The following is a 57671-nucleotide window of genomic DNA, read 5'->3' as shown; positions in this document are numbered from 1 at the left end:
TCTGTCAAAGCTTATCAAATCCCCGTCTGTTCGCGGACTGCTCGCGGCACTCCCGTGGTGCAACTGCTGCCGATTCCTATAGAAGAAAAAATCACTTCTATGGTGTCAGTGACAGAATTTACCAGCGAAGAATATTTGGTGATGCTAACTCGCGGCGGCTATATCAAGAAAACCGCACTTTCTGCTTTTGGCAACATCCGCACTAACGGTTTGATCGCGATTTCTCTGGAAGAAGGCGACCAACTGCGCTGGGTACGGAGAGCAAAAGTTGGTGACAGCATTATCATCGGCACGCGCCAAGGTATGGCGATTCATTTCCGCACCAATCACGAGCAGTTGCGCCCGGTAGGCCGCGCGACGCGGGGTGTAAAATCAATGAAATTGCGATCGGGCGACGAGCTGATCAGCATGGACATTTTACCAAGTTCAATTATTGCCGAAATTGCTGAATTGGTAACGGGAGAATCGGAATTTGAAGGAGCAGAAGTTGCTCTGTTAGAATCGGGAGAATTGGAATTTGAAGGAGCAGAAATTGCTGAATTAGAAGCTGAAGATGTGGAATTTGAAGAGGAAGAATTAGAACTGCAAGCCGAGGAAACTGAAGGCGAAGATGCCGAAGAAATTCCCGCAGTTAGCAGCGAAGTTCCCTCGGTGTTGGTAATCACTAGCAACGGCTACGGCAAGCGGGTTCCAGTTTCTCAATTCCGCCTGCAAAGACGCGCTGGCAAGGGATTGACTGCTACTAAATTCAAGTCGAAAAAGGCTAAGGATTACGTGGCTGCGCTGCGAATTGTCAACGACAATGATGAGTTGATGATTATTACCAACCGAGGTATTATTATCCGTCAGGCTGTGAGTGCAATTTCCACGCAATCGCGCACTGCAACAGGCGTGCGGGTGCAGCGGTTGGATGAGGATGATTCAATTGTAGCTGTGGCTTTGGTGCCGGCTTCGGGTGAAGAGTCGATCGAAGAATCGGCATCTGAGGAAGCGACAGAGGAGTCATAGGTTAATAGTTTGTAGGGTGCGCTGCGGTGCACCTTACTGCTGTTGAATGCTAAAAGTGCGATCGCCCCTACTCAGAAGTTTTCCCTCAAAAGTCAAATATTTTTTCCGGTGAGGTAATGATGAGTCAACTCCAAACCAAACTACTAACTGATACCTGGGTTACAGCGACTTGGGATGAATATATAGAAATTATTAAACAGCCGGAGTACGATCGAGCAAAATGCTACTATTACAACGGACAGTTGAGGATTGAAATGGCAGCAGTCGGGCCAGATCATGCTGATGACAACGGAATTATCGTCATCTTAATCAATTTATTTGGCATTGCTAAAGGTATAAAAATGAGACTGCTGGTCAACTGTAGCTACGCCAAAACAGGTGTCAGAGGCGCTCAACCTGATGCTTCTTACTACATCGGAGACCGGGTGCAAACGGCACCTCGCGGCAGTTCTGTAGTGAATTTGGATAGCGCAGTTTCCCCAGATTTAGCAATTGAAATTGCCGACAGTTCTCTTGTTGACGATTTGGGAACAAAAAGAATGATTTATGAAGAATTAGGAGTGTCTGAGTATTGGGTAGTAGACGTACAAAAAGCGCAAGTTATTGCTTTCAAAATAATTGCTAACCGTGGAAGCGAACGTCTGACGGAATCTCAAGTTTTGCCGGGGCTAAAAGTTGCTTTATTAGAGGAAGGTTTGCGCCGCAGTCGCCAGACGGACAATACAGAAGTAGGTAACTGGTTCTTAGAGGAAGTTCGCGGGAATCCTCAATAGTGCGATCGACTGCATTCTTTTTTTAACGGGAGGCTAGAAACCCGGTTTATTCGTATATTTGTCATAGTAAACACAAAACTCGTAGAAACCGGGCTTCTGAGGTATACCTGTGTCCGGCACTTCAATCATTGACAATTGCTCCGATAATTGCTATAGCATAATATAAGTCTAAATTTAATAGCAAAAGTCTGTAAAAATGCCTTATTTAACAGCAGCAAACGACATCAAAGCAGTCATTTCTCAATTTTCCCAAGCTAAAATTCTGTGGGTTGACACAGAAATAGCAGACTATAAATCCAACCCCAGATTATCTCTGATTCAAGTGTTAGCAGACTCCACCGATGCGACAGGAGATGCCACGTTTTTACTAGATGTATTAGATAAACCTGAATTGGCGAAAAATTTCATCAGCCAAATCATGGTAAATCCAAATATTGAAAAAGTCTTCCACAACGCCAGCTATGACATCAGATTTCTGGGCAATGACGACGCTCAAAATGTCACTTGCACATTAAAAATGGCGAGAAAGATTCCAGCTTACATTCTGCCCTTACCTAATCGACAACTCAAAACTTTAATAGAAACACTTTGCGGCATTACTTATGTAGATAAAACCGAACAAAGCGGCGATTGGGCAAAGCGTCCCCTGACCCAGAAGCAGCTAGAATATGCCAAGATGGATGCGGTTTATTTAGCTGGAGTGCATCGCCGCCTGCTAGAAATTCTTGCCCAATGTTACCCCGAACCCGCAGCGGAAAACTTGACCGCCTTGGGTGAAAAATATCAGGAAATAGAATCTCATTGGAAGCCCCTAGATGCAGAAATTGCTGAAGTTAAGGAACGATTTAAAGCGGGGATGCTGGCGCAAAATCTCAAAGATAGTTCTTATTTTCAGCTTTCCAGTTCGATAGCGATGAAAGTTGATTTTATGACGCTGGCGAAACTAACGCAAGCTGAGGGAATTGAGTTGAATTTTCCGGTGACGCTGACAAAAGAAATTCAAAAACAGTTAGGGGAAGTCATCGCCGATCCATCTTTGGAAGTTGAGGAGATTGCTAGTTGGCGCTTGAATTCCAACCTACAGCAGCGGCGAAAATCTACTAAGAAAATTGCGCCGGAACCGGAGAGTGAGGATTTAACAGCATTGGGGGAAAGGTACAAAGAAATTTTGCCTGAATGGAAGTTGCTGGATTCTGAAGTTGAGCATTTGAAAGAGCGCATTAAAAAAGCAATGTTGGTGCAAAATCAGGAAAATACTCCCCATTTTAAGTTATCCAGTTCCTCAATTTTGAAGGTAGATTTTGCTAGCTTGGCAAAACTTGCGCTATCTGTGGGAGTTGAGTTAGATTTTATGGTGACGCTGACTCAATACATTCAAAGGCAGTTAGGGGATGCGATTAACAAAATTGATGTGCAAATTGAGTATATTACCAGTTGGCGGATGACGGCGAAGACTGTGGAAGATGAAGATGAGGAAATCCCGTTTTAAGTCCTAGGGTGCGTCGCCATGAAAAATATCCAAAGAAATATCGATAATATTACAGCGACGCACCTGATACAATAAACGAATAGCGTTTCGTTTTTGCTGTTTGTACCGATCGCAATTAACCTTGTTCTTCCAAATACTCTGCAACTGCTTGCAAATCTTCCAATCCTCGATTCAAGCTGTTAAGCATAGCTTCCCCAGTTTCAGTATCAAAGTTGAGTTTAGGATTTTGGAAAGCTAACTCTTGAATTGCTTCTAGCCATAGTGAAAGCGGTACCTGGCGAACCGCTTCCCGTAACCCCATATTTGCCAATACTGCAAGATAAAAACCTGTCAAGTCTTGCTCTCCATAGCCATAGAAACCATGCCGCAGTTCTAGCTTTTGGGGGGTGTAGGCTGCATATTGATCGAAAGTGATCGGTGTGCGATCGAGTTTTGGTTGTGGGAGTGGTGGTGTATCCATATTTTTTGACCTGATTTGTTACTAGGGGCTGCGCCTTTGCGGTTAATTTCAATCACCCATATTTAACCAAGGTGGGCAAAAGCCCACCCTAATTTCTACTTTCCTACCGTGAAATACTCATTCTTAGCATACACGCTAATAATGCAGTCGCCCACTTCAAAAAACATCCCCTCTTGCTCATCTTTAGAAAATTGCAAGTTGCCGTATTTAGAATTAATTTCCTCAGCAGTCGCCGCTTTTGCCTCCATTTCATCCGGGATCAGTCCGGTAGAACCGATATAGAAAACCAGCGGTGATACTTTTTCCCTGTACACTTTTTCAGCATAAGCTTCCAGTCGCTCATTCGCATTAGCTAAAGCAGCGACAAACTCCTCTCGCTTGACATCTTCTCCCAGCCATTTCGCTTGCAAAAGGCGCAGCAAACTATCTGCACCCACTTTGGCTAAAGTAGCGCTAACAATTCCGTTATCCTCCAACCCCAAAAACTCATCGAAAATCAGTTTCATCAAGTCGTCAACTTTGGTAATTTTTGTTCGGGATGACAGCGTTTTGTGGGCGAAGACAACAGGCTCATCTAACGTGATGTCAAATGTCGGTTTTGCTAGCTTTTCGCCCGTGTTTTTGTGGTAAACTTCATAAAGGCGATCGAGAAATTTGTTGGCAGAGTGCAATTTGCCGAAGTTCAGGATGTTTTTGCTGCCGATGTCGATTTTGTAGCTGACTCGCGAATCTACTGAACCGTTGGCGATCGCACTTTTTAAATCTGTGTATTCCGTTGTCGTCGGAAAATTGATGTAAAGGCTTTTTGACAGATAATGCTGTTTCAATTCTTCCAATTGTTCCGCAGTGTAAGCCTCGGATTCCTCCTTCAAATGAGCCGAGAGAATGCTAGAGAGAATTTTGATTTCTGCGAGTTCCTCAAACACTCCGTCAAGGCTGCCGTAACGCCCGTCAAAAGGCACGAGAGGCAAAGTCTCTAACTTAATATCGTACTCGCAACGGAAGTCAAATTCTTGCACGGGCGAACCGTCTTTTTCAAGGACACCGCATTTTTTGAGCAAATCAAACACTGGTTTGCTGCTGATTTTGGTTCGCAGCGACTTGATATTAACTTCGCCGTCGCTGACAATGGTATAATTGTTGAAAGTATTGAGATCGGTAACTAGAATTCCCGCCACTTCTGCGATTAAAGTTTCATCCTCAACTTTTACCAGCTTAGCTTTTCTGGTAATCAGCATATTGATGGTAGCGGTATTTTGATTGATGGCAAAGGAACCCATTTGCACGTATTCGCCACCATCTAAGAATTCAGTTTTCAGCCAAGGCTTGATAAGGTTGCCGTTTTCGTCTCGCTTTCCTTCAATTCGCTTCAAACCTTTTCGCTGATAATTTTCTTGCAAGTGTTTCAAGTTAATGATGATGCTGTTGCTGTTTTCCTCCAATATCTTGATTAACTCCAGCAGGGTAATTTTCTCGCTGACTTTTACCCGATCGCCAATTTGATGATTTTTCAACACATCAGGCGCAAAAACAGCCTGTTCCAAATCTTCCGTAAAGTCCGCTATTTGGGCATTTGTCAAAGCTTTCGCGTGTTTTTGGGTCAAAGTAGCGTCGAAGGTACTCGCCAGCGCATACTTAGCCGTATTTAAATTGCCGTCAGCGAGGTTAGCTTTCGCAAAAGCAAACACCGAATCATCAGTTTGAGCAACGGGAACATCTACTTTGTCATACTCTTCTTTGGCGACTTTTTGATATTTGTAAAACAGTCCCGGATCGTCTGCTTTCAGCCCGCAGATTTTCAGCGTGCTCGATGAACCGTTGATTTTCTTGCCACTTTTGGAAACAAAAACTTGATAATCGTATTCCTTAATTAACGGTTCTTCCAGCGCAGGTGCAACCGAACTGCCTAACAGCTTTGTGCTGTCGTAAAGAGCATCATAAACCATTTTGACTTCGCCAGCCCGGATGCAATTTCCCGATAATGTGTTGGCGATTTTGGAGAGAAGTTTGAAGTCAGCACAGGCATAGGAGATAGTGTTGGCAAACACATCCATGTCTTTGAGCTCTTCGCAAATTTCCCCTAGTTTTGCAGATTCCGAATTGGCACTGGGGTCATTTGCATAGCCGTCTGTGTGCAAATTGATCGCTGTCATTTCTCCCGCTTTAACCAGAGATTTAGCGAGTTGCATCGACTGCGATATGCAGGTACTGCCAGCCGTGTGGATTTTTTGAATTTCTTTGATGTATTGAGAGTCAAACTTCAGCACTTCTTGAATGGGAATTCGCTGGAAATGACAAATTACGTTCCCCTTGTCAGCATAGGAAATCAGGCTGACAATTAGCTGGTAATTGTTGTATTCGTCTAAGGTCAAAAGCTTGATTAGGGTTTCTTTCAGCGGTTCTAAGTCATAGTACATTGAGCCGGAACGGTCGATAATGATGATGCTGTGAGCGACGGATTTTTCTGGGATATCGCCGGGCTTTCTTTCTAAATTAATGCGATCGACTAGATAGAATGCCTTTGCGTTTCCGGCAAAATTGTAGAGGGTAAATTTGGTGCGAGTATTGGAGGCTGCTTGGCTGCTGGAACTTTTGACTTGAGATGATTGTTTCGCTTGCCGTGCCATAGTTTTCACCTATGTTGATTTTTTCCTCAACTTAATCATGACACGCGCTTATGTGGATGTCAAGGCCTGTGTGGAAAATTATTTGCGAAACTGAATAAGCATTAATATTGAGCGCTGCGGTGCAAGGGAAAATTGCGGCGCTAGGCTAAAGGTGGGCTGTTTTGACAAAAGTAGTGGATCTGCGTAAGTCGTTTAGTAAATATTTAGTCAATCATGCTTTATTTAGAAAATCCGCTGCTCAAACTTTATCTAAATCTGATCGGATGGGTGACGTTGGGATTTTTTCTCGGCCGCCAGCTACCGAGAAGCTATTCTACATATTTAGCCAAGTTTCTTTTCTTCTTTGGCACGCCCTTGAGCATTGTTGCTTTTATCCGCAGCGCCAATTTGTCTGGCGCTATTTGGATGGCGCCGCTGATAGCTTGGGCGGCAATTTTAGCAGGTGGAGGACTCGCTGGGATTTTGATAAATTTCGGTGTTGGCGAGGAACGTTTCAAGACTCTTAATCCGATCGCCCAAAATAGCCCGGAACACACCAGCGCTTGGAGTTTGCCCACTCAAGGCAGCTTCTTATTGGCAACGATGGTGGGTAATACGGGTTTTTTAGGCATTCCCGTCACCTTGTCCTTATTAGGCTCGGAACACTTTGCCTGGGCGTTGTTTTACGACTTGCTAGGCACTACCATGGGAATCAATATACTGGGAGTTGCTATTGCTTCTCACTGCGGTAAAAGCGATCGCCCTCAGAGTTGGTTAAATCCGGTGCGCGCAATTGTTCTGAATCCGGCACTGTGGGCTTTTGGTCTAGGGTTTGTCTCGCGCAGCTTGCCGTTGTCGGCACAAATCGCAGAATTGTTAACAACAAGTGCTTGGAGTGTAATTACTTTAGCTTTAATTACGATCGGGATGCAGTTGAGCAAGTTGAATTCCTTGCACAACCTCCAACAAGTTGTGGCTTGTCTCGTGATTAAAATGTTGTTAATTCCCTTGGTAATTGGCACGGGATTAACATTTTTGGGGATCGCGGGCGCGCCGCGACTTGTGCTAGTCCTGCAAATGGCGATGCCTCCGGCTTTTGGTACTACATTGCTGGCAGAAGCTTTCAATCTCGATCGCGAATTAGCCGTAACTGCGATCGGCATCGGCTGCGTTAGTTTATTATTCACTATTCCCCTATGGATGAGAATATTTAATTTTTAATAAAAATAATAATTGCTCAGTTTTTAAACTGCCTTACTTCAGTGATCCCTATCACAAATATGGAGCCATATATGTCATCTTGATTTAAAATAATAATCACGGGACTGGGAAACTGTATTGGCTTCTGCTAATGTGGAAATAGCTCGCTGAGGACGGGAACAATAAAAGTATGGCAAGTATAAATTTTACATTGAAAGGTTATCAACTTCTCGATCGCATTTACTCAGGAACTCGCACCCTAGTTTATCGAGCTTTCCGCACGGGCGACACACAGCCAGTAGCCATCAAAGTCCTGCGGAGTCAGTATCCCAGCTTCAGCGAACTGGTGCAATTTCGCAATCAGTACACGATCGCCAAAAATCTCAACTTGCCCGGAATCATCGAAACCTACAGTTTAGAACCCTACCAAAACAGCTATGCGCTGGTAATGGAAGACTTTGGGGGAATTTCTCTGAACGAATGGATGGAAAAAGGGGAAACTGGGCCGTCTCTGAGCGAGTTTTTGCCAGTGGCGATCGACCTGTGCAATACCTTAGATATACTCTATTGCGAGCGAATAATTCACAAAGATATTAAACCTGCGAATATCTTAATTAATCCTGAAACTAAGCAAGTAAAATTAATCGATTTTAGTATTGCCTCTTTATTGCCACGAGAAACGCAAACCCTGCTCAATCCCAATGTGTTAGAAGGGACACTTGCATATATTTCTCCCGAACAAACCGGCAGAATGAACCGAGGAATTGACTATCGTACAGACTTCTATTCTTTAGGTGTCACCTTCTACGAATTACTGACAGGAGAGTTACCCTTTCAATCCAATGACCCGATGGAGTTGGTGCATTGTCATATTGCTAAACCAGCACCTTTAGTCCATGAAATCAACCCCAAAATCCCCTCTTTACTCTCAAAGCTGGTCAGCAAATTGATGGCAAAAAATGCGGAAGACCGCTATCAGAGTGCATCTGGATTGAAAGATGATTTACAAAATTGTTTAACTCAACTCCAAAAAAATGGGAAAATTGAAAGCTTTAAAATAGCTCAAAAGGATCTGTGCGATCGCTTCCTGATCCCAGACCAACTCTATGGACGAGAAGCCGAAGTATCAACTCTATTGCAAGCATTTGAGCGAGTCAGTACCGGAACAACAGAAATGATGCTAGTAGCTGGTTTTTCTGGGATTGGGAAAACTGTGGTAGTTAATGAAGTTCATAAACCCATTGTGCGGCAACGCGGTTATTTTATCAAAGGAAAATTCGACCAGTTTCAACGGAATATTCCCTTCTCTGCTTTCGTCCAAGCATTTCGAGATTTAATGGAGCAATTATTAACAGAAAGTGATGTCCAGCTAGAGCGATGGAGAAACCAAATATTAGAAGCAGTTGGAGAAAATGGACAAGTAATTATTGAGGTGATTCCCGAACTAGAACACATTATTGGCAAACAGCCTTCTGTACTCGACCTTTCTGGCAGTGCTGCCCAGAACCGCTTCAACTTACTGTTTGAGAAATTTATCCAGGTGTTTACCACCAAAGAACATCCTCTAGTCATCTTCATTGATGACTTGCAGTGGGCAGATTCAGCATCACTGAAGTTGATGCACCTGCTGATGAGTAAAACTGATAGTCAGTATCTCTTGCTGATTGGCGCATACCGGGATAACGAAGTTTCGGAAGCTCATCCATTAATGTTGATGCTGCAAGAGCTGGAAAAAGCAAAGGCAACCATCAATACCATTACGCTAGCTCCCCTGAATCGGGCATCAATAAACGAATTAGTTGCAGATACGCTTAGTTGTTCTCTGAACTTGGCATTGCCGTTGACAGATCTGGCAATTGGCAAGACAAAAGGTAATCCCTTTTTCACCACACAATTTCTCAAAGCATTGCATGAAGATGGATTAATTACCTTTAACTTTGAGGGTAACTATTGGCAGTGCGACATTGCCCAGGTGCGATCGCTCTCGCTCACCAATGATGTCGTAGAGTTCGTAGCTGTGCAACTTTTGAAATTGCCACTAGAAACCCAAACGGTTCTCAAACTGGCAGCTTGCATCGGGGCGCAGTTTGATTTGAATACCCTGGCAATTGTTTCAGAACAATCCCAGATAGACGTAGCGACGGCGTTATGGAAAGCCTTACAGGAAGGTTTGATTTTACCAATTACCGAAACCTACAAGTTCTTCCAAGCTGCTGATATAGAAACATCAGCACAAGAGATTGCCGTACCCTACAAATTTTTACACGATCGAGTACAACAAGCCGCCTATTCCCTGATTCCCGATGACCAGAAAGCCTCGATCCATCTGCAAATAGGTCAACTGCTGCTCGATCGTACATCGGACATAGAACAGAACAACAAACTATTTGATATAGTCAATCACCTGAACAGGGGATTGAAATTGGTCGCCCGACCCGCAGAACGAGAGAAAATTGCCCACTTAAACGGACTCGCTGCCAAAAGAGCCAGGTCTGCAACCGCATATCAGTCTGCTATGACCTACGCAACTACGGGAATCACGCTGCTAAAGCCCGATTGCTGGCAAAGTCAATATGAATTGGCTCTAATGTTGCATGAATTGGCGGCTGAAAATGCCTTTCTGGCTGGAGAACGTGAGCAAATGGAACATTGGGTTCAGATAGTATTACAGCAAGCCAAAACACTACTCGATCGGGTGAAAATCTACGAGATAAAGATTCAAAACCATATATTCCAGCATCAATTCTTGGATGCGCTCGCCTTGGCGAAACAAGTGCTAAGTCAATTGGGTATTCAATTACCCGATTGTCCTACTCAGGAAGATATTCAGAGGGGATTTGAGCATACGGTGAACCTGTTGGCAGGTAGACCGATCGAGGAGTTATTAAACCTGCCCCCCATGACGGCATCTGAACCCCTGGCAGCGATGAGAATTGCCGCCAGCGCTGCACCAGGCATTTATAATACAAATCCTTTGTTATATCCATTACTGATTTTTTCGCAGGTAAATGCCTCGATTCAACATGGCAACGCACCGTTCTCTGCCTTCTTTTATGTCAGCTATGGCCTGCTCTTGAATGGCATTTTAGAAGACATGGAAGCGGCAGAGCGGGCTGGCAAGCTAGCGTTAGCGGTAATCGAAAAACTCAATGCCAAGGAGGTTGAATGTAGAATCCGCGTCATATTGGGGGCATTTGTTCTGCATGGAACTACTCATTTGCAAATGTCAGTGCCAGTTCTACGGGAAAGCTACCAAATTGGATTAGATACCGGAGATTTGGAATTTGCGGGTTATGGCGCATTTCATAGCTGCAAAGATGCCTACTTCAGCGGTCAGGAACTCTTAACGCTGGAGCGAGATATCCACGTCTACAGTCAGATGCCGAAGAATCTCAAGCAGGTTCAGACGTTTAACTGCTTTCAAATACTCAGACAGGCGGTTTTAAAACTGTTGGGCAATGCTCACAATTCCCAGCTTTTGGTGGGCGATATGTGCGACGAGGCGCAGTTCCTACCCCAGTTGTTGGCAGCGAACGATCTGCAGGGGCTTCATTTCTTCTATCTGCATAAACTGATTCTTGGCTACCTGTTTGGTGAAACGGCGCAATCCCTGTCAGAGATTGCGACTGAGGGCAGACAGTATTTAGCAGCAGGGGCAGGTATTGTTACGGTGCCAATCTTTTACTTCTATGATTCTCTTGCTGCTTTAACTGGAGATTGTAGTGGGGATTCTGATTTGACCGATCGCTTGCAACGGGTAGCAGAGAATCAGACTTCGTTGCAGAAGCGAGCGCACCATGCACCGATGAACTTCTTGCACAAGTGGCATTTAGTGGAGGCAGAAAAATGTCGAGTGTTAGGTGAAAAAGCCTCAGCGATGGACTTGTACGATCGTGCCATTTCAGGAGCCAAAGAAAACGGTTATATCCAAGAAGAAGCACCTGCTAACGAACTGGCGGCAAAGTTCTACCTCGACTGGGGCAAAGAGCGCATTGCCCAAGAATACATCACCCAAGCCTACTACGGCTATGCTCGCTGGGGTGCTAAAGCTAAAGTTGCCGACTTGGAAAGGCGCTATCGGCAACTGCTGGCTCCCATATTACAGCAAACCCGTTCTCCCCTCTCCACTAATGAAACCATCTTCGCCTTGGGAAGTCTCACTTCCACAATTGGAGCAACTTCTAGCAGTAGCAGTGTCTCTGTCGCTTTAGATTTAGCTGCAATTCTCAAAGCTTATCAAACTATTTCAGGTGAAATCGAATTTGAAAAACTGCTTTCATCGTTGCTTTCGATCCTCATCGAAAATGCGGGAGCCAATAAATGCGTGTTAATGCTCTTGCGAGACTCGCGCCTACTGATTAAAGGGTCAATTACTGTGGGAACGGAACCAGTCGTATTGCAACGCCTTCCCATTGAAGAGTGCCAAGACATTCCCCACAAACTAATTTACAAAGTCAAGCACGAGCGGCGAACTGCTGTGCTGATTGATGCTAGTGCCGATCCGACTTTAGCTAATGACCCGTATATTATTCGTCAGCAGCCTTCTAGTATCTTGTGCAGCCCGATTTTGCATCAGGGCAAGTTGTTGGGCATTTTATATCTAGAAAATACTTTAGTAACGGGGGCGTTTACGAGCGATCGCGTGGAACTGCTAAATTTGCTATGCGCTCAAGCTGCCATTTCCCTAGAAAATGCCCAACTTTATGAGCAGTCACAAACCAATGCTCAGCAGCTAGAGCAAGCCTTATATGACTTGCAGCAAACCCAATTGCAAATGATTCAAAGCGAAAAGATGTCGGCTTTGGGTAATTTAGTTGCTGGCGTTGCTCATGAAATTAATAACCCGGTTGGCTTTATTGCTGGCAATTTGAATGAAGCTAAATCCACCGTTCAAGACTTAACCGAACATCTCAATCTCTATCGATCTCGCGCCCCGGAAATAGAGATTGCCGACCATGCCGAAGATATCGATTTAGACTATATCATAGAAGACCTGCCCAAAATCATCGACTCGATGCAACTGGGATGCGATCGCATCAAAGATATCAGCACTTCACTCCGCACCTTTTCTCGGGCTGACAAAGACTACAAAGTGCCCTTCAATATCCACGAGGGTATCGACAGCACGCTCTTAATTCTCAAATATCGATTGAAAGCCAACGATCAGCGACCCGCTATTGAAGTCGTCAAAGACTACGGCAATATTCCGGCGCTCGAATGCTTCCCTGGGCAATTAAATCAGGTATTTATGAATATTCTGGCCAATGCCATTGATGCCTTAGAAGAAGCCAATATCGGTCGGGTTTTTGCCGAAATCAAAGCCAATCCTAACTGCATTACCATTACAACTGTCCGGGAAAATCAAGGGGTAAAAATTGCCATTGTTGATAATGGAAAGGGCATGAGGGAGGAAGTTAAAGGCAAAATATTTGACCATTTATTTACGACCAAAGCTGTGGGAAAAGGCACGGGATTGGGATTAGCGATCGCCCGTCAAATTGTGGTAGAAAAACACGGCGGTTCAATTCATGTCAATTCTCGACTAGGAGCGGGAACAGAATTTATCATCACCTTACCAACTTAAGTAGAGCAAAAAAATAATTTTCCCCCTGTATCTCAGACTCATTTTACCAACAAAACACGAACTTTACGTCAACAATAGCAATGAATAACTCCCCTAAAAAACCTAACATAAACACAAATTGTCAAATTCCCAACTATCAAATTATCGAAACCCTTTATTCAGGCAGTCGGACTTTAGTTTATCGAGCTATCCGTAGCGATGACCGATTACCTGTTGTTATCAAACTACTGAAAAATCCCTATCCCAGTTTCAGCGAACTGGTGTCATTTCGCAATCAATACACTATTGCGAAAAATCTCAACTCAAGATTAATCGTCCAAACGTACAGCCTAGAACCGTACCAAAATGGCTATGCCTTAGTCATGGAAGACTTTGGCGGGATTTCTCTCAAGGAATGGAGAGCCCTAGGATACATACAATCTCTAGAAGATTTTTTAGTTATAGCCAGAACCCTGTGCGATACCTTAGATGTACTCTACCAAGAGCGGATTATTCATAAAGATATTAAACCCGCCAATATCTTAATTAATCCCGAAACCAAAGAAGTCAAATTAATCGACTTTAGTATCGCCTCTTTACTCCCAAGAGAAACGCAAACACTGATGAATCCCAATGTCTTAGAAGGAACACTGGCTTATATTTCTCCAGAACAAACAGGCCGAATGAATCGGGGAATTGACTACCGCACAGACTTCTATTCCTTGGGCGTGACTTTATATGAATTACTGACGGGAGAGTTACCGTTTCAATCAAACGAGCCGATGGAATTAGTGCATTGCCATATTGCTAAAGAAACCCCTTGTGTCTGTGATTTAAATCCACAGATTCCCTTAATGCTCGGAGAAATTATTCGCAAGCTGATGGCGAAAAATGCCGAAGACCGCTATCAGAGTGCATTGGGACTAAAACATGACCTTGTTACCTGCTTAGAACAGTGGCAAGAAACAGGCAAGCACACCTGGTTTGATTTGGGACAGCGCGATATTAGCGATCGCTTCATCATCCCCGACAAACTCTACGGACGAGAAAAGGAAGTGCAGACATTACTGGAAGCCTTTGGTTATGTGGCCAATGGTGGGTCTCAACTGATGCTGGTGGCCGGTTTCTCCGGCATTGGCAAAACTGCCGTTATCAATGAAGTGCATAAGCCGATCGTTCAGTGGAGCGGCTACTTCGTCAAAGGGAAATATGACCAATTTCAACGGAATATTCCTTTCAGTGCTTTTGTCCAAGCCTTTCGGGATTTAATGGGACAGTTGTTAACCGAAAGCGATGCACAAATTCAACAATGGAAAACCCAAATATTATCAGCACTGGGAGAAAATGGACAAGTAATTATTGAAGTCATTCCCGAACTAGAGATAATTATCGGTCAACAACCACCCCCACCAGAATTATCAGGAACGGCGGCACAAAATCGATTTAATTTATTGTTTCAAAAATTTACCCAAGTTTTTACCAGCGCCGAACATCCCTTAGTGATGTTTTTAGACGATTTGCAATGGGCAGATTTGGCATCGCTGAACTTAATGCAGCTTTTAATGGCTGATACGGGTTATCTTTTATTAATTGGTGCATACCGCGATAACGAAGTCAACCCAGGACATCCATTGATGCTGACTTTGGGCGAGATGCAAAAAAAACAAGCAACGATTCATACAATTACTTTAGCGCCCCTGAGCCAAGTAACCGTAAATCAATTCGTTGCAGACACGCTGAAATGTCCGGGAAATTTAGCAGTAAATCTTTCTCAATTGATCTATCAAAAAACTCAAGGAAATCCGTTTTTTACCACCCAGTTTCTCAAAGCATTACATCAAGAAAATCTCATTCAATTTAATTTTGATTTAGGCTGTTGGCAATGCGATATTGCCCAAGTGAATCAGCAGGCACTTACAGATGATGTAGTGACCTTTATGGCATTGCAATTACAAAAATTGCCGCGATCGACTCAAAATGTATTAAAATTAGCAGCTTGTATTGGCAATCAATTTGATTTAGCTATTTTGGCAATTGTTTCGGAACATTCAGAAATAGAAACTGCTACTGAGTTGTGGAAAGCATTAGAAGAAGGATTGATTTTACCGAGTAGTGATGTTTATAAATTTTATCAACAAGAGTCATTAGTAAATAGTCATTGGTCATTTGTCAACGAAGAACAACAAATGACCAATGACCGAGTACAAATGACAGCTACCTACAAATTTTTACATGACCAAGTACAACAAGCGGCTTATTCTTTGATTCCAGACTATCAAAAACAAGCAACTCATCTCAAAATTGGACAGTTACTTCGAGAAAATTTATCAGAAATAGAACAAGATGAAAAACTGTTTGATATTGTGGAGCATTGTAACAAAGGAATTAAGTTAATTACTGAACCGAAAGAACAAGAAAGATTAGCTGAATTAAATTTAAAAGCTGGAGGTAAGGCGATACATTCTACAGCATACGCGGCAGCAAGGACATATTTCCAAATAGGAATCGAGCTACTACAAACAAACTGTTGGCACAGCCAGTATGAATTAGCTTTAAACCTCCATATTGCGGCGGCTGAAGCTAGTTATTTGAATAGTGACTTTGAGGGCATGGAACAGATAGCAACAATCGTGTTGCGATCGGCTAAAACGATTTTAGATAAAATAAAAATTTATCAAATTCAAATTGCAGCGCAAGTTTTGCAAAGTAATGTGCTGGAGGCGATCGCTATTGGCAGACAAGCATTGGAGCAATTGGGGGTTGAACTGCCTGCAGAACCCGATCCATCCCAGACTAGCAGAATGCTACAAAGCCTTGCCACCCAACTCGAAGGTAGACAAATTGAAGACTTGAGCGATCTGCCATTAATGACAGATCCTAACGCTCAGGCTGCAATGGAATTGATGGCAATGTTGTTTTCACCAATTATTCAAGGAATGCCCGGTCTATTGCCCTTGCTGAGTTCGATGATGGTGAATTTATCCCTTCGATCGGGCAATACCCTGGCATCAACAACTGGGTATGGTATTCATGGCATGGTATTGTGTGCTTTCTTGGAAGATCCTTCCGCAGGCTATGCTTTTGGTAAATTAGCTCTAAGTTTACTGGAAAAATTTAATATACAAAAGATTAAATCCAGCGTGATGTCTCTATTTGGTTGCTTTATTCAACATTACCAAGAGCGGTTGGATGCTACGATCCCGACTCTAAAAACAGCTTACCAGGCTGGCATAGAAACTGGAGATTTTTTACACGCTGGTTTTGCTCTCGGTGGTCACAGTAATGGCAGATTTTTTAGCGGTGAAGAACTGAATAGTTTTATTGAAGACATGGCTGATTATAGTGTGGCATTGGCTCAGGTGAAACAAGAATCGGCTCGAGTATATGTAAATTTAGGAAAACAAACAGCAGAAAACTTGATTGAATTAGTCAGTCAACCATATTGCTTGATCGGCAATGCCTATAATGAAACGTTGATGCTAACTAAGCACCAGCAAGATAACGATTTAACAGCGATGGCGCAAGCCTATATCTACAAACTGCTGCTTGCTTACTATTTTGGTAATTATACAGATGCACGCAACTATATTGCCCAAGCCAAGCTGTGTTTAATGGCAGTATCGGGATCGATTTTTGTTCCTATTTTCCATTTTTATGCCGCGCTAACTCATCTAGCACTCTTCCCTACCCAACCAGAACCGGAGCAAGCCGAACTGCTTGCTGTTGCTGCCACCCATCAAACGATTCTGCACCAGTGGGCGCACCATGCCCCGATGAACCACTTGCATAAATGGTATCTAGTGGAGGCTGAACGTTATCGAGTTTTGGGTGAAAAAATCGCAGCCAGCGAGTGTTATGACCGAGCCATAAATCTTGCTCAAGAACATCAATTTATCAACGAAGAAGCTCTCGCCAATGAATTGGCAGCCAAGTTTTACTTGCAATGGAATAAACAGCGCATCGCGCAAGAATACGCGATTGAAGCTTACTATGCTTATGCTCGTTGGGGTGCAAAAGCCAAAGTCGCTGATTTAGAAAAACGCTATCCGCAATTACTTGCTCCCGTATTACAGCCAACTCGTTCTGCTCTTTGCACTAACGAAACTATCTTCGCCTTGGGGACTGTGACATCCACCAGTTCCGCTATTTCTAGTAGCAGTGCTTATGTGGCTTTAGATTTAGCTGCGGTTCTCAAAGCTTCCCAAGCTATCTCAGGCGAAATCGAACTCGAAAAACTCCTTTCATCGTTGCTTTCCATTATCATCGAAAATGCGGGAGCCGATAAATGCGTGTTAATGCTGTTGCTAGACGATCGCCTGTTGATTAAAGGCTCGATTACCCTGGGGACAGAGCCAGTCGTGTTGCAGCGCCTTCCCATTGAAGAGAGTGAGGGAATTCCTCTGAAGCTGATTTACAAAGTCAAGCACAACAGGCAGACTACCGTAATAGTTGATGCGAGTACCGATCTGACTTTAGCCAATGACCCTTATATCATGCGCCAGCAGCCGAAGAGTATTTTGTGCAGCCCGATTTTGTATCAAGGGAAGTTGATGGGCATTTTATATCTAGAAAATAATTTAGCAAAGGGTGCTTTCACGAGCGATCGCGTCGAACTGCTGAATTTACTTTGCGCTCAAGCTGCAATTTCTCTAGAAAATGCGCGACTCTATCAAAATTCTCAAAAATATGCACAACAGTTAACACAATCTCTAACAAAATTGCAGGCTAGTGAAATCCGTTTTCAAAATTTAGCAAATAATATTCCTGGTACGGTGTACCAATTACGTCTGGGGGCTGACGGTTCAATTTCAACACCTTATGTCAGCTCTGGCTGTTTCGACTTATATGAGTTAGCACCAGAGTTAGTGATGGCAGGTGTACATAGCCTTAACGCTATGCATCATCCTGATGATGACCTAACTATTACACAAGCAATGATCTACTCTGCCCAAAATCTAACACCATTTGAGCAACAATGGCGTATTATTGTGCCTTCAGGAATCGTAAAATGGGTTTTCTCTGCTGCTAGGCCAGCGCGCCAAGCAGATGGTGCAATCTTATGGGATGGAGTGGTAATTGATATTAGCGATCGCAAGCGAGCAGAACTTGCTGTGCAGCAAAAAACGCAAGATTTAGAACAAGCGCTAACCGAGTTACAAAACGCTCAATTACAAATAGTTCAAAGTGAAAAAATGTCTGCATTGGGTAATCTTATGGCTGGGGTGGCTCACGAAATGAATAATCCTTTGGGTTTTATTTCTGCTAGTCTCCACCAAGCAAAACCAACATTTAATGACATTGTTGAACACTTAAAACTCTATCAAGAAACGCTAACAGATCCACCTGAAAAAATTATCGTTCATGCCGAAGAAATTGACTTGAATTATAGCTTGGAAGATTTGCCAAAAGTCATTGATGCCATGTCTGTCGCGTGCGAAAGGTTAAGTAAGATTAGCACTTCACTACGAACATTTTCCCGTGCGGATCGCGATTATAAAGTTATTTTTAATATTCACGAAGGCATTGACAGCACGATTTTGATTCTCAAACATCGTCTGAAAGCTAATGACCAACGTCCCGCCATTGAAGTGATTACCAACTATGGCGATTTACCTCAAGTCGAGTGTTTTCCCGGACAAGTAAACCAGGTATTTATGAATATTTTAGCTAATGCTATTGACGCATTAGATGAGTCAAATATTGGACAAGGCTTTCATTCAATCAAAGCAAATAAAAATCGAATTAATGTCACTACTTCAACTGTCGATAATTTTGTAAAAATTACCATTGCTGATAATGGCAAGGGAATGAATGAAGAGTTAAAACAAAAGATATTTGACCATTTATTTACTACAAAAGCTGTGGGCAAGGGGACGGGATTGGGATTGGCGATCGCCCGCCAGATTGTAGTCGAAACCCACGGCGGTACAATTGAGGTGAATTCCCATCAGGGAGAGGGAACTGAATTTGTGATAGTTTTACCTATTAGCGAACAAAAATTGCAGCCCTTCGTCATTTAATAAAATTAGGTTCGTAGCGCGGACTTTAGTCCGCGCTACGAACCTATTTGTCGATCGCCCATCAAGACACTCGCAGCCATCTCCCCCACTCCTAGGCAAGATGGCCCAAATCTCAACTATGCTAACGTAGGCAAGCAGCAATGCCTTGTCATGAAGGCGATTGACATACTTTAAAACAATTGATTTGATTAAGGAGCGGTGTATCCCCTATGGCAAACCTGATCGGCACAGACAGCAACGACTTTATTTTAGGAACTCCGCAGGGCGATCGAATTCGTGCTTTAGATGGCGATGACACGCTCCTGGGTGCGGGAGGAGATGACACCCTAGAGGGGGACGCCGGCAACGACCAACTGCTCGGAGGCGACGGAGGAGATTCGCTGTTTGGGGGCGAAGGAAATGACGAACTCATTGGCAACCAAGGCCGCGATTTTGCTTTAGGCGGAAACGGCGACGACTCAATTCTCGGCGGTTTGGGCAACGACGTCCTCGAAGGCAACGACGGGTTAGACACTGTATTCGGAGATGCCGGCGACGACGTGATTCGCGGCAACGCGGGCTTTGATGTGATTGCCGGCGGTACTGGCAATGACAGCCTGGTGGGGGGTGACGGCGACGATTCGGTGTTCGGGAATGCTGATGACGATTTTCTCTACGGAGATTCGGGGAATGATTCTCTCAACGGCGGTAGCGGCGGAGATCAACTGTTTGGCGGTGACGGCAACGACTATCTCCTCGGTGCCGACGGCGATGATACTTTGTACGGCAATGACGGCACTGATTCGCTCTTCGGTGACTCCGGCAACGACCAAATATTCGGGGGGAAGGCTGACGATACGGTTTTTGGCGGCAGCGGTTCCGATACGCTTCGCGGCGATTTAGGCGATGACTCGGTAATGGGAGATGAAGGCAACGACTTCCTCTTCGGTGGCAAAGGTAATGATGTTCTAGACGGCGGTTTTGGCGATGATTCCTTGGCCGGTGGTCTCGGTGACGATACAATTTTGGGCAGTTTCGGTAATGACAATTTATTTGGGGCAGAGGGTAATGATTCTCTGATCGGAGGTGAGGGTTCGGATACTCTGACTGGCGGTAGCGGCAGCGATGTCTTTGGATTGGGAGCGGGCCCTGGAAGTTTGGTTTTAATTACTGATTACAATGAGGCAGAGGATTTCTTTGGACTGCCGAGCAGTTTATCTTTCAGTCAACTGCAAGTGAGCCAAGGTAACGGCGCAAATCTCCGAGATACTGTAATTACGATCGACGGCAAGCTTTTAGCAATTTTGGTAGACACTCCATCGGCGCTGATTGATGCCAATGATTTTATCTCTGTGAGCGCGACGTCTAGCCCCAGGCCGACTACTACGACTACGACTACGACTACGACTACGACTACGATAGGAACTCCGACTCCGACAACTGCGACTCCGACTCCGACTCCAGAGACAACTCCGACTCCGGCGACAACTCCGACTCCGGCGACAACTCCGACTCCGGCGACAACTCCGACTCCAGCGACAACTCCGACTCCGGCGACAACTCCGACTCCGGCGACAACTCCGACTCCGGCGACAACTCCGACTCCGGCGACAACTCCGACTCCGGTGACGACTCCGACTGCTTCGAGGATTCCGACTGCGCCGACTATTACGGCGCCTGATTCGATGGTGTCAATTAGTTCGATCGCCCCGACTCCTACTCCCGGGCTGTTGCCAATGCCTGGCCAGACGCAGATTTTTCCTTCGATGCTGCCGAGTCCGACACCCGTACCTCCTACACCTTTCGGGTTCTAGGGGCGCGAGGGCAGCTTAGTTATGAGTTTTGAGTTAATGTCAAACTCACCAACTCAAAACTCATAACTCATCACTGATCGCTCAGGCTATTTAAGGTCTTGCTCAGTCTCGGCCGAGTCGTTTTCATGCTCGGCGGGATCGTATTCTAGGGGAGATAATTGTTTGCTGTACCCCAAGAGCGATCGAAGTTTCATGCGCTGGATGTAAGGCCAGCCGCCATTGGCTTCAATATTCCTGATCAGTTTGTACATTGCTTGGCGGTTGTCGGGAAAAGACGCTTGAAACAAACCGTCCCGAATTTCCTGGTGCGAAGCTTCTAAAGCTCGCAGCAAAGCCAAAAGCAGTACGCTGTCTCCCTGACAACTTTCGGCTAAAGTCCGAATCGCCTGTGTCAACGATTGCAGTTGAGACTGCAACTTTTCTGACTCTAAATTTTTGCCGTTGTCCATACTGCTGCTTCCTTTGAAATCTACAAGGCGTTTTTCCGGGGCCACTGGTGTCAACCGACTAATCGAGCTAGTGGCGATCGGCATTCGGGGCTAGGAGCAACGTAACTTAAGTAGGTTGACCTAAGCAATATTAATTTGCAACTCAAGTCAGGAAAAGAGCACAACCCGTCGTACCATGTGTATTGGGCGACGATCCGAAAATTTTGAGAAATCCTAAGTCAAGGCTTAATTTCACCGCAGTAGCTAGCTCGACTGTTTGAGTCAAACTCGGTGATGGCTTTCGGATGGTTGCACGGGCAGGGCCTGCCCGTGAGCAATTGTATTTTGCTCGAAATAGGGCTTTTTCTTAATATAATCCGATGTTGGAGATTGAGGTTGGCAATGAAATATCGTGCTTTAATTGTTGCACTTTTAGCATTTTGCATGAGTGCGCTGGTTGCTTGTTCTTCGGCTCCTGATACAACGGTGGCGACTACCGAGTTACTCACCTACGACCAGATCAGAGGTACTGGATTGGCAAATAACTGCCCTAGTTTGGCAGAAACTTCTCGCGGATCTATCCCTATTGAAGCGGGCGCAACCTATAAACTGACTGGTATGTGTTTGCAGCCCACAACTTATTTTGTGAAGGAAGAACCAGCAAACAAACGCCAAGAGGCAGAATTTGTGCCTGGTAAAGTGCTGACTCGGTTCACGTCGAGCATTGACCAAGTTCAAGGTACGCTAGATGTTGGTAAGGATGGGACTCTGACTTTTACAGAAGAAGATGGCTTGGACTTTCAAGCAATTACGATTCTGTTACCGGGCGGAGAGCAAGTACCTTTCTTGTTCACTATTAAAGAACTGGTAGCCAGTTCCGAGCCAGGAGTGGTTGCTATCAATACTTCCACCGATTTGCGAGGAAATTTTAACGTTCCTTCTTACCGTAGCGGTACCTTTTTAGACCCTAAAGCTCGCGGGGTAGCCTCTGGTTACGACCATGCTGTAGCGCTTCCGGCTACTGACAACTCCAAACTCAAACGCTCTAATGTGAAGTTGGCTGACACCAACACAAAGGCGGGCAAAATTTCTCTCCAAGTTGCAAAAGTCAACAGCGCCACTGGCGAAATAGGCGGGATTTTTGAAAGCTTGCAGACTTCTGATACTGATTTGGGAGCTAGACCTGCTTTGGATGTGAAAATTCGCGGTTTATTTTACGCTCGCATCGAGCCTTCTGTTTCGTAAAATTGGCTTTTTGGATCGATCCTCTGCGAGGGCTTCGCCAACGAACTAGAGCAGTTTTTTGGCCTCAAGCTACTGCTCGCTCTTCATTAGCCAACAGTCTTTAGCAAGATCACTGAAGACTGTTGACTAATGAATAAATTTATGATTAAACTATGATTGAGTTGCAATTTATTAAGAGACGATTTTTAATTATTTAAAGTATTGCTTTTAAACCGTTTTCAGCTTATAATGCGGTGTGAAAAAATTCCCGTTAAATTTGAATTCCTACCTTGGGATAATCAGTTCAAATCCCTGCGTCTTCCCAAAATCAAACTCGCGTGTTCGCTGTCACAACGATTAAGTGCTAGGATTACACCACCTATAAATATTTTTTGTTAAGCTAGATTGGAAACTAGATATAAAGCAACATCAGTCCTCTGCTCTACCAACCCTTATGCCGCCATGTCTACCACAGCCCCGAACGAGCTAAAAAACGAAAATTTTCAATTGTTGCGCGAGTACCAAGATTCTGGCTCGAATGAAGTCCGCAATCAGTTAGTTCAACTGAATATTGGACTGGTGAGAAAAGAAGTTTACCACTGGCTAAACCAGTGCGGTGAAAGCTACGACGATTTGCAGCAAGTCGGGTGTATAGGGTTGATTAGGGCGATCGAGCGATTCGATCTGTCGAGGGGACACGCTTTTAGTTCCTTTGCAATTCCCTACATTCGGGGCGAAATTCAACACTACTTGCGAGACAAAAGCCCTTCGGTGCGATTTCCCCGCCACTGGCAGTCCCTGGAACGCAAGTCTGTCGCAGCAATCAAGGATTTGCAGGTGCAGTTCAACCGCAAACCTACGGATGCAGAAGTAGCAGCAGTGCTTGAGGTTTCTGTTGAAGAATGGCGAGAAATTAAGTTAGCCCACCTCAACCGATCGCCTCTGAGTTTGGACGCGCCGATGCAGGATGAAGATGAGGGTGCGACAAGTCTGGGCGAATTGATGCCCGATAGCAAGTATCGGAGTTTTCAGTTGGCCCAAGAGGATCGAATTCGCGTACAGCAAGCTTTGGCGATGTTGGAACAACGGACTCGCGAGATATTGGAGTTTGTTTTTCTCTACGATTTGACTCAGAAGGAAACCGCCGAACGCTTGGGTATCAGTGCGGTAACAGTTTCTCGGCGAGTTAAGAAAGGACTCGATTTGCTCAAGGAAATTATGACGAAGCAGCTTTAGTCAGTTGTCAGTTGTCAGTTGTCAGTTGTCAGTAGTTATTGGTTATTGGTTATTGGTTATTGGTTGTTGGTTATTGGTTGTTGGTTGTTGGTTGTTGGTTGCTAGTTGCTAGTTGTTGGTTATTAGTTATTGGTTATTGGTTATTGGTTGTTGGTTATTGGTTGTTGGTTGTTGGTTATTGGTTACTTGCTAGGAATTCCCAATTTCCAATTCTCAATTCCTAATAACAAATAACAAATAACCAATAACAAATAACAGCTAACAGTCAACAGTCAACAGTCATTAGTAGCAAATGACTAATGACTGAGGACTAATGACTAATTTTTAGATGCTTCCGACAAATTTATCGAGCCTTTCTACAGCTTTTTTAATTGTGTCTAAATCGGTGGCGTAAGATAAACGAATGTGGTCGTCTGCACCAAATGCAATCCCAGGAATAACTGCTACTTGTTGCTGTTCTAGGAAAGCGTCGGAAAATTCTAGAGAAGTCATTCCCGTTTTGCTGATGTTGACAAACATATAGAAAGCACCGTCTGGTTTGATGCAGCTAATTCCGGGGATGGCATCGAGCAATTCAAATATTACTTTACGCCGATCGGCAAAAGCTAGTCGCATTTTTTCGACAGACTCTTGGCTGCTTTCCAAAGCTGCGATCGCGCCGTACTGTGCAAAGGTACACACGTTTGAGGTACTGTGACCTTGAATGGTACCCGCGGCGTTGATTAGTTCGACTGGCCCGGCTAAATAGCCAATGCGCCAGCCTGTCATCGAGTAACCTTTGGCAAAACCGCTGCTAACGATCGTGCGATCGAAGATTTCTTTACCCACGGAACCGATGCTGACGTGTTGAGCACCGTCATATATAATTTTTTCGTAAATCTCGTCAGAAACGACTAAAATATCTCGATCGACTATCACCTCGGCCAAGGCTTTGATTTCCGCTGGAGAGTACACCATTCCCGTCGGGTTACAAGGCGAATTCAGCACAAATAACTTGGTTTTGGGAGTAATCGCTCGGTTGAGTTGTTCCGGTGTAATTTTATATGCTGTCGAAGCATCTGTCGGTACAATTACGGGTGTGCCGCTGGCGAGTTTGACCATTTCTGGATAACTCACCCAGTAGGGAGCCGGAATAATTACTTCGTCTCCAAACTCAATCAGAGCCATCATCAGATTGTAGAGGGAATGCTTGCCGCCGTTGGTGACAATGATATTTTCCGGTTGATAGTTGAGATTGTTGTCCTCGCGGAGTTTGCGGGCGATCGCAGCCTTTAACAGCGGTTCTCCAGCCACAGGGCCGTACTTAGTCTTCCCCGCGTCCAGAGCTTGCTTAGCCGCTGTTTTAATGTGTTCGGGCGTATCAAAGTCTGGTTCTCCCGCACTCAAACTACAGACATCTATTCCTGCGGCCTTCATGGCTTTCGCCTTAGCTGCGATCGCCAAGGTTATCGAAGGAAGAACCTCACCCACTCGTGCTGTCAACTCGATCATTGGATTTTAGATACTATATTTTTGACTTTAGATCATAGGTTGACAAATCTTGATATTCAACCCTGGTGTTAGGGAATTATGACATTTGTTTACATAGTACGCAAAGGATTAAACAATTTACAAATAAAAATTAAAGAAGTTCTCAGCAAAAATTTAGACCTTAGTTTAAGGCCCAGATTGCATCTGTTGACTGTTGGCTGTTGGCTGTTGACTGTTGACTGTTGACTGTTGGCTGTTGGCTGTTGACTGTTGACTGTTGACTGTTGACAGGTAAATCTCAAATTTCAAATCGACTCACCTCACCTGCATAGGGAGACAAACCCTGGAGAGGTTCGCCCGTAGCCCCAAAATTTAGACGCCGAAAATTTAGATTTTAGTGTGAATCTAAAATCTCAAACTTCTACTGAGCGAAGCCGAAGTATTTAAAATTTAAAATCTCAAATCGATTGGCGCTATGATTGTACCATTTTTGATTCCTCGTTACCTTCAACACCGACCTGCAAGCTTATGGATCTCAAATCTCTGATTCGCGACATTCCTGATTTCCCCAAGCCGGGAATAATGTTTCGAGACATTACAACTTTGCTGTCCAACCCGCAAGGACTCAGCTACACCATTGACAGCTTAGCCGAAAAATGCTCTGCAATGTCTGCTGACTATGTGGTGGGTATGGAATCGCGGGGCTTCATCTTTGGCGCGCCCTTGGCTTATAAAATGGGAATAGGCTTTATTCCTGTCCGCAAGCCGGGGAAACTGCCAGGAGAAGTTTATTCTGCTGAGTACGAGTTGGAGTATGGTGTCGATCGACTGGAGATGCACCGAAACGCGATGAAATCCGGCAGCCGGGTGCTGGTTGTGGACGATTTAATCGCCACTGGCGGAACGGCGGTAGCAACGGCTCAGTTGTTGCAGCAAGCAAGCTGCGAGCTTATCGGTTTTGCTTTTGTCATTGAATTGCAGGCTTTGGGCGGCAGGCAGAAATTGCCTGATGTGCCAATTGTTACCTTAGTTGAGTATTAGTCAGTTAACTGTTAACTGTTGACTGTTGACTGTTGACTGTTGACCAATAATATCCTTGACCTTTGCATCGGAATCATTCATCTCTCTCTTTTCTTTCTCTGCGATCTCTGCGATCTCTGCGGTTAAATCATTCCGATGCAACTGGAATTAATATCATTCACAAATCTAAAATCTAAAATCTAAAATCTAAAATCCTATGACTTCTATTAAATCTAATCGAAAGTTGCGAATGTTGAATTCTGTGTTGGGTAGCGAGACATTTACTTATGTAGTCAAGCGACTGTTGCAGGCACTTTTAACCTTATTTTTAGCCTCGGCTCTTTGTTTTGCAATTATTGAGTTGGCACCAGGAAATTACTTAGATACTTTGAGCCAAAATCCCAAGATTTCGCCGGAGACACTCAAGCAACTCGAACAGCAGTTCGGCTTGGATAAACCAGCGATTGTGCAGTATTGGCTGTGGTTGCAACAAATTGTAACGCGGGGGAATTTTGGCACGAGTTTTGTGTATCAGCGATCCGTAGCTTCGCTGCTGTGGGAAAGAGTACCGGCGACGTTATTGATGGCGATCGCATCTTTGATTGTAACTTGGGCGATCGCGCTTCCTTTGGGAATAGTCGCCGCCGTCAATCAGAATAAAACTGTCGATCGAGTTTTGCAAGTAGTCAGCTACACCGGCCAGGGATTTCCCAGCTTTATCACAGCCTTGCTGCTGCTATTTTTTGCTCAAAATACTTCCCCTCTTTTCCCCGTCGGAGGAATGACCAGCATCGACCATGCAGACTTACCTTGGTGGGGTCAAATCCTCGATTACTGCTGGCACTTAATTTTGCCAACAGTCGCCCTCAGCGTTACTGGTTTTGCAGGCTTGCAAAGATTGATGCGCGGACAATTATTGGACGTACTGCGTCAAGATTACATCCGCACCGCCAAGGCCAAAGGTTTACCCGACAATCGAGTAATTTACGTTCACGCTTTACGGAATGCGATTAATCCGTTAGTCACGCTATTGGGTTTTGAGTTTGCTAGTTTGTTGAGCGGTGCATTTATTGCTGAATTTTTCTTTAATTGGCCTGGTTTGGGAAAGCTGACTTTGGAAGCTGTGACTAATCAAGATTTGTACTTAGTCATGGCAAGTTTGATGATGGGCGCGACCATGTTGATTGTTGGTAATTTGTTGGCGGATTTACTACTCAAAGCAGTTGACCCTAGAATTAAACTGGAAAATCTTAAATAGAAGACTTAATTCAGTAACAAAAAGTACACAATGGCGATTTGTAACAGTCAACAGTCAACAGTCAACAGTATTCCCATTACCAATCTCGGAGTGTTTTATGTCAGAAAAACAACCAAACGAACCAATGAGTTTTAGCCGCTTTGCCGACTGGTGCAGGCATATTGACAGCCTTTCAGAAGGGGCAAGGTACACAGTTAAAGAGTTGTTAGAAAGGGCTGGCACTGATGACCCTGAAGCAGCGGAGCAGATACTTTCAAGGATGACAACACTGTATCTCTACGGCCATTATGAAGATCTTACCGACATCAGCCCCCTCGGCTCGCTCACCAATTTGACAACACTGCATCTGGGCTGCAATAACATTACCGATATCAGCGCCTTGCGATCGCTCACCAATCTGACCGAACTCGATCTCTACGAGAATAGAATTACCGATGTCAGCGCCTTGCGATCGCTCACCAATCTGACAGAACTCAATCTCTACGAGAATAGAATTACCGATGTCAGCGCCTTGCGATCGCTCACCAATCTGACAGAACTCAATCTCCACGACAATGAAATTACCGCTATATGCGTGTCAGGCGAAGTCGCACAGAAATGTCTTACTCTCTCGACTAGACCAATTGATGCTCAAAAAGCCACAGAAGCCATCAAAGTTGTCTATGCCGCTATTGGCCTAGAAGAACCCGAAGTTATTATTTGCAGCAGTCCCCGCGACGTTTGTCCCCAAATCTTCAAAAGGCTCAAACGCGAGCATTCACAAAACTGCTCAGACGAATACAGAAATAGATTGGGGGAAAATTTAAACCAGATATGGATATCCCCTATGGAAGAATTTGCAATTTCGTGGGAGTATGAGATCCATAGGATCACGCTCGAGTCCCAAGCCGACAGCACACTGCATTCGGAAATGTACAAAGTGGTTGACAGCTATATGCGATCGGAACGAACGATATGGAATGTTTTTTTCAAAGATTTGTTCTACCTTAACTACCCTCAAACCTCCACGAATTTGTTTAAAGAAATCTATTTAACTGAATTGTATATATCTTCAGGCGTCAATATTTCCCAAAAGGCACAAGAAATACATCACTACCAAAAGCTGCTTTTCGAGCATTGCGGTTGGATATTTCCCTTTGAAAAGATTTGCGCGGTGTGCGATCGCCCGCGCCACCTGCGCTTTGACAGTCAAAACCGCTTGCACGCCGAAGCAGAACCTGCGATCGAGTTTGCCGACGGATGGAATTTTTACTATTATCACGGTGTCAGATTGCCTGAAGAATACGGCCAAGTCCCCCCAAATCAATGGCAATCCCAATGGCTTTTAACAGAAGAGAATGCCGAACTGAGGCGAGTGTTAATTCAAGGGATTGGTTACGATCGCATTTGTCAAGAATTGTTAGCAAAACAAATAGATAGTTGGCAGGAATATGCACTATTACAAATAGATAATGCCGATGTCGAGCCGATTTGTTTGTTAAAAATGACTTGTCCAAGTACGGGATTCATTCACGCTTTGAGAGTCCCACCTAACCTGAGATCAGCTAGGAAGGCAATTCGCTGGGTAAATTGGGATATCGATCCAAAGAAATTTTCCGTGCAGACTTGATCTAATTGCGCCAGCAGTATATAATTAAATCAAGTTTGATTAGCAGTCGCAATTTGTGCTTGGGTAAGTCCTGCGTAAGTCCTGAGCAAGAAGGAAGAAAGAAGAAGCGAAAAAACTGCTTTTTTGCGTTTGCAGGCAAAACTCTTTGGTGTCAACTTAATGTGAAACCCCGATTGCGGTATGGGGTTTAAACCCTTGCAGGAAACCTTAACTCCTCTTCAGACGACTGTTCCACTTATTATGCCAATTCCGCATTTATAATTCACTTTATATTGAGCGATGGTTGTCGCCACTACACACAAAAAGCCCGCCTTCGGAGGCTTTAAGATTAAAGTTGCAAAATAATTTCTGACTGTACAGATCCAAAATTATAGAGTCAGCGTATATTACTAATGAACGCAGTACAAAATTTCATAGGTTCGCATCGCTAAAAAGTTGAGCTTGCCTGTTTGCAGTTGAGCTGCGATCGCGCGCCAGCTACACAGCCAACTATAAAATACGGCTAAGTGATCTGTATTTAGGAGTGAGTTTATTTGAATCTGGGGGCGGGTTTATATATCATTTTACCTGCGTGTAATACTTTTATGGCAGCCCACACAGCCGAAAATAAGAAAAACTATCCTAAAAGTGCGAATTTGTGATATGTTAAAATGAAAAAACCGCCGCTTTTAGGCAACGGAAGTATCAAAATTAGAGGGTGATTACAGCATGGCAGAAATAAGAGACACCGCACAAGCAAACTTGCTAGCCGGAACTCCAGAAGATGACCTAATTTTTGGTTTAATGGGAAATGACACCATTGCGGGAAACTCGGGAAATGACAGCATTTTTGGAGGAAAGCAAAGCGATTCCATTGAGGGAAATTCTGGCAATGATTCGATTTTTGGAGATTTAGATAACGATACTATTAACGGCGGTGAAGGTAGCGATTTTTTAGTTGGCGGAAAAGGCAGCGATTTCATCTCAGGCAACTCCGGCAATGATGTTTTGTCGGGCGATCGCGGTACTGATATCCTAAGCGGCGGCGAGGGGGCAGACGTATTTGTTTTGAGGCGCTACGCTGATGCCGATCCTTTTCGTACCAGCGGCGGTGTAAGTTTGGGCGATGCTGACGCGATCGCAGATTTTGCACCAGGTACAGATTTAATCGGTTTGGGAGAAGGTGTCAGTTTTAGCGACTTGAATATTCTGGAAGCAGGAAACGATACTGTTATTCAAGACCGGGTGACTGGAGAATTTTTTGCGGTTCTCCAAGGTGTTAATCGAAACTCGATCGGCCCTGCAAATTTCACTAATAATATTAGCAGCATTGCTCCCACTCTCCCGCCTGCACCGCGGACAACGGCTTATGCTTTAACTTCTACTAATCGGATTGTCGGTTTTAGTCTTTCCAATCCGGGAAGTGTCATCTCAGATTTGCCCGTGACTGGATTACCAGCGGGAGAAAGTTTGCTGGGAATTGATTATCGGCCGGCGAATGGCGTACTTTACGGTGTGGGTAGCAGCAATCGCTTGTATACTCTCAATCCCAGAACTGGAGAAGCAAGTCAAGTCGGTAGCGGGGAATTTCCTGTTAGTTTGACTTCGGGGGCTGCGGGTTTTGATTTCAATCCGACGGTGGATCGAATTCGGTTTGTCAATCAAGCTGGTCAAAATGCCCGCCTCAATCCGAATACGGCGGGAATTGTGGATTTTGACACGCAGGCGGGGGGAATTCAACTCGACGGGAATTTGGCTTATGCTGCGGGCGATCGCAATTTCGGAAGTTCTCCGGGGGTGGCGTCTGCTGCCTATACTAACAATTTGGCCGGCGTAACTTCGACAACTTTGTTTGCAATCGACAGCAATTTAGACGTTTTGGTGCGACAAGATCCGCCGAATAATGGAGTGTTGAATACGATCGGATCTTTGGGAGTTGATGCTAGTAGCATTCTCGGCTTTGATATCAGGAGTATTGGCGGCCGCGAGGTGGCAGTGGCGGCGCTGGAAGTTGGGGGTGTTTCCGGTTTGTACAATATCAATTTGACAACCGGTCAAGCTTCCTTCGCGGGCCAAATTGCCGACGGAAGACAGATTAACGGTTTGGCTTTACCTTTGCCTACAGCTTACGCCTTGACTGTCAGAAATGGCGCTGAAGCAATTGTCGGTTTTAACGAGGGGGCACCGCAGGCGATTCTCAGCGACGCGACTGTTACTGGTTTGCAGCCTGGAGAAAGTTTGCTGGGAATTGATTTTCGCCCCGCTAACGGCCAACTTTACGGTGTTGGTTCTAGTAATCGCTTGTACGCGATCGATCCGGTGACTGGGGCTGCAAGTCAAGTCGGTAGCGGGCAATTTCCTGTTGGTTTGACTCCGGGGGCTGCGGGTTTTGATTTCAATCCGACGGTGGATCGCATTCGGTTTGTCAATCAAGCCGGTCAAAACGCCCGCCTCAACCCGGATACGGGGGCAGTTGTGGATACTGACACGCTGACGGGGGGAATTCAACTCGACGGGAATTTGGCTTATGCTGCGGGCGATCGCAATTTTGGAAATTCTCCGGGGGTGGCGTCTGCTGCTTATGTGAATAACTTGCCGGGGGTAAATTCGACAACTTTGTTTGCCATCGACAGCAATTTAGACGTTTTGGTGCGGCAAGATCCGCCGAATAATGGAGTGTTGAATACGATCGGATCTTTGGGAGTTGATGCTGGTACCGTTCTCGGCTTTGATGTCAGGAGTGTTGGCGGTAACGAGACGGCTTTGGCTGCGATCGAAGTTGGCGGAGTTTCGAGCCTGTACAATATTAATTTGACGACCGGTCGGGCTTCCATCGTCGGTCCAATTGGCGACGGGCGATCGATTAAAGGTTTGGCACTGACTTTGATTTAAATAGGGAAGGAAGAAGGAAGAAGGAAGAAGGAAGAAGGAAGAAGGAAGAAGGAAGAAGAAAGAAAAATAATTAAACTTTTTTAATTTACCGATTCCCAATTCCCCATTCCCAATTCCCCATTTCCAATTCCTCATTCCCAATTCCCCATTCCCAATTCCCGATTCCCAATTCCCCATTCCCAATTCCTCATTCCCGATTCCCGATTCCCGATTCCCGATTCCCGATTCCCGATTCCCGATTTCCCATTACCAATTTGAGTTAATCTATTATTTTGACAAAAAAGATAAGATGTTATCCCAAGTTTTTTACTTGCTCCGTTCTCGTGCTGACGGCAAATATCTATCCGCCAATCCCAATCCTGATTCGGCAGTTAGTTACTTGTTAATGTTTCGCGAAGACTATGACGCTTTGAGCTATCTCAACACCCATGCTGCTGATGTTGCCGATCGATTCGGAGTAGAATCAATTTCTGGTTCTCAGGTAAAAAAGTTGCTGGAACGTTGGAGCTTTAAGGGTGTGGGGATCGTTCAAGACCCGCTGTTACCGAATATTGAGTTTTTATTGACAAATAATTGACAGTTGACAAAATTTGCGCTTCACCCGGTTTCTGGAAGAAATCGGGTTTTTTCGTCAAGTTTTGGGGGACTCTTAGTTTGCCGGCGCACGGATGAGCAGGAACCGGGTTTCTTTGACACTGCGTAAGTCTTGGATCTGACAAAGCCCAAAACACCCTATTTAGTGCAATTCATCCAATATATTAACGTTTAACTCTCAATCTGAATCCTATTGTATATTCGTAGTCTGTTGATATATTCCGCGTCAGTACATAAATTATGGTTCCAAAATTAGAGCGATCGAGTGTCAGCGAAAAACGCAACCAGTCCGATTTTCCCGAAACAGTACCCACAGCAAATCCAATATTTTTCAGGACGTACAGCCGCCGTACCGAGACAGGGCGGGAGACTTGGGCCCAAGTGTGCGATCGAACAGTTAAGGGCTTAGCGTCGCTAGGAAACCTCACTGCTGAAGAAACAGAGCTCCTACACCGGATGCAAAACCAGCTCAAAACCCTCGCTTCCGGGCGCTGGCTGTGGGTAGGCGGCAGCAAATGGATAGAACAACCCGAAAACTTTTCCGGCGCCTATAATTGTTCCTCAACCAATATTATCGACTGGCGCGCCTTTGGCTTGTTAATGGATTTGGCAATGATGGGCTGCGGCACCGGTGCAGTTTTGGAACCCAAATATATCAACCAATTGCCGCCAATCCGCAACCGCTTAACCGTGACAATGCAAGGCGAAATCGGCTCTACACCCGCCCAGTCGCGCCGCCAAGCAACCGAAGTAAAAATAGACAAAAAAACCGCCACTATCCATGTCGGAGATTCTCGCCAAGGTTGGGTGCAATCCTATCAAACTTTACTGGAATTATCCACAGATGAAAGATTTGCAGGCGAAGTTCAAGTTTACATCGATTTGAGCGACGTTCGCCCGGTGGGAGAGCCTTTAAAAGGTTTTGGCGGAGTCGCAAATCCGGTAAAATTGCCCGACCTTTATCAACGTTGTTCAGCAATTTTGAATAAAGCTTTAGGGCGGCAGTTAAATTCAGTTGAATGCTGCGTGTTGATTGACGAAGCTGCGGTCACAATTGTTGCAGGCAATATTAGGCGGTCTGCCGGAATACGTCAGTTTTATTCTGACGACGAACTGGGGGCAAATGCTAAAAACAACCTGTGGCAACAAGATGATAAAGGCAACTGGAGAATAGATCGAGAACGCGATGCTTTGAGAATGGCAAATCATACCCGCGTTTTCCATCACAAACCAACACTGGAAGAATGTATTGATGCTGTTCGCAAACAGTATTATTCTGGTGAAGGTGCGATTCAGTGGGCTGGTGAAGCTGTAGCTAGAGCTAACGTCGATTTACTTTCAACACCGAGTCTTAAAAATCAGTTCTTGAAAGCTTACGACGAAGGAAAAGCTAAACATTGGTTGCAGGAACGCTATCCTGACATGACTGCGGAAGAATTAGAGCATCGGTCAGTTCGTTTGGGCTTAAACCCGTGTGGTAAGTAATTTTGCCTCACGTTAAAAACCTCGCAAATTCGGAGAAGACTGAGATGTTAATTCCGAGGTAAGTAAGGGAATTAAAAATCCTTTGCCACCGTAGAGCGTACCGGGTGAACCTTCTTGATTGAAGAATATAATCCTGGCAAGAGTGCGGGGCATTTATAACTAAAGTAAATGAAAAAGTACGCCGAGCTACAGGGAAAATAGAATCTGTAGAACTAAAGGATAAAAAGCCTTTAGGATAACACAACTGGAAATCATCGGCTCTAATTTTCACTGTAATCTGGGGGAGGTTCACCTCAATCAAATCGATCCTTACAACTTCAAAGAACAAGAGGAAGCTTTCACCGCAGCAGGTTTATCTGTTGCGGTACTTCTCAATCACAAATTTCTCGAACCTCGCTATCAATACAGCCGCGAATTAGACCCGATTGTCGGCGTATCTTTCACGGGATTGTTCGATTTCTTCGTTCATGCTTTTGGTGTTGAGTGGCTGCACTGGTGGGTGGAAGGCCGCCCGCAAACTCCGCAGGGAATCGCGTTTAAACAGCGGGAAGAAGAGTATTTGACTGGTTGGCGGGAAATTGTCGATCGCGTAGTATGGGATTATTGCGATCGCCATTCCTTAAAACGCCCAAATCGCTGCACAACCGTGCAACCATCGGGTACCAAATCTCTGCTCACAGGCGCTTCTCCGGGGTGGCATCCGCCGAAAGCCCAGCGTTTTATTCGCCGGATCACTTTCGGCAAAAACGACCCCGTAGCCCTCGCCTGCATAGACTACGGATACAACGTGATTCCGTCTCAATCTGACAAGGATGAAAACGGCAATTTGCTGAACAATCCCTTCGACGAACGCTGCACGGAATGGCTGGTAGAAATACCCGTTGCGGTAAGTTGGGCTGATTTACCCGGTGCCGATCAAATTGACATTAACAAATTCTCAGCGGCGGCACAAATGGACTTTTATATGCAGGTACAAAAGTTCTATGTTAGACATAACACTTCGGCCACCATTGAATTGCGGGAAAATGAAGTTGAAAGTTTGGGCACTCGGATTTACGAAGCCATTCGCGACGACGAAGGCTACATTTCCGCAGCGCTTTTAGCTCGGTTTGATGCTCTTGAAACTTTCCCACGTTTGCCATTTGAACCGATAAACAAGGAAACTTACACCAAGATGGTGGAAGAGAGTTTAGCGCGCCGCGAAATTGATGTTTTTCACGCGGCTTTGAGCCGTTATGACTTAGGTGAAATGATGGATTCGGGGCCGGCGGGCTGCGATTCAGATAAGTGTTTGATGCCGGAGACTAAGGCTATGTAATAGCCAATAGCCAAATCCCCGACTTCTGAAATTACTTCGATATTTCACGAAGATAACCAAAAGAAGTCGGGGATTTTGTTTCTCAACCGTTGACGTAATAATCCCGGGTTCCCTTCGCATTCATCGCTTCTCCGAGTCGATTTAACCCGTACACGTAAGCCGCAGTTCTCATGGAAACTGAAAATTCCTGAGATATCTTCCAAATTGCCTCAGTTTCTTCGACCATTTTGTGCTGCAACCGCTGGTTGACATCCTCCAGCTTCCAATAAAGCCCGCTGCGATTTTGCACCCACTCAAAATAACTAACCGTTACGCCCCCAGCATTGACTAAAATATCAGGAATTACCTGAATCCCCCTCGATTCTAAAATCAAATCAGCAGCAGAATCGATCGGCCCGTTAGCTACTTCAAAAATAAACTTAGCCTTGACATCGTTAACATTGGCTTCAGTTATTTGATTCTCCAAAGCTGCTGGAACCAGCACGTCTACATCTAATGCTAAAAGTTGCTCATTTGTCAAGATTTTGTGTTCGATAATATTGCAAACTGAACCTTTGCAGTAAATAGCTTTGATACCTTTATTAGAGTCTTTAAACCCTCGAATACTGGGGATGTCCAGGCCTTGTTTGGCATAAATTCCCCCTTGGGAATCGCTGACTGCAACAACTTTGTAACCGGCTTGATAGAGCAATTCTGCTAATTCTGCACCCGCATTACCAAAACCTTGTACTGCTACGGTTGTATTTTGAGGATTTAGATCGAATTTTGGCAGTATAGTTTCTATTACAAAAAAAGCGCCGGTTGCTGTAGCGGTATCTCGGCCCAAACTGCCACCGATTGTCACGGGTTTTCCAGTCACCACCGCCGGACAAAGCTGTCGCTTAATAATATTGTACTGATCCATCATCCAGCCCATAATCATGGGATTGGTGTAGACATCCGGTGCGGGAATATCGACATCGGGGCCGATGAAATCTGCGATCGCATCAATGTAACCCCGGCTCAGCCTTTCCAATTCAAATTTAGACAATTCTTTGGGATTGACAGTAATTCCGCCCTTGCCTCCTCCGAATGGTATGTTGAGAACCGCACATTTAAAAGTCATCCAAAATGCCAAGGATTGCACTTCATCAAGGGATACTCCCGGATGATAGCGCACTCCTCCTTTAGAGGGGCCTCTGGTGTTGTCGTAGCGCACTCGATAACCTTGGAAAATTCGCAGGGAACCGTCGTCCATCCGCACGGGAATCGATACAATTAAGCTGGATTTGGGATATTTGAGCCGTTCGATCGTATCCTCGGAAAGGGATACATATTTTAAGGCTCGTTCTAATCGGCGGCTGGCATCGGCAAATAATGAATCAGACATAAGATGAAGGAAGAAGGAAACCACGACACGGATTTGGACACGGATACACGGATTAATTATTTAGTGCCCGTCAGATTTTGAAAGAAGAGTGAAGAAGGAAGAATAGCTGACATCTTAATTTTAAGTATCTCGGCTGACCTACTGGTTTTCCTATACATTTTAATTTAATCACAATCTAGGTTGAATTCTGTCAACTGTCAACGGTCAACTGTTGACAAACTGCTTGGTGTCGCTCGACAATACCGCACTCCCAAGCAGAGATTAAGCAAATACACTTAAAATAGAGAGATATATTTAAGCTCAAGGGGTAATTTGAGTTCGATCGCTCAAATCACAGCCAGTCACTAGGGGAAGTAAATTGTGACATAGATCGAGGCTCTAGCAAATGTTCTAAACTCAATTATTATTATGGTTGGACTCCTAGCCGCGTTATCTGCATCGGCGGCGGGGGGTATGAGAATTGCCCTGCCCCTGCTGTTAATTGGTTTGTTGCGGATTGATAAACTTTGGTCGGAAATACCTCTATTATCGGGGGTTCCTCCCCAAGTGGCTATTACCATCTTAGTGAGTTGGTCGCTGTTAGAGTTATTTGCTTCTAAAACTTTTGTGGGACAGCGGGTGCTGCAAGTTGTGCAGATTATTTTTAGTCCCATTGTAGGAGCAATTATGGGAATTGCGATCGCTCAGGTAAGTTCGATCAACGAAATTATTGCTCATCCCTGGATGCTGTGGATTATTGGTATTGTCGGAGGTTTGTTGGCTTTAGTGCTGCAACTGGTACAAGCAGGATGGCTTTACCGGCTGCGGGGTTTGCCGATTTGGGTAATTTTTTTGCAAGATATTCTGTGCATTTCTTTGGTTTTATTTGCCTTTGATGCCCCGCGACAGGGAGCGTTAGTTGCTATGCTGCTGCTGTGGCTGGCAATTCGCAGTTCTAAAGAGTGGTATCGCTGGTACAGAAGTCAGGGAATAGTGGCCGATGGGGAAAATCCCCGCCGCCACAAGCACGATCCAGATTAGTTTAAGGTAGATACAAAGACCGCCCTCTGGCGGTTCTCAGGGGCGGGGGCGGGTTTTAGGCGCAGGTTGTTTGTCTGCTGTTGGTGTTAACAATTGTCTGGAACCCCTTTGTATTTCTCGTTTCTTGCCGGGGTCATATCCCCCTAGGGAAGGGGGAGTAGAGAGCAAGCTAAGGGGGGATCGATACTTAAATACAAACCAGAGATATCAAGAATTTCAGATTGAAGTTAAGACCACTGATTGCTGGCTTAAGCCGTCCCTAAAGATCGATCGCACAACCGATTGTTTAAAGCAAGCCGATCGAGTGTAGCGGGCCTTGACCCGTAACTAACTCGATCACTAATGCTATAAAACCAATCATTGCTACACGACCGTTCCAGACTTCGGCCCCCGTCGTCAAACCCCACTCCCATTGCTCTTGAGGGTACATTTTGACTCTCTTGGAAGGGCGTACTACATCAGAGAATTTAACGCTGGGAGATTCGATCGACTCGATGACTAAATCGGCCAAGGCCTCAATAAACACCGGATGAGTATTCAGTGCGGGCACTCGGTAGAAATTTTCAATGCCCGATTCTTCTGCTAGTTCTCGATACTCCATGTCAATTTCTTGCAGAGTCTCGATGTGTTCCGAAACAAAACTAATCGGAACTACCAACAAATCTTCGACTCCACTTTCTGCCAATTCGGTAATCGCGTCTTCGGTGTAAGGCTTGAGCCATTCCACCGGGCCAACCCGACTTTGATAGGCGAGGGTGTGTTCGTTCGATCGGTTCAAATGTTCCATAATCAGACGAGTGCAATCTTCAATCTCGCGCTGATAGGGGTCTCCAGCCTCTTCTACGTAGCTGAGGGGGACACCGTGGGCGCTGAAAAAGATGTGAACTCGATCGGGATGTGGACTGTTGTCTAATTCTTGGGCGATCAGTTCCGACATCGCCTGAATGTAACCAGGCCGTTGATACCAAGAAGGAATAGCGGTGTATTCGATCTCGCTGAGGGCTGGATCTTTGCCCCACATTTCTTCTAACTGCCGGAAGCTAGAACCGCTGGTACTGATGGAAAATTGAGGATATAGCGGCAAGATTGCCAACTGTTCGATGCGATCGCGCTTAATTTTGGCGATCGCTTCTTCGGTAAAAGGATGCCAATAGCGCATCCCCACGTATACTCGGGCATCTTGTCCCTTTTCTTGCAAGAGTTCTTGCAGCGAAGCGGCTTGTTCTTCGGTAATCCGGCGCAAAGGAGAGCCGCCCCCGATTTGGCGGTAGTTTTCCTGGGATTTCTGAAATCGCAGGGTCGAAATCAACCAGGCGAGCGGTTTCTGCATCCACGGAAACGGAATGCGAATGATTTCCGGGTCAGCAAACAAGTTGAACAGGAAAGGACGGACATCCTCGATTTGATCTGGCCCGCCCAAGTTTAATAGCAATACTCCCACACGGCCCATAGCAGTTACAGCTCTCCCATCGTCTCAGTTCTGTTACTTATTTTAACAATATAGCCTCATGATATCTTAAGTCGATAACAAGCTATACATAATTTTGACTATGGCAACAATTTTTAGAGATTTAAGTTATCGGTATCAGTGGCTGTACGACGCGATCGCCCGTCTGGCTGCTTTGAGCGTAGGTGGCGAGGCTCGTTTTCGCCAGCTAGCCCTGCAAAATTTGACCCCTAGCGCGGAAACTAAAATTTTAGACCTTTGTTGCGGTAGCGGTCAAACTACGCAGTTTCTCGTGCAATATTCCCAGGATGTCACAGGACTTGACGCTTCGCCGCGATCGCTCGAACGGGCCAGAAAAAATGTACCGTCAGCCAAGTATGTAGAAGCTTTTGCCGAATCCATGCCTTTTCCCGACTGTCATTTTGATTTGGTACACAGCAGCGTGGCGATGCACGAAATGCAGCCCCTACAGTTGAGGGAAATCTTTCAAGAAGTTTACCGCGTACTCAAGCCGGGGGGTGTATTCACTTTGGTAGATTTTCATCGGCCCACAAATCCAGTATTTTGGCCGGGGTTAGCTGTATTTTTGTGGTTGTTTGAGACTGAAACTGCTTGGGAGTTAATCGAAACTGACTTGAATAGTTTGTTGGCCGAAGTTGGATTTCAACCTAACAATTCCCAAGCAAATCAACAAGCTAAACTTTATGCGGGTGGCAGCATTCAAGTAATCCAAGTTGAAAAATAGTTAGTAGTTATTGGTTATTGGTTATTGGTTATTGGTTATTGGTTATTGGTTATTGGTTAGTAGTAACGGACGGATCTATCACGGTAAAAAACCGGTTTTCTACGATTATTCGTAACAGCAACGATAAATATTGAAAGAAACCCGGTTTCTCTGGTCGTGAGTGCGCGAACAAGAAACCGGGCTTTTACAAGTTGTGGGTTGAGTGACGATAAATATTAAAAGAAACCCGGTTTCTCAAGTCGGCGCGCGTGCACATTACTCTACTTTTAAACCAATGACTAATGACTACTGACTACTGACTGCTGACTACTGACTAATGACTAATGACTAATGACTAATGACTAATGACTAATGACTACTGACTACTGACTAAACAAACTTTTTGGCCTCAGCCAAAGCCGCCTCAAACTTGAGCAACACATCCTTTTCTGTGTGAATAACTTTTTCTTGTTGTAGCAGCGGGCGGCCAAAGCGAAAAATGCCGTCTTGTTCTACGTGGTCAACGGGAGGAAGCGTTTCGGGATGCGGCAAAAATTTTCGGCCGATGGTGTACGGCGTGTGGTAAGAAAAACTAAAATCGGGAAACTTATCGCTCTTGATTTCGAGATAGTAAAGCGAGTAATAATCTTTGGTTTCGCAGTACACGCATTCGCGGCATCTATTTACCAGTTTGCGATTCTGATTAAAAAACTCCCACTTGTCCCAATAGTAGTCATCTTTCATCATATCCTGGTGGTCGTCGCACAGTTCCAGATATAATTTGTCACCATCGGGAGGACGATAAAAGTAAAGCATGGCGTAGGGCATTTCAATCAGTAACTTAACTGCTTGATTTTTGCGGTGGTACCATTCCTGCTGGTGAGTTTCGTAGATTTTCTTAGATTCACTTCCTTGACTTTTGATCTGATTTTCTTTTGCCCACCGTGATGCCCAAACTGTCCAGTAAGCTAGCTGGAAGGTTGCAGAAATTTCCGCCGAACCTTGTTCTTTCCAGTCGGCAATTATTTTTTCCCAAGCTGAACTAAAAGCTATTCGGGATTGTTCGTTTTCTTCGGGGTTTTTTGTACTGACAGCAGCCGCTGTTTGGCCATTAGTTTTGAGCGGCGCTTTGGGCTCTTTGCGCCAGTTGTTAATGTCTGCTGGCGTGAGAGTTAAGATGAATCTTCTGTCGTGAACGGGATATTCTAAATGAATTCCAGATTTGAGGAAAGAGCGGTATTCTAAAATAGGAAGTTTGCCTTGTTCGATCCACTGCTGCCGTTCTGCTGGCGAACACTTGAGCATTGCTTCTAATTCTACCGGAGCGACGGCTAATTCACTTTTGAATGTCTCCAAAAATCTTTGTTGTTCGGCTGCGTTTATTTCTAGTACGGATACAATTCGGTTGACGATGTTATCTGTTTTGTCTTCGCAATTTTCGGGAAGTCCTAAGAAGTCGAGGAGTTTGGCTTTGAGTATGCGTCTGGAAGAGATTAGCTCGGCTAACATGAGAAGCTCCAGTAGAGTCTGAACTTGCAATCTTGAACTGGCAAGATTTGGGCAAGTCTATATATCTTAATAGATTCTCTTGAGTTGTCGGCAATTGAATTCAAATTCGATCGACTGTTACCGATATCCGCAGGAAGGCCCACTGCTGTCTGCATACCCGCAATACTTTATATTTCAGCGGATTTGAGCCGAAAGGTCGATCGCCCCATCCACGATCGCCTAAGCAAAAATACCCAAAATAATGTCGCGCGGTCGATCGGGTGGCTAAACCGGCTAAAATCGATAATTGCGATCGCGCACAAACTCACACGCACAGCATTGTCTACCAAGATGCGTTTACCCTGGTTGCAACGTCAGTGATTGTTGACTGTTGACAGGATTTTACAATTGACTAATGATTTCTCTGCATCTGCGTGAATCGGCGTCAATCAATTGTCATCTGCGGTGATAAATTATCTTTTTTTTAAACCGCAGATGAGGGCTGATAAATACAGATTAACGCAGATTAATTGTATCAACAATTCCGGTGGCACTGTTGACTGTTGACTGTTGACTGTTAACTAATGACTAATGACTAATGACTAACGATCGCCCGCAGTGCCCATTTTTCACGGTTTGTTCTAAAATCTCAAATATACAAGCCGGTAGTGCCAAGATTGCGGTAAACTCAGCTTGGTTCAAAACAGCCTTCAATCTAAAATCTCAGATCTAAAATCTAAAATCAAGATGACTGTCCAACTAAGCGATATTGAAACTCAACTAGAAATCCTCGGTCAAGAGTCCAAAAGTGCGATCGCCACGGCGAATACCCTCGAACAACTCGAACAGTTGCGCGTCGGCTACCTTGGCAAAAAAGGCCAACTATCTCAGATTTTAGGCATGATGGGCAAACTGTCGCCAGACCAGCGGCCCAAAGTAGGCGCGATCGCCAATACGGTAAAAGAAGCCCTGCAAGCCGACTTAGAAGACAAACGCGCCGGCCTCCAAACTGCCCAAATCCAAGCCAAATTAGCCTCAGAAACCCTCGATGTCACCATGCCGGGGATTTTTCGCCCCCAAGGCCGCGTTCACCCCTTAAACGCCGTCATAGACCGCGCTCTCGATATTTTTGTCGGTCTCGGCTACACCGTCGCCAACGGCCCGGAAATGGAAACAGATTATTACAACTTTGAGGCGCTGAACACCCCGCCCGACCACCCGGCGCGGGATATGCAAGATACATTTTATCTGCCGGGAGGCGACTTGCTGCGGACTCAGACATCATCGGTGCAAATTCGCTACATGGAACAGCACAAACCGCCGATTCGGATTGTTTCTCCCGGCCGCGTTTACCGCCGCGATACTGTGGATGCTACTCACGCAGCAGTTTTTCACCAAATCGAACTTTTAGCGATCGGTGAAGGCCTGACATTTACTGACTTAAAAGGCACAATTAAAGAGTTTTTGCGGCAAATGTTTGGGCAAGATTTGCCGATTCGTTTCCGCACGAGTTACTTTCCGTTTACAGAACCTTCTGCTGAAGTTGATTTGCAGTGGAACGGCAAATGGCTAGAAGTTTTGGGCTGCGGCGCGGTCGATCCGAATGTTCTTAAAGGAGTCGGTTTAGATCCAGAAAAATATACTGGATTTGCGGCTGGTTTTGGTGTGGAGCGGTTCGCAATGGTACTTTATGAAATTGACGATATTCGCCGGGTTTATTCTAGCGATTTGCGCTTTTTGCGGCAATTTTAAATGATGAATTGCGATCGGTTTGAGGCTCTGTCTGGAGGTTTGGGTAAATGCAGAGCGATGCTGTGGGTTTCGGGGGATGAGAAAAGGGCCAAAAAACACGCTCTGATTTCTGAAGAGTTTCACCCGAATTGGATTGGTTTTTAGTTAGGACTTTAGTATTTGGGAAAAGAAGGACTCGCATTCCGAACGATCAAACCTTAAAAAGAATGACTAAAGTCCTCACTACGAACCTTTAATACTTTTGGTTTTTAGTGAGGACTTTAGTATTTGGGGCAAAAAGGACTAAAGTCCTGACTACGAACCAGTTTGACAGTGGTGGAGCGAGCCAACACTATATTATTGATTGTCTAGTTAAAAGCATCCTTGATGCTGTCAACAACGCGCTCGACAGCGTTCTTGGTGTTATCTACTGCTTCTTGAGTGCGAGCAGAATCTTCTTCGGCTCTTTTCTCAATCGTAGCTGCATCTTCCTTCGCTTTGCGCTCTACGAAACTACCATTATCCGATGCTCGATCGACTTTGGCGGCATTTGTCTTGGCGGCGTCCTTAACTTTTTCTTCTGTATCTTTGAGGAAATTCTTGGTGCGTCCAGCATCTTTGCTGGCTTTTTCTTGCACGTTATCGCCAATATCTGCTGCTGCGATGGAGTTTATAGCAGGAGAGGCTAGGGCTGCGGTGTTCGAGAAATACGCACCCTGCCAAACAAATGCCATTGCTGATACGGAAAGCACGGTTGCAGCTAGATAGCGCCCGACAGTCGAAAGCCCTTTGGTAAAATAATTCAGTTTCATAGATTAAAAATTGAAGTTTGACATTCTATTTCTACCCTATCGCAGCGATCGACTGAACCATTCTCTAGATAGAGCTTATGCAACGACGCTCTATTTAAAAAGATCAGTCTTTTGATAGATTGAAACAAAAAACATCAGTCTATCAATTTTAGATTTTAGATTTTAGATTTTAGATTGGAAATTATTAGAATAGATTTCAAATGCCAGGTTTTGCGGGTTTCAACAGTCTATTTTAGATTTGTGATTTGTGATGGGCGATTGAACAGTTGACTTTATATCTACAGATTAGGGAATTTTCAGGAATGCTAGCGATTGGGACTTGTGGTGGCTAGATCGACTGAGGTGCGATCGACACTCACGCATTTAAGCTACTGTTAACTGTTGACTGTTGAGCCTCCCCCTTTTCCCTTTTCCCTCTCCGGTTCTAAGATAGCCAGCAATTGACAGGTGCAGCACCTTAATTTGTCTTGGCTTAATTCAGCAAAGATTAATTTTTTTGAATAAAATTTTAGTAAAAAGGATAAACAATGTTATGTAAAACATTTTTATGGAATACAAATCGATTTTTTTGCTATATTGACCTGCAATAAAGATAATGGTTTTGATGAGATGAGGAGTTGAACGGATGAAAAACTTGAATTGCTGGAACAAGCCCGCTGTATTGCTGGGCGCGATCGCACTTGTAGCCGGAAGTTTGCAGGCTCGGGCGATCGGTCATGCTGCCCCACCCATATCCACCACCAGTCAGGATGCTGAAAATATTTCCTTTGAAAACAGCGCCACCTTTCAAATAGCCCAAACAGGCCCCCTTTGCCGCAAAGTCACTCCCAAAGAAGGTTTGACCGTTCGTCAGAACCCAGACCCCAAATCCCCAAGAGTGGGCGGTGTAGCAATGAATACTCAGATAACACTGTTCCAAGGTGCGACTTCTGTTAAAGCCTCCGACGGTCGCCTCTGGATTCAAATTACCTCTCCGGTAAAAGGATACATTGCTACCGGATACCCCAACAACGAGGCTAATATAGCTTCCTGCACAATTAGTCAAAATCCTTCCCCAAGTCCAGCGCCCGCACCAGCACCCGCACCAGCACCGGCACCAGCGCCAGCGCCAGCACCAACGCCAGCGCCCTCACCAGCGCCCGCACCAACGCCAGCACCAGCGCCCTCACCAGCGCCCGCACCAGCGCCCGCACCAACACCAGCACCAGCAGTGACACCAGCGCCCGCACCAACACCAGCACCAGCAGCGACACCAGCGCCCGCAGCGACACCAGCGCCCGCAGCGACACCAGCGCCCGCAGCGACACCAGCACCAGCAGCGACAGGCCCCGTCAGTCTGTGCCGCCAGGTAGAACCTCGGGTAGCGCCCAAGGGTCTGGCTATTCGCGCAGAGCCTTCAAAGACTGCTGCGATTAAAGGTGGCGTAGCAGCTAACGGTCAAGTAACGCTTGTGCCGAATTTCCAGTTAGTGAAAGACAAGAATGGAGAAAACCGCAACTGGGTTGAGATTTCAGGGCCTGTTCCGGGATTTATCTCGGCTGGAAATTTGATCATGTGCAAGTAAACTGAGAAGTTCGATCGGTTTGTAGTGAGGATTTGAGTCTTCTCAACCGCATTTGAGCGAATAAGGACTCTTTGTCCTTACTACAAACCAATTTAATTGTGGGTGATTCATCTTGTTGCGGTGCGGTTTCTCCGGGCGCTGATTGGTACTGAGCAAAAAGCCGATCGATCTTTCTACTTACAGCGGCCGCTTGCCCAATTTTGGTGTCCGCGATTTGGCTGACACTTCGATTGTCGGCCAATCCAGACAATTTCCCACTTATTTTGCCTGAGCCTGAGTTCGATGCGGTGGCGCATTCCCGCAACAGAATCGTCAGCCAAGCCGACGACTGTATGAACAATTACGGCGGTTTCTCGCGTGGGATATTCAACCAAAATGCCATCGCTTTTTCTGCCTTCAGATTCTCGATCGAGAATAAAGAGTTTGGCTGCGATATCTTTGGGGTTGGAAACCGTAATTTTGCGATCGGTTATGAACCGTTTAGGATTAATTGTTTCGTAGCCAGAGCGAGTTGCAGGTTGCGAAAATGCTGCGGCGGGAATTTGGATGCAGGCGAACACAGACAGGAAAAAGAGCGATCGAGCGAGAGTAGATTTGTTCATTAGACATCTCCAATAACTTTTGTAGCGCAGGCTAAAATCCTGCTTTTGACCAGAAAAAATGGGTTTAAAGCTTCCCCCTTGTCGGAAGAATGGAAAAATTAATTTCCCTCACCCGCAAACCTCTTCGCGGAAGGAAGAGGTAACTGTCAACAAGCAAGCTGTCAACTGTTGAAACTCATTGGCAGACTATATTAAATTATCTGCGTCCATCAGTGTTTATCCGCTTGAAATCTGCGGTTAACTCATCAATCAAATATTTATGCAGCTTTGTCTATAGAACCCATTTGACATCTTTGAGTTTTTGGATGACGATAAATATAGATAAAAACTGGTTTCTGAGATTTACGCAAGGGGCTAGAAACCGGGTATTCTTGGAGTTTTTGGATGACGATAAATATAGAGAGAAACCCGGTTTCTGAGATTTACGCAGAATAGATATCAAATGGGTTCTATAGGCACTTGCGATTCCCAATGCCCAATGCCCAATGCCCAATTCCCAATTACCGGACATACCTCATCTTTACGAGAAAGGCTATATATCAACCATCAAAAATAACTGCTGCTTTGGGAAAATCTCAAATCTCAACTTGATTTAAACTCCAATCGTAAGGCAAAAAAAAGATCGCCCATTCATCATCCACAGCCACCTCCGGCCTCAAATAACCGCCCGCATACTCAGCCACCGAACCCGCCGCCTGCACAAAATCCTCCCCGTACCACTCAAAAATTTTGCTCAAATAAAGCGTCTTTTTCGCAGCATCGTACCGCACCTTATCGGGATTGCGAATAAAACTGCTGGTATCAGCCTCTAGTTGCGCCCGTACCGACTCTGGAAAATAAGCGCCGCGACGCAACAGCGGACACCCGAGTGCAGCGCAAACTAAGGCAAAATGAATGCGCGCTTCCGCAAAGGAGGGCCGCAAAATTGCGTGTTCGATTTGATTGAGACTGTACTTTTTGCCGCCAATAATCGAGTTTGAACGGGTGAAGAAATCCAAAAAAGCTAGCCAATTCGGAATTCCTAAAATTTTGGGACGGATGGACGCGATCGGGTATACTTCGAGAACTTGAGAAATTGCGATCGCATTGTACGCATTCAGCCACAACGCCAGCCGCGCATCCGCATCCGTAACAGCAGCTAAATCTACATCTGCCAAAGTTGCCAGCCAAGCGCTCAAAACATCTGCCCCCTCAGCTTTCCAGCGCCCATAATTAACACGGCCCCCAGCATCAACGTAGCGTTGCAGCAAGTCGTCCCAAGTCGAAAAGTCGATCGAATTTATCATTCATTACCATCCACATTCTAAGGCGGATATTGCTTTAGGTTCTAGTTCTATTTGTACGCTTATTTTTTTTAAACAATGAGTAAACTAGGTATTCCGACGCAGCCCAAAAGTTAAATTTAAATACAGTACAGCTTATTTGATACTACCGTCAACCTAAGTCGCCCCTTTTAGCTTAGCATTATCCAAATTTGATCCGGTCAAATCTGCCCCAATTAAATTAGCTTGTCGCAAAAAAGCCCCGCTGAAATTTGCCCTGGATAAATTAGCTTCTCTGAGATTTGCACCTCTCATATCAAATCCTCGCTTCATCGGAATAGTAAATTAACAGTTAACAGTCAACAGTCAACAGTCAACATCATTCCGATGCAACCGGAAACGATATCAAATCCGCCCCTTGCAAATCGGCATTTACTAAACTAGCTTGTGGCAGGGGAATGCTTCTCAAATCGCATCCGCGACACTGGTTAGTTTGCAGCAACTAATTTAGTTGCTGAAGATTACCTGCAATCACCCCTGCGGCCAACCCGAAAAGCAGTCCAAATAAAACTGCTCCAAAAGTTACAGATTTCATGGTCTTTACCTTCTACAATTATAAAAGATTCTTAATTTAAACTTCAACGGAGCTCGGTTGATTGCGGCACAACACCAATCCCAGTTTTTGAGTCAAATTTGTATTTCCCCTTACCTCCCCTACCAAATATGACCAATAAAAGCCACTTTTTCGATAAACTGTTAGCGGCTGTTGAAAGCAATCAAAGTTTGCTGTATTTAGCCCTAGATCCAGACCCAGAAACCTTGCCGGCGCTGGTTTCGATGACTGGAGAAGAAATTCAAAGTTTTGTGACTGATTTGTTGGCAAGGTTCAAAAGTGCGATCGACCAAACAGCCGATTTAATTTGTGCCTGCAAACTCACCCTCGGTTTTTATCAATCTCTCGGCATCCCCGGCTGGGAACTGCTGCAACAAATTTTAACAATAATTCCCCGCCATATTCCCGTAATTTTAGATGCCAAACACAGCGATTTAAACACCAGCGGAGTGTTTGCCAAAACCGTATTTGAAGACTGGCAATTTGACGCTATTACTCTAAGTCCCTATGCCGGATTCGACGAAGTAGCACCATTTTTATTATATCCCGGAAAAACTGTTTTTGTCCTCTGTGCCACTGCCAACCCGTCAGCCGCCGCATTGCAAGAATACCCGACAGCAGACAACCCTTTGTACTTGCAATTAGTCCGACTCTCTCAGACTTGGGGAACTCCCGAAAAACTCGGTTTGGAAGTAGGAGTAATGCCCGATTTGTTGGCGCGTATCCGCCAAGCGGCTCCAGAACGGCTGATTTTAGTTGAAGGAGACATCGCCGAAGAAAATGACATCGCAGAAGAGAACGACCTCGTACAACTGCTGGCGGCCGGTTTAAGCAAGAATGGTGAGGATTTATTGCTGCCAATTCCTCCGAGTTTGTTCGCGAAACAAGAGCCGCGCCGAGAAATTGAGAAATTGCGGGATAAAATTAACGAACAGAGGCTGCGGGCGATCGCAGGCAGTCCAACTTGCGAATTGTGGCTGCCCGACGTGTGTTTTTTGCAACCAGAACCCAACCGCGATTTAATCTTGCAACTTTATGACATCGGCTGCGTAGTTTTTGGCGACCACGTACAAGCATCGGGCGCACTATTTCCCTATTACATCGACTTGCGAAAAATCATCTCAATTCCGCAAATCTTTCATCAAATTGTCAGCGCCTATGCAGACATTCTCAAGGATTTAAAATTCGATCGCATTGCCGGAATTCCCTACGGTTCTTTACCCACAGCAACTGGTTTAGCATTACGGATGGAACGCCCGATGATTTTTCCGCGCAAAGAAGTGAAAACTTACGGTGCGGGTAAGTTAATTGAAGGGCATTTTCAGGCGGGAGAAACGATTGTCGTAGTCGATGATATTTTGATTAGTGGCAAAAGCGTGATGGAAGGTGCGGGCAAGTTAAAATCTGCGGGGTTAAATGTAGAAGATATTGTGGTTTTGATCGACCACGAACAGGGTGTAAAAGATAAATTGCAGACCAACGGTTATCGCGCGCATTCTGTACTAGCGCTTTCAGAAATTGCTCAAATTTTGTATCAAGCAAATCGCATTAATACGGAGCAATTTAATATGTTGACTGCGGAAGGTTAAAGTATATAATTTATAATTACCAGGCAGATCCTGGTAATTGATATCTGGAGGCTGAGCCTCCAAAATTCTGTCTCGTTTGCTTTGTTTTAATGGAGGCAGAGCCTCATGAAATGCGTTCCCAGGCTCTGCCTGGGAACGAGTAATATCAAATCCTCTCTTGATCGGAATAGTAAATTCACTGTTGACTGTTGACTGTTAACAGTTAACAGTTCACATCATGTATGAGTGCAACCGGAATTGATATAACGAGTAAAGGGTAAGAAGCACCCTAGCAGCGAAATTAACCTTGCAAAACTTCAATTAAAGCATCGCCCATCGCCCGACAACCGACCTGTTTCATGCCTTCTGACATGATATCGCCCGTGCGGTAATTTTTATCCAAAACTTTGATAACTGCTTGCTCGATTTTATTAGCAGCTTCTGGCTGATTTAACCCATAGCGCAACATCATTGCCGCGCTTAAAACTTGGGCGATGGGATTTGCTTTATCTTGTCCGGCGATGTCCGGCGCGGAACCGTGCACTGGTTCAAAAACTCCAGGCCCGCTTGCTCCTAAACTAGCAGAAGGTAGCATTCCAATACTACCAGTTAACATCGCCGCCGCGTCGGAAAGAATGTCGCCGAATAAGTTGCCAGTGACTATGGTATCGAACTGTTTTGGCCAGCGAATCAACTGCATTGCTGCGTTGTCAACGTATAGGTGAGAAAGTTCGACATCGGGGTATTCTTGGGAAAGGGAAATGATGCGATCGCGCCACAGTTGCGAAACATCCAAAACATTCGCTTTATCAACGGAACATAGCCTTTTTCCGCGCTTCCTGGCAGTCTCAAAAGCGACTCGCCCGATTCTGTCAATTTCCGAGTCGGTGTAAGCCATTGTATTTACACCGCGTTTTTCCCCGGTTTCTGTCTCAAAAATGCCTTTGGGTTTGCCGAAATAAATGCCGCCTGTAAGTTCGCGGACTACCATAATATCCACGCCTTCGACAACTTCTTTTTTTAAGGAAGAAGCATCGACTAATTGCGGTAAAATAGTTGCAGGACGCAAATTTGCAAACAATCCCAATCCGGCGCGCATTCCTAATAATCCTGTTTCCGGGCGCTGTTCGCGCGGCAAATTATCCCACTTGTAACCGCCGATGGCTGCTAGTAATACTGCATCGCTGTTGCGGCATTTTTCCATAGTTTTTTCGGGCAGCGGATTGCCTGTTTCGTCAATAGCAGCGCCGCCTATTAATGCTGTTTGAAATTCAAAGCGGATGTCCAATTGTTTGCCGACAAGTTTCAGGACATCTACCGCTACAGCGATAATTTCCGGGCCGATGCCGTCTCCCGGCAAAAGAGTGATGCGGTAGTTTTGAGTCATATCAATTTTGGGGTTTTGATTGTAGATTCTTGAGGAATTATATTATATCTGCTCGCACGATTGTCATAAAATTAGTTTGTAATGAGGGCTAAAGTGTTCGCATTGATGCGGACTAAAGTCCTGACTACAAACCATTTTTATTATGGTAGTTGAGCGGATATAATATGGCGTACAGAAACTTAGGATTATATCAGCTTCTGTGCGCGATCGCACAAACGGGATTTTTGCCCCTGAAGACATTCTATACAGGTACTGACATCAACGAATACTTTCGCGCGCTGACTGGATTTCAACCCCGACAATTCCCAATAGAAACAATCCGCCAAATTCTCAACCGCGAAAATGTGCTGCTGAGGGTGGCGATGGGTTCGGGAAAAACGGAAAGTGCGATCGCCCTTTTGCTCTTCAGCCAATCTCTAAACCTCGATTTTCCCGAAAAACTCATCTATGTTGTGTCGATCAGAACCATCGCTAACAGTCTCCGCTGGTGATCCCCAAGCGGCGGACTAGGCTGCACAAGTTGCTGTGTGGATACCGAAGGTGGATGCAGTACAGTGTTTTTGAGTATTTTTTGACTTTGTGAAGCTTCAGCAGAAGATTTAAATGTTGATTAAGCAGGTGTAGAATTCGCTGTGTATTTATGTTTTAGATGCGGGTTCGGTGAGGCGGACTATTACTTACAGTTCTGAGAAACATTGGGAGGAATGGGCAATAATTTTTTAGATAAAATTATGCACTCGGAGGTTTAGAAACCAGGTTTTTTGGGAAAATATTTGGTTTGGGCAGACTAATTAGGTGAAAAACGCGGTTTCTCTGCCCCCGGTTCTTGTTTCGCGGGATTAATTTGGAGAACCATAGATTAGTTCCTAGCTGTGGCGATGAATCTATTTTATCATAATTCTTGGCAATTCACTATTGCTCTAGTTAACTTTATTCATCACCATCTCTTTAATACCTTCCCACCTCAATATCAAGATTTATTAAATATCCGCAACCAGCTACTGACATAATGCAAGTTTTTATTTATACTTAAAAACGATTAAACCTTTTAAATTAAAGTAATAAAATGTCTGAACTTAGACAAAATCTAATTACCAGAGATTGGGTAATCATCGCCACCGAACGGGCAAAAAGACCGGACAAATTTGCTAACACAAAAAAAACGATTGTAGCAGTGCCGCCATACCGTGCCGATTGCCCGTTTTGTGTGGGAAACGAAGAAGACGGAACCTTAGAAACTTGCCGTTTGACAGATGAGCACACTGGCTGGAAAGTCAGAGCAATGGCTAACAAATATCCCGCCCTCTCCCCGACAGCAGAACGGCTCAGGATATCATCAGGAATTTACCGCACGATGTCGGGAATCGGCATTCACGAAGTAATTGTCGAACACCCGCGACATGATTTGACTACTGCTTTGTTGACCGTTGAAGAAGTTGCCAGCATACTTTTAGTATACCGCCAGCGCTATTTAGAAATTAGAAAATATCCTTATATTGAAACAATTGTGATCTTTAAAAATCACGGCCCAACTGCCGGAACTTCTATCGAACATCCGCACTCGCAAATAGCAGCTACGCCCGTTGTGCCTAACCAATTTCGCAGGCGGATCGACGAAGCTATTAGATATTTTGACGACACTGGAGAATGTTTGTTTTGCCGGACTTTGGAAGATGAGTTAGCGGCGCGTGAGAGAGTAATTTTTGAAAGCAAAGATTTTGTCGCTTGTATCCCTTTTGCTGCACTTTCGCCCTTTCATATTTGGATTTTTCCGCGCCGGCATTCGTCTTCGTTTGATGATATTACTGATGAGGAAATTATTGGTCTTGCTGATACTTTGAAAACTGTACTCGCTCAGCTTTATTACGGATTGAACGATCCAGATTATAATTATAGTATTCGATCGGTTCCCACTGCCGAACAAGGAACCAAATACTTTCATTGGTATATCGCAATTATTCCCAGAGTCACAAAGCAGGCTGGGTTTGAGTTGGGTAGCGGGATGTTTATCAATAGTGCTTTGCCGGAGGAAAGTGCCGAGTTTTTGCGATCGATTAAAATTCCTGACGACCTTAATTTACGCGAAACCTAAAGTATAATAAATCACAAGGATTTTAAAAATGTCCGAGGTCAAGACAGCAGATGATTTGATGAGTTTTAATCATCTCTGGCATAAGTCACAGGATCGCACATTTCAAGCAGATCAACCGAACTCAACGCAAATAATTTCCTGAAGAGTTGAGGATTTTTGCAATCTTGTCTAATGTACAATTGAAATGCAGTACAGCTTAGTTTGCGATCTAAAGCGATCGAGGTACAAGTTGACCCAACTCACAATAAACCTTCGACATACTGCCAGCAGTCATCGCTAAAAGTAGCTTTCAACATATCTCTAATTTTACCGTCGATCGACAATCTCGCTTCGCCAGAGTCGCCACTCTCGCCGATTTCTCGACTGTCATCAGATAAATGTTCTTGAAGGTGGGCCAGAGTATTGGCGAAATTAGCTAGAAAATAATGTTCGTCTACCCACGCTGTGGGATCGGGGATGTTTGGACTTCCAAAAGCCCGATCGACTAAATCCTGTTTGGCAAAATCGTCAGTGTGGTTTTTCATGCTGAGTTCGATTGAAATAAGATTTGCAACTTATCCCAATCTTAAGCTGAATTTTTAACGCTCGTGCGATCGCGATCGACCCACCGCAGTGATAAATTTGTGTAATTCGTGCGATCGCGATCGAGCTTGTTTACTCAGTCGCGTGCTATCATACCACCTCAGAGTTGGCTCTCACAAATTTTTACCTCCGGCAAAATAGACTTGGGCACCATTCCGCGAACTTTTTTTGGGGATTGTTGACAGCCTGCGCCATGCGAAAAATTACCGCAATAGAACACAAAACATCAGCATCTTCCTCTTTGAAACCTGCCAACTTTTACAACCCATAAACCGTCTGTTCTATTGGATATTTTAGGTGTCAGATGGTGGTAAGATTTGTGTGTAGCAAGTCTAAATAATTGGTGCAAAGTATTTTTTTTATGAACCGCAGAGAACGCAGAGGGCGCAGAGAAAGAGAATGCAGAGAAAGGGAATGCAGAGATGAGAAGATGTGAAAAAATGGTTGAGGTTTGTTAGATGTGAGATATTTTACTGATTTTTTAACTTTTTGATAGCGTTGGCAGTTTATTTTTTAAAAGGCAGATTTAGATGTATTTGTTAGGATTTCTATTTGACAAATGAAACTTTTTCCTACAAGCTAATAACTAATAACTAATAACTTATGTTAACACCCTTACCAGATAAATCAGAAATTTCCCAAGGTTCTTCTCGCAACCTGTGGTTTTTTGCTGTTTTGATTTTAATTGTCCTCTTACTAAGTTTGATTGTACAATCATTCTTCAATAAACCCCAACTTTTAACCGACCCGTTTCTGCAATTTCCCACAGCAAACTCGGTGCGAGTTGTGTGGTTTACCGAGTTTATAGGTACTCGCAACACTGTTAGTTACGGAAAAAACTTAAATAAAACTGTCGCAGCAAATACTACCAAGCTAAGCCGCACCAGAGAAGACAAAGACTCGCAAATTCCCGATGAAATGAAACAGGGAATAACTAACAACAATCCCATTGTGCGCGACATCTGGCGGCATGAAGCAGAAGTCCGCAATTTAACGCCCGATGTGCGGATTCCTTATCTAGTAACCAGCTACAAAAAAGACGGCACATCTGTCAGCAGCAAAGTTTTTACACTTTCTCCGACACCAGCAGCAGGAATACCGCTCAAAATCCTTCTCACTTCCGACCATCAATTGATGCCGATGACAGCAGCCAATCTCCAGAAAGTAACAGAAACAATTGATAAAGTTGACGCGGTTTTCATGGCTGGGGATTTAATTAATATAGCCGATCGCGCTTCCGAATGGTTCGACGACTACCGAGGGCGCGCCTTTTTCCCGGCTTTGCAAGGCCGCGCCTTCTCGGAGCTCGACAAAAACGGCATCAAAACAGTGTACGGCGGCGGCGAACTGATCCAGCACGCGCCCTTATTTCCGGCAATTGGGAACCATGAAATCATGGGGAGGTTTTCAACTACCAGCACCCTGAACGACCAGTTTAAGGATGCTTTCCCCCGCGCTGCAGTCCAGAAAATATATCCATACCTCACTCAAAAATATGGGGTAAAAAATCAAGATGTTTTGTTAAAAAATAATAGTTTTAACAGCGATACCTACAACGAAATTTTTAGCTTACCAAGCGACCAAAATTATTATGCCGTGACTTTTGGGGACGTGCGGTTAGTGACTTTGTATGTTACAAATATCTGGCGGACTCCGAATTTAGACCCGGAGGCCAGAGGCAGATATCGGGAACGGGACGAAGATTTTGACCGTCCCGAAAAATGGGGATACGGACAGCATATTTTCGAGCCAATTGTCAAGGGCAGCGATCAATATACTTGGCTGGAAAAAGAATTAAACAGTGTCCAATTTCAGCAGGCAAAATATAAAATTGTGATGTTTCACTACCCGCCACATTCTCTCGGCGACAATATTGTACCTGCTTATACTGACCCGGTACAAATAGTCGATCGCACTGAGGATGGCGAGATTAAGATGGTGCGTTACGAATATCCGAAACAGCAAGATTATCTGATTCGGGATGTGGTGCCGCTGCTAGAAACAGCGGGCGTGCAGTTGGTATTGTACGGACACTCGCATTTGTGGAATCGGTTTGTGAGTTCCAGCGGAATGCACTTTTTGGAGACTTCTAATGTAGGCAACAGTTACGGTGCGTTTGTAGGGGAAAAGCGCCGATTTGTGCCGCCGGCATATCGGGAGGATTACAGCGCTATTGGAGACCCGAACGGATTGGAACCTGTGGTGCCGACTGTAGCGCCTTTGTTGGGGAAAACCGGGCTGCCGCTGCCGTATATTGAGAGCAACGATCTTACGGCTTTCAGTATTTTTGAAACTGGGAACGGTACGGTTAGCAGCTATTATTTTGATACGCGGAAACCGCAGTCAAAAGTTGTAAAATTTGATGAGTTTAAGTTGAAAAATTCGTGAAATTGGGTAGTTGCTTAAGTTACAAAATATTCGTAGAGTGCGTCGCTATTGACATCCCCAAATAAAGATGTAAAATATTACAGCGACGCACGAATCGACAATATTTCAACAGGTTATGGAAGTTCCGAAACTGATAATTTAGGTAGAAAATACTCTCGCTGTCGGTAAAGAGCAAACTTCAGTCTTTTGACTTGTGCTATACTTAGGTAATACATAGTCTATCCAAATTAAACTCACGAGTAGAGTACAGTCATGCCTGAACTAAAACTCTTGGAAAAACAAGAACAAGAAGAAGTAAGCTTTGAGCAGGAAGATGAAGCTCTAGATGATGAGCTTGAATCTAATGGCAACCCAAAATCAGTATTAGACGAGATATCCGAAATTCTTGTGGCTGGAAATGACTGGACAACAGCCACCATACTCGATCAACTTGTTCGTGATAATATTCAACTAAATCCCAGATTTCAAAGACGAGATGCCTGGGATATAACTCGTAAAAGTAGGTTTATTGAATCAATTTTCCTAGGATTTCCTATTCCAGAAATAGTTTTAGCTTCTCCAGACAAAAGACGCGGCAAATTTGTAGTCCTTGATGGCAAACAACGCTTGCTGACGATTCTACAATTTTACGGGATGAGCGAAACTACTAACGATAGTTTTGCTTTGAAAGACTTAGAATTTATGCCAGAACTCAATGGTTGTACCCATAAGGATCTAAAAAACGATCTTATTCATAGTTCTGTACTTGATGCACTCGATAATCAAACTCTTCGTACTACATTGATTCGGAATTGGAAGACAGAAAGTTTACTATACAAAATTTTTCTACGTTTGAATGTAGAAAATACTCCGCTATCTCCACAAGAACTAAGGCAGGCATTACATCCAGGTGATTTTATCAATTTTTTAGATGATGAATCAATTGAAAATCCGGCTTTAAGAAAAATACTTAAGTCCAAAAATCCCGATCCTCGGATGCGCGATGTCGAATTATTGCTGCGATATGTAGGATTTCATCATTTCTTATCCGAGTATCGCGGTAATCTTAAAGTGTTCCTGGATATGACTTGCAAAAAATTAAATAAAGATTGGAAAGAAAAAGAAAATGAGGTCAGATATACAGTTAGCCAATTTGAAAAGGCAGTGAAAACAACCACTAAAATATTTGGACAAGAAAATATATTTCGTGTGTGGTTAAGTAGTTCTAATACTTACCGAAGCAAGTTTAATCGAGCCATTTTAGATGTCATGGTTTTTTATTTTTCATATCCAGTTATTAGAGACGCTGCTGAAAAGAATCCGGTGGCTGTGGCAAATGCTTTTAAAGAGTTATGTTCATCATCTAATAGCGAATTCAGAGAATCTGTTGAGAAAAGCACAACTAGCATTCGTGAAACTCATACTCGTCTTTCACTATGGGGCAAAGCTTTGTTAAAGGTTTTGGATGTAAAGTTTAATGTACCTGAACTTGTGGATAACCGTATTATATTTAACGGTTTGAGGTTGAGGTAAGTTATTCATAGGTATGTCAAAATCAGTGAGATTTCGGACTCTAACCAAGGAGTTAAATAGATTAAAAAAACAATTTATTCCTAAA

42 protein-coding genes and 2 pseudogenes (2 of these 44 running past the window's edge) are annotated in these 57671 nt (G+C 44.7%); 30 read left to right on the top strand and 14 right to left on the bottom strand.

The annotated features are described in order from the left end of the window. The 3 genes from gyrA to QT998_RS03360 form a co-directional block, all read left to right on the top strand. On the top strand, positions 1-1008 hold the final stretch of the coding sequence (gene gyrA / locus QT998_RS03370; RefSeq protein ID WP_333091942.1) for a DNA gyrase subunit A. Its footprint begins 1710 nt before the window's first position; the window shows 1008 of its 2718 coding nt (coding positions 1711-2718); its start codon lies off the left edge, out of view; the stop codon is at positions 1006-1008. A 116-nt stretch (positions 1009-1124) separates the two neighbouring features. After that, a complete protein-coding gene (locus QT998_RS03365; RefSeq protein ID WP_333114086.1) occupies positions 1125-1781 on the top strand; it encodes a Uma2 family endonuclease in 657 nt (218 codons plus the stop codon). 196 nt (positions 1782-1977) lie between these two features. Then, on the top strand, positions 1978-3270 hold the full coding sequence (locus QT998_RS03360; protein ID WP_333114084.1) for a ribonuclease D: 1293 nt from the start codon (positions 1978-1980) through the stop codon (positions 3268-3270). A gap of 115 nt (positions 3271-3385) precedes the next feature. Here the strand turns inward: QT998_RS03360 and QT998_RS03355 are convergent, their stop codons facing one another. Together QT998_RS03355 and QT998_RS03350 are read right to left on the bottom strand one after the other, a co-directional pair. Then, a complete protein-coding gene (locus QT998_RS03355) occupies positions 3386-3730 on the bottom strand; it encodes a hypothetical protein (RefSeq protein ID WP_333114081.1) in 345 nt (114 codons plus the stop codon). A 95-nt stretch (positions 3731-3825) separates the two neighbouring features. Then, the gene (locus QT998_RS03350) at positions 3826-6357 is read right to left on the bottom strand and encodes a vWA domain-containing protein (protein WP_333114078.1); all 2532 of its coding nucleotides are present in this window, start codon (positions 6355-6357) and stop codon (positions 3826-3828) included. A 213-nt stretch (positions 6358-6570) separates the two neighbouring features. Between QT998_RS03350 and QT998_RS03345 the strand changes: the two genes are divergently transcribed. The 4 genes from QT998_RS03345 to QT998_RS03330 all read left to right on the top strand — a co-directional run bounded on the left by QT998_RS03345 (position 6571) and on the right by QT998_RS03330 (position 20912). Continuing rightward, positions 6571-7557, top strand: a complete 987-nt coding sequence (locus QT998_RS03345; RefSeq protein ID WP_333114076.1) for an AEC family transporter — start codon at positions 6571-6573, stop codon at positions 7555-7557. 169 nt (positions 7558-7726) lie between these two features. Continuing rightward, on the top strand, positions 7727-13120 hold the full coding sequence (locus QT998_RS03340) for a trifunctional serine/threonine-protein kinase/ATP-binding protein/sensor histidine kinase (RefSeq protein WP_333114074.1): 5394 nt from the start codon (positions 7727-7729) through the stop codon (positions 13118-13120). Positions 13121-13200: 80 nt separating this feature from the next. Beyond that, the gene (locus QT998_RS03335; RefSeq protein WP_333114073.1) at positions 13201-19119 is read left to right on the top strand and encodes a trifunctional serine/threonine-protein kinase/ATP-binding protein/sensor histidine kinase; all 5919 of its coding nucleotides are present in this window, start codon (positions 13201-13203) and stop codon (positions 19117-19119) included. Positions 19120-19328: 209 nt separating this feature from the next. Further along, positions 19329-20912 (top strand): calcium-binding protein, encoded by a 1584-nt coding sequence (locus QT998_RS03330; protein ID WP_333114071.1) that lies wholly within the window; start codon positions 19329-19331, stop codon positions 20910-20912. 86 nt (positions 20913-20998) lie between these two features. Here QT998_RS03330 and QT998_RS03325 read toward each other — a convergent pair whose 3' ends face one another. Next, positions 20999-21445 carry a hypothetical protein gene (locus tag QT998_RS03325; RefSeq protein WP_333091956.1) on the bottom strand — a complete coding sequence of 149 codons (447 nt, stop codon included), beginning with the start codon at positions 21443-21445 and terminating at the stop codon, positions 20999-21001. A 297-nt stretch (positions 21446-21742) separates the two neighbouring features. On the opposite strand from QT998_RS03325, the gene QT998_RS03320 reads away from it, so the two are divergent. The 3 genes from QT998_RS03320 to QT998_RS03310 all read left to right on the top strand — a co-directional run bounded on the left by QT998_RS03320 (position 21743) and on the right by QT998_RS03310 (position 24024). Next, positions 21743-22585 carry a photosystem II manganese-stabilizing polypeptide gene (locus QT998_RS03320; RefSeq protein ID WP_333091958.1) on the top strand — a complete coding sequence of 281 codons (843 nt, stop codon included), beginning with the start codon at positions 21743-21745 and terminating at the stop codon, positions 22583-22585. Between the two features lie 441 nt (positions 22586-23026). Further along, positions 23027-23800, top strand: a complete 774-nt coding sequence (locus QT998_RS03315; protein WP_333091959.1) for an RNA polymerase sigma factor SigF — start codon at positions 23027-23029, stop codon at positions 23798-23800. A 38-nt stretch (positions 23801-23838) separates the two neighbouring features. Further along, entirely contained in the window at positions 23839-24024 is a 186-nt protein-coding gene (locus QT998_RS03310; RefSeq protein ID WP_333114069.1) for a hypothetical protein, read from the top strand. A gap of 100 nt (positions 24025-24124) precedes the next feature. Here the strand turns inward: QT998_RS03310 and QT998_RS03305 are convergent, their stop codons facing one another. Continuing rightward, entirely contained in the window at positions 24125-25291 is a 1167-nt protein-coding gene (locus tag QT998_RS03305) for a pyridoxal phosphate-dependent aminotransferase (RefSeq protein ID WP_333114067.1), read from the bottom strand. Between the two features lie 507 nt (positions 25292-25798). Between QT998_RS03305 and QT998_RS03300 the strand changes: the two genes are divergently transcribed. The 8 genes and pseudogenes from QT998_RS03300 to nrdJ (QT998_RS03270) all read left to right on the top strand — a co-directional run bounded on the left by QT998_RS03300 (position 25799) and on the right by nrdJ (QT998_RS03270) (position 35425). After that, positions 25799-26311 carry an adenine phosphoribosyltransferase gene (locus tag QT998_RS03300; RefSeq protein ID WP_333114065.1) on the top strand — a complete coding sequence of 171 codons (513 nt, stop codon included), beginning with the start codon at positions 25799-25801 and terminating at the stop codon, positions 26309-26311. Positions 26312-26540: 229 nt separating this feature from the next. After that, positions 26541-27548, top strand: a complete 1008-nt coding sequence (locus QT998_RS03295) for an ABC transporter permease (RefSeq protein WP_333217919.1) — start codon at positions 26541-26543, stop codon at positions 27546-27548. A gap of 97 nt (positions 27549-27645) precedes the next feature. After that, positions 27646-28107: pseudogene (locus QT998_RS27385) on the top strand (leucine-rich repeat domain-containing protein); the annotation flags it as partial. A 543-nt stretch (positions 28108-28650) separates the two neighbouring features. Next, positions 28651-29157 (top strand): annotated as a pseudogene (locus QT998_RS27380) (DUF6745 domain-containing protein); the annotation flags it as partial. A gap of 708 nt (positions 29158-29865) precedes the next feature. Beyond that, positions 29866-32028 (top strand): DUF4394 domain-containing protein, encoded by a 2163-nt coding sequence (locus QT998_RS03285; protein WP_333114059.1) that lies wholly within the window; start codon positions 29866-29868, stop codon positions 32026-32028. 289 nt (positions 32029-32317) lie between these two features. Next, positions 32318-32605 (top strand): hypothetical protein, encoded by a 288-nt coding sequence (locus QT998_RS03280; protein ID WP_194008052.1) that lies wholly within the window; start codon positions 32318-32320, stop codon positions 32603-32605. A 257-nt stretch (positions 32606-32862) separates the two neighbouring features. After that, a complete protein-coding gene (nrdJ, locus tag QT998_RS03275; RefSeq protein ID WP_333114057.1) occupies positions 32863-34107 on the top strand; it encodes a ribonucleoside-triphosphate reductase, adenosylcobalamin-dependent in 1245 nt (414 codons plus the stop codon). A gap of 235 nt (positions 34108-34342) precedes the next feature. Further along, positions 34343-35425, top strand: coding sequence for a ribonucleoside-triphosphate reductase, adenosylcobalamin-dependent (gene nrdJ, locus QT998_RS03270; RefSeq protein ID WP_333114276.1), 1083 nt, complete (start codon positions 34343-34345; stop codon positions 35423-35425). Positions 35426-35507: 82 nt separating this feature from the next. Here nrdJ (QT998_RS03270) and QT998_RS03265 read toward each other — a convergent pair whose 3' ends face one another. Beyond that, on the bottom strand, positions 35508-36794 hold the full coding sequence (locus QT998_RS03265; protein WP_333091971.1) for a Glu/Leu/Phe/Val family dehydrogenase: 1287 nt from the start codon (positions 36792-36794) through the stop codon (positions 35508-35510). A gap of 408 nt (positions 36795-37202) precedes the next feature. Here QT998_RS03265 and QT998_RS03260 point away from each other — a divergent pair, with 408 nt between their 5' ends. Continuing rightward, on the top strand, positions 37203-37814 hold the full coding sequence (locus QT998_RS03260; RefSeq protein WP_333091972.1) for a DUF4126 domain-containing protein: 612 nt from the start codon (positions 37203-37205) through the stop codon (positions 37812-37814). 286 nt (positions 37815-38100) lie between these two features. On the opposite strand, the gene hemH is transcribed toward QT998_RS03260, so the two are convergent. Beyond that, positions 38101-39264: a ferrochelatase gene (hemH, locus tag QT998_RS03255; protein WP_333091974.1), complete on the bottom strand. Its 1164-nt coding sequence runs from the start codon at positions 39262-39264 to the stop codon at positions 38101-38103. Positions 39265-39364: 100 nt separating this feature from the next. On the opposite strand from hemH, the gene QT998_RS03250 reads away from it, so the two are divergent. After that, a complete protein-coding gene (locus QT998_RS03250) occupies positions 39365-40006 on the top strand; it encodes a class I SAM-dependent methyltransferase (protein WP_333091975.1) in 642 nt (213 codons plus the stop codon). 369 nt (positions 40007-40375) lie between these two features. Here QT998_RS03250 and QT998_RS03245 read toward each other — a convergent pair whose 3' ends face one another. Then, entirely contained in the window at positions 40376-41494 is a 1119-nt protein-coding gene (locus QT998_RS03245; RefSeq protein WP_333090325.1) for a hypothetical protein, read from the bottom strand. Between the two features lie 726 nt (positions 41495-42220). Between QT998_RS03245 and pheS the strand changes: the two genes are divergently transcribed. Next, the gene (gene pheS / locus QT998_RS03240) at positions 42221-43225 is read left to right on the top strand and encodes a phenylalanine--tRNA ligase subunit alpha (protein WP_333090327.1); all 1005 of its coding nucleotides are present in this window, start codon (positions 42221-42223) and stop codon (positions 43223-43225) included. Beyond that, on the top strand, positions 43226-43369 hold the full coding sequence (locus QT998_RS03235) for a hypothetical protein (protein ID WP_333114049.1): 144 nt from the start codon (positions 43226-43228) through the stop codon (positions 43367-43369). Positions 43370-43572: 203 nt separating this feature from the next. On the opposite strand, the gene QT998_RS03230 is transcribed toward QT998_RS03235, so the two are convergent. Continuing rightward, positions 43573-44016, bottom strand: coding sequence for a hypothetical protein (locus QT998_RS03230; protein ID WP_333114047.1), 444 nt, complete (start codon positions 44014-44016; stop codon positions 43573-43575). 625 nt (positions 44017-44641) lie between these two features. On the opposite strand from QT998_RS03230, the gene QT998_RS03225 reads away from it, so the two are divergent. Further along, the gene (locus tag QT998_RS03225; RefSeq protein ID WP_333114045.1) at positions 44642-45580 is read left to right on the top strand and encodes an SH3 domain-containing protein; all 939 of its coding nucleotides are present in this window, start codon (positions 44642-44644) and stop codon (positions 45578-45580) included. Positions 45581-45753: 173 nt separating this feature from the next. Here the strand turns inward: QT998_RS03225 and QT998_RS03220 are convergent, their stop codons facing one another. The 4 genes from QT998_RS03220 to QT998_RS27375 all read right to left on the bottom strand — a co-directional run bounded on the left by QT998_RS03220 (position 45754) and on the right by QT998_RS27375 (position 47946). Next, entirely contained in the window at positions 45754-46182 is a 429-nt protein-coding gene (locus QT998_RS03220; RefSeq protein WP_333090330.1) for a hypothetical protein, read from the bottom strand. 575 nt (positions 46183-46757) lie between these two features. Then, positions 46758-47468, bottom strand: a complete 711-nt coding sequence (locus tag QT998_RS03215) for a DUF547 domain-containing protein (RefSeq protein ID WP_333090332.1) — start codon at positions 47466-47468, stop codon at positions 46758-46760. 153 nt (positions 47469-47621) lie between these two features. Next, positions 47622-47759, bottom strand: a complete 138-nt coding sequence (locus tag QT998_RS03210; RefSeq protein WP_333217917.1) for a pentapeptide repeat-containing protein — start codon at positions 47757-47759, stop codon at positions 47622-47624. 64 nt (positions 47760-47823) lie between these two features. After that, positions 47824-47946: a pentapeptide repeat-containing protein gene (locus QT998_RS27375; RefSeq protein ID WP_369293279.1), complete on the bottom strand. Its 123-nt coding sequence runs from the start codon at positions 47944-47946 to the stop codon at positions 47824-47826. 221 nt (positions 47947-48167) lie between these two features. Between QT998_RS27375 and QT998_RS03205 the strand changes: the two genes are divergently transcribed. After that, complete coding sequence (locus tag QT998_RS03205; protein ID WP_333114040.1) at positions 48168-49646, top strand: bifunctional orotidine-5'-phosphate decarboxylase/orotate phosphoribosyltransferase; 1479 nt, start codon at positions 48168-48170, stop codon at positions 49644-49646. A 280-nt stretch (positions 49647-49926) separates the two neighbouring features. On the opposite strand, the gene leuB is transcribed toward QT998_RS03205, so the two are convergent. Next, complete coding sequence (leuB, locus tag QT998_RS03200; protein ID WP_333114037.1) at positions 49927-51012, bottom strand: 3-isopropylmalate dehydrogenase; 1086 nt, start codon at positions 51010-51012, stop codon at positions 49927-49929. A 164-nt stretch (positions 51013-51176) separates the two neighbouring features. On the opposite strand from leuB, the gene QT998_RS03195 reads away from it, so the two are divergent. From QT998_RS03195 to galT, 3 genes are all read left to right on the top strand, one after another. Continuing rightward, on the top strand, positions 51177-51503 hold the full coding sequence (locus QT998_RS03195) for an ATP-dependent RNA helicase (protein ID WP_333090341.1): 327 nt from the start codon (positions 51177-51179) through the stop codon (positions 51501-51503). Beyond that, positions 51500-51595 carry a CRISPR-associated endonuclease Cas2 gene (locus QT998_RS03190; protein ID WP_333090342.1) on the top strand — a complete coding sequence of 32 codons (96 nt, stop codon included), beginning with the start codon at positions 51500-51502 and terminating at the stop codon, positions 51593-51595. Before QT998_RS03195 ends, QT998_RS03190 begins: the two co-directional genes overlap by 4 nt. 483 nt (positions 51596-52078) lie before the next feature. Beyond that, on the top strand, positions 52079-53104 hold the full coding sequence (galT, locus tag QT998_RS03185; RefSeq protein ID WP_333090344.1) for a galactose-1-phosphate uridylyltransferase: 1026 nt from the start codon (positions 52079-52081) through the stop codon (positions 53102-53104). Between the two features lie 239 nt (positions 53105-53343). Here galT and QT998_RS03180 read toward each other — a convergent pair whose 3' ends face one another. Further along, the gene (locus tag QT998_RS03180; protein ID WP_194008076.1) at positions 53344-53628 is read right to left on the bottom strand and encodes a hypothetical protein; all 285 of its coding nucleotides are present in this window, start codon (positions 53626-53628) and stop codon (positions 53344-53346) included. A gap of 661 nt (positions 53629-54289) precedes the next feature. On the opposite strand from QT998_RS03180, the gene QT998_RS03175 reads away from it, so the two are divergent. The 3 genes from QT998_RS03175 to QT998_RS03165 all read left to right on the top strand — a co-directional run. After that, on the top strand, positions 54290-56074 hold the full coding sequence (locus QT998_RS03175) for a metallophosphoesterase family protein (protein WP_333114035.1): 1785 nt from the start codon (positions 54290-54292) through the stop codon (positions 56072-56074). A gap of 252 nt (positions 56075-56326) precedes the next feature. Continuing rightward, positions 56327-57586 carry a DUF262 domain-containing protein gene (locus tag QT998_RS03170; protein ID WP_333090348.1) on the top strand — a complete coding sequence of 420 codons (1260 nt, stop codon included), beginning with the start codon at positions 56327-56329 and terminating at the stop codon, positions 57584-57586. A gap of 13 nt (positions 57587-57599) precedes the next feature. Continuing rightward, positions 57600-57671, top strand: partial view of a HEPN domain-containing protein gene (locus tag QT998_RS03165; RefSeq protein WP_333090349.1) — the start only. 570 nt of this gene lie beyond the right edge of the window; 72 of the gene's 642 nt are visible here — the first part of the coding sequence; its start codon is at positions 57600-57602; the stop codon falls past the right edge of the window.

It is taken from the genome of Microcoleus sp. S1D4, assembly GCF_036700765.1.
In the GTDB taxonomy this organism is placed as follows: domain Bacteria; phylum Cyanobacteriota; class Cyanobacteriia; order Cyanobacteriales; family Microcoleaceae; genus Microcoleus.
This window is presented reverse-complemented; position numbering and strand designations above follow the sequence as displayed.

Bases quoted from the DNA above. Each gene is read 5' to 3' on its own strand.
- QT998_RS03250 (WP_333091975.1), top strand. From the start codon at position 39,365: ATGGCAACAATTTTTAGAGATTTAAGTTATCGGTATCAGTGGCTGTAC.
- QT998_RS03175 (WP_333114035.1), top strand. From the start codon at position 54,290: ATGTTAACACCCTTACCAGATAAATCAGAAATTTCCCAAGGTTCTTCT.
- QT998_RS03280 (WP_194008052.1), top strand. From the start codon at position 32,318: ATGTTATCCCAAGTTTTTTACTTGCTCCGTTCTCGTGCTGACGGCAAA.
- leuB (WP_333114037.1), bottom strand. From the start codon at position 51,012: ATGACTCAAAACTACCGCATCACTCTTTTGCCGGGAGACGGCATCGGC.
- QT998_RS03315 (WP_333091959.1), top strand. From the start codon at position 23,027: ATGTCTACCACAGCCCCGAACGAGCTAAAAAACGAAAATTTTCAATTG.
- QT998_RS03220 (WP_333090330.1), bottom strand. From the start codon at position 46,182: ATGAACAAATCTACTCTCGCTCGATCGCTCTTTTTCCTGTCTGTGTTC.
- QT998_RS03300 (WP_333114065.1), top strand. From the start codon at position 25,799: ATGGATCTCAAATCTCTGATTCGCGACATTCCTGATTTCCCCAAGCCG.
- galT (WP_333090344.1), top strand. From the start codon at position 52,079: ATGTCTGAACTTAGACAAAATCTAATTACCAGAGATTGGGTAATCATC.
- QT998_RS03180 (WP_194008076.1), bottom strand. From the start codon at position 53,628: ATGAAAAACCACACTGACGATTTTGCCAAACAGGATTTAGTCGATCGG.
- QT998_RS03170 (WP_333090348.1), top strand. From the start codon at position 56,327: ATGCCTGAACTAAAACTCTTGGAAAAACAAGAACAAGAAGAAGTAAGC.
- QT998_RS03260 (WP_333091972.1), top strand. From the start codon at position 37,203: ATGGTTGGACTCCTAGCCGCGTTATCTGCATCGGCGGCGGGGGGTATG.
- QT998_RS03330 (WP_333114071.1), top strand. From the start codon at position 19,329: ATGGCAAACCTGATCGGCACAGACAGCAACGACTTTATTTTAGGAACT.
- QT998_RS03345 (WP_333114076.1), top strand. From the start codon at position 6,571: ATGCTTTATTTAGAAAATCCGCTGCTCAAACTTTATCTAAATCTGATC.
- pheS (WP_333090327.1), top strand. From the start codon at position 42,221: ATGACTGTCCAACTAAGCGATATTGAAACTCAACTAGAAATCCTCGGT.
- QT998_RS03335 (WP_333114073.1), top strand. From the start codon at position 13,201: ATGAATAACTCCCCTAAAAAACCTAACATAAACACAAATTGTCAAATT.
- QT998_RS03210 (WP_333217917.1), bottom strand. From the start codon at position 47,759: ATGAGAGGTGCAAATCTCAGAGAAGCTAATTTATCCAGGGCAAATTTC.
- QT998_RS03355 (WP_333114081.1), bottom strand. From the start codon at position 3,730: ATGGATACACCACCACTCCCACAACCAAAACTCGATCGCACACCGATC.
- QT998_RS03305 (WP_333114067.1), bottom strand. From the start codon at position 25,291: ATGATCGAGTTGACAGCACGAGTGGGTGAGGTTCTTCCTTCGATAACC.
- QT998_RS03340 (WP_333114074.1), top strand. From the start codon at position 7,727: ATGGCAAGTATAAATTTTACATTGAAAGGTTATCAACTTCTCGATCGC.
- QT998_RS03215 (WP_333090332.1), bottom strand. From the start codon at position 47,468: ATGATAAATTCGATCGACTTTTCGACTTGGGACGACTTGCTGCAACGC.
- QT998_RS03325 (WP_333091956.1), bottom strand. From the start codon at position 21,445: ATGCCGATCGCCACTAGCTCGATTAGTCGGTTGACACCAGTGGCCCCG.
- QT998_RS03235 (WP_333114049.1), top strand. From the start codon at position 43,226: ATGATGAATTGCGATCGGTTTGAGGCTCTGTCTGGAGGTTTGGGTAAA.
- QT998_RS03230 (WP_333114047.1), bottom strand. From the start codon at position 44,016: ATGAAACTGAATTATTTTACCAAAGGGCTTTCGACTGTCGGGCGCTAT.
- QT998_RS03365 (WP_333114086.1), top strand. From the start codon at position 1,125: ATGATGAGTCAACTCCAAACCAAACTACTAACTGATACCTGGGTTACA.
- QT998_RS03195 (WP_333090341.1), top strand. From the start codon at position 51,177: ATGGCGTACAGAAACTTAGGATTATATCAGCTTCTGTGCGCGATCGCA.
- QT998_RS03265 (WP_333091971.1), bottom strand. From the start codon at position 36,794: ATGTCTGATTCATTATTTGCCGATGCCAGCCGCCGATTAGAACGAGCC.
- nrdJ (WP_333114057.1), top strand. From the start codon at position 32,863: ATGGTTCCAAAATTAGAGCGATCGAGTGTCAGCGAAAAACGCAACCAG.
- QT998_RS03320 (WP_333091958.1), top strand. From the start codon at position 21,743: ATGAAATATCGTGCTTTAATTGTTGCACTTTTAGCATTTTGCATGAGT.
- QT998_RS03295 (WP_333217919.1), top strand. From the start codon at position 26,541: ATGTTGAATTCTGTGTTGGGTAGCGAGACATTTACTTATGTAGTCAAG.
- QT998_RS03245 (WP_333090325.1), bottom strand. From the start codon at position 41,494: ATGTTAGCCGAGCTAATCTCTTCCAGACGCATACTCAAAGCCAAACTC.
- QT998_RS03360 (WP_333114084.1), top strand. From the start codon at position 1,978: ATGCCTTATTTAACAGCAGCAAACGACATCAAAGCAGTCATTTCTCAA.
- hemH (WP_333091974.1), bottom strand. From the start codon at position 39,264: ATGGGCCGTGTGGGAGTATTGCTATTAAACTTGGGCGGGCCAGATCAA.
- QT998_RS03225 (WP_333114045.1), top strand. From the start codon at position 44,642: ATGAAAAACTTGAATTGCTGGAACAAGCCCGCTGTATTGCTGGGCGCG.
- QT998_RS03205 (WP_333114040.1), top strand. From the start codon at position 48,168: ATGACCAATAAAAGCCACTTTTTCGATAAACTGTTAGCGGCTGTTGAA.
- QT998_RS03285 (WP_333114059.1), top strand. From the start codon at position 29,866: ATGGCAGAAATAAGAGACACCGCACAAGCAAACTTGCTAGCCGGAACT.
- QT998_RS03350 (WP_333114078.1), bottom strand. From the start codon at position 6,357: ATGGCACGGCAAGCGAAACAATCATCTCAAGTCAAAAGTTCCAGCAGC.